General features: G+C 41.5%; 41 protein-coding genes (2 of these 41 cut by a window edge). 2 read left to right on the top strand and 39 right to left on the bottom strand.

Going from position 1 to position 57,671, the window contains the following annotated elements; genetic code table 11:
* Positions 1–1,246, bottom strand: the 5' portion of a protein-coding gene (locus tag BABA_RS21155) for an alpha-L-fucosidase (RefSeq protein ID WP_007087290.1). Its footprint begins 17 nt before the window's first position; the window shows 1,246 of its 1,263 coding nt (coding positions 1–1,246); it begins with the start codon at positions 1,244–1,246; its stop codon lies beyond the left edge, outside the window.
* Positions 1,247–1,473: 227 nt separating this feature from the next.
* On the opposite strand from BABA_RS21155, the gene BABA_RS21150 reads away from it, so the two are divergent.
* Positions 1,474–2,496, top strand: coding sequence for a LacI family DNA-binding transcriptional regulator (locus BABA_RS21150; protein ID WP_007087289.1), 1,023 nt, complete (start codon positions 1,474–1,476; stop codon positions 2,494–2,496).
* Positions 2,497–2,533: 37 nt separating this feature from the next.
* Here BABA_RS21150 and BABA_RS21145 read toward each other — a convergent pair whose 3' ends face one another.
* The 37 genes from BABA_RS21145 to melA form a co-directional block, all read right to left on the bottom strand.
* The gene (locus tag BABA_RS21145) at positions 2,534–3,265 is read right to left on the bottom strand and encodes a GntR family transcriptional regulator (protein WP_007087288.1); all 732 of its coding nucleotides are present in this window, start codon (positions 3,263–3,265) and stop codon (positions 2,534–2,536) included.
* A gap of 72 nt (positions 3,266–3,337) precedes the next feature.
* Positions 3,338–4,351 carry a tagatose-bisphosphate aldolase gene (gene lacD / locus BABA_RS21140; protein ID WP_007087287.1) on the bottom strand — a complete coding sequence of 338 codons (1,014 nt, stop codon included), beginning with the start codon at positions 4,349–4,351 and terminating at the stop codon, positions 3,338–3,340.
* 13 nt (positions 4,352–4,364) lie between these two features.
* Positions 4,365–5,303, bottom strand: coding sequence for a tagatose-6-phosphate kinase (gene lacC / locus BABA_RS21135; protein WP_007087286.1), 939 nt, complete (start codon positions 5,301–5,303; stop codon positions 4,365–4,367).
* Entirely contained in the window at positions 5,300–6,466 is a 1,167-nt protein-coding gene (gene nagA, locus BABA_RS21130) for an N-acetylglucosamine-6-phosphate deacetylase (RefSeq protein ID WP_007087285.1), read from the bottom strand. The genes lacC and nagA overlap by 4 nt, the downstream gene beginning before the upstream one ends.
* 50 nt (positions 6,467–6,516) lie before the next feature.
* Complete coding sequence (locus BABA_RS21125; RefSeq protein ID WP_007087284.1) at positions 6,517–7,683, bottom strand: SIS domain-containing protein; 1,167 nt, start codon at positions 7,681–7,683, stop codon at positions 6,517–6,519.
* Positions 7,684–7,712: 29 nt separating this feature from the next.
* On the bottom strand, positions 7,713–8,612 hold the full coding sequence (locus BABA_RS21120; protein ID WP_007087283.1) for an ROK family protein: 900 nt from the start codon (positions 8,610–8,612) through the stop codon (positions 7,713–7,715).
* A 230-nt stretch (positions 8,613–8,842) separates the two neighbouring features.
* Complete coding sequence (locus tag BABA_RS21115) at positions 8,843–9,598, bottom strand: response regulator transcription factor (protein ID WP_007087282.1); 756 nt, start codon at positions 9,596–9,598, stop codon at positions 8,843–8,845.
* A gap of 36 nt (positions 9,599–9,634) precedes the next feature.
* The gene (locus BABA_RS21110) at positions 9,635–11,392 is read right to left on the bottom strand and encodes a sensor histidine kinase (protein WP_162138383.1); all 1,758 of its coding nucleotides are present in this window, start codon (positions 11,390–11,392) and stop codon (positions 9,635–9,637) included.
* A gap of 155 nt (positions 11,393–11,547) precedes the next feature.
* On the bottom strand, positions 11,548–12,867 hold the full coding sequence (locus tag BABA_RS21105) for a Gfo/Idh/MocA family protein (protein ID WP_007087280.1): 1,320 nt from the start codon (positions 12,865–12,867) through the stop codon (positions 11,548–11,550).
* A 72-nt stretch (positions 12,868–12,939) separates the two neighbouring features.
* Positions 12,940–15,639: an MGH1-like glycoside hydrolase domain-containing protein gene (locus BABA_RS21100; RefSeq protein WP_007087279.1), complete on the bottom strand. Its 2,700-nt coding sequence runs from the start codon at positions 15,637–15,639 to the stop codon at positions 12,940–12,942.
* 116 nt (positions 15,640–15,755) lie between these two features.
* Positions 15,756–17,309, bottom strand: a complete 1,554-nt coding sequence (locus tag BABA_RS21095; RefSeq protein WP_007087278.1) for an extracellular solute-binding protein — start codon at positions 17,307–17,309, stop codon at positions 15,756–15,758.
* 27 nt (positions 17,310–17,336) lie between these two features.
* Complete coding sequence (locus BABA_RS21090) at positions 17,337–18,206, bottom strand: carbohydrate ABC transporter permease (RefSeq protein ID WP_040347174.1); 870 nt, start codon at positions 18,204–18,206, stop codon at positions 17,337–17,339.
* Positions 18,207–18,277: 71 nt separating this feature from the next.
* Positions 18,278–19,192 carry an ABC transporter permease gene (locus tag BABA_RS21085; protein WP_007087276.1) on the bottom strand — a complete coding sequence of 305 codons (915 nt, stop codon included), beginning with the start codon at positions 19,190–19,192 and terminating at the stop codon, positions 18,278–18,280.
* A 447-nt stretch (positions 19,193–19,639) separates the two neighbouring features.
* Entirely contained in the window at positions 19,640–21,100 is a 1,461-nt protein-coding gene (locus BABA_RS21080) for an arylsulfatase (protein ID WP_007087275.1), read from the bottom strand.
* 34 nt (positions 21,101–21,134) lie between these two features.
* Positions 21,135–23,738 (bottom strand): beta-galactosidase, encoded by a 2,604-nt coding sequence (locus tag BABA_RS21075; protein ID WP_007087274.1) that lies wholly within the window; start codon positions 23,736–23,738, stop codon positions 21,135–21,137.
* 19 nt (positions 23,739–23,757) lie between these two features.
* Positions 23,758–25,269, bottom strand: a complete 1,512-nt coding sequence (locus tag BABA_RS21070) for a sulfatase family protein (protein ID WP_007087273.1) — start codon at positions 25,267–25,269, stop codon at positions 23,758–23,760.
* A 100-nt stretch (positions 25,270–25,369) separates the two neighbouring features.
* Positions 25,370–26,959 (bottom strand): extracellular solute-binding protein, encoded by a 1,590-nt coding sequence (locus BABA_RS21065; RefSeq protein WP_007087272.1) that lies wholly within the window; start codon positions 26,957–26,959, stop codon positions 25,370–25,372.
* Between the two features lie 62 nt (positions 26,960–27,021).
* Positions 27,022–27,858, bottom strand: a complete 837-nt coding sequence (locus tag BABA_RS21060; protein WP_051186072.1) for a carbohydrate ABC transporter permease — start codon at positions 27,856–27,858, stop codon at positions 27,022–27,024.
* A gap of 58 nt (positions 27,859–27,916) precedes the next feature.
* Positions 27,917–28,864 carry an ABC transporter permease gene (locus BABA_RS21055; protein ID WP_051186071.1) on the bottom strand — a complete coding sequence of 316 codons (948 nt, stop codon included), beginning with the start codon at positions 28,862–28,864 and terminating at the stop codon, positions 27,917–27,919.
* 67 nt (positions 28,865–28,931) lie between these two features.
* Complete coding sequence (locus BABA_RS21050; protein ID WP_007087269.1) at positions 28,932–29,651, bottom strand: YesL family protein; 720 nt, start codon at positions 29,649–29,651, stop codon at positions 28,932–28,934.
* A 126-nt stretch (positions 29,652–29,777) separates the two neighbouring features.
* Complete coding sequence (locus tag BABA_RS21045) at positions 29,778–31,052, bottom strand: Gfo/Idh/MocA family protein (RefSeq protein WP_007087268.1); 1,275 nt, start codon at positions 31,050–31,052, stop codon at positions 29,778–29,780.
* A gap of 98 nt (positions 31,053–31,150) precedes the next feature.
* Positions 31,151–32,200, bottom strand: coding sequence for a LacI family DNA-binding transcriptional regulator (locus tag BABA_RS21040; protein WP_007087267.1), 1,050 nt, complete (start codon positions 32,198–32,200; stop codon positions 31,151–31,153).
* A gap of 251 nt (positions 32,201–32,451) precedes the next feature.
* Positions 32,452–33,714: an anaerobic sulfatase maturase gene (locus BABA_RS21035; RefSeq protein WP_007087266.1), complete on the bottom strand. Its 1,263-nt coding sequence runs from the start codon at positions 33,712–33,714 to the stop codon at positions 32,452–32,454.
* Between the two features lie 41 nt (positions 33,715–33,755).
* A complete protein-coding gene (locus BABA_RS21030) occupies positions 33,756–35,135 on the bottom strand; it encodes a sulfatase family protein (protein WP_007087265.1) in 1,380 nt (459 codons plus the stop codon).
* Between the two features lie 69 nt (positions 35,136–35,204).
* Complete coding sequence (locus BABA_RS21025; RefSeq protein WP_007087264.1) at positions 35,205–35,657, bottom strand: NanQ anomerase/TabA/YiaL family protein; 453 nt, start codon at positions 35,655–35,657, stop codon at positions 35,205–35,207.
* 172 nt (positions 35,658–35,829) lie between these two features.
* Entirely contained in the window at positions 35,830–36,711 is an 882-nt protein-coding gene (locus BABA_RS21020; RefSeq protein WP_007087263.1) for a sugar phosphate isomerase/epimerase family protein, read from the bottom strand.
* A complete protein-coding gene (locus BABA_RS21015) occupies positions 36,711–37,589 on the bottom strand; it encodes a sugar phosphate isomerase/epimerase family protein (RefSeq protein ID WP_007087262.1) in 879 nt (292 codons plus the stop codon). The genes BABA_RS21020 and BABA_RS21015 overlap by 1 nt, the downstream gene beginning before the upstream one ends.
* A 12-nt stretch (positions 37,590–37,601) precedes the next feature.
* Entirely contained in the window at positions 37,602–38,879 is a 1,278-nt protein-coding gene (locus BABA_RS21010; RefSeq protein ID WP_007087261.1) for an alpha-L-fucosidase, read from the bottom strand.
* Positions 38,876–41,959, bottom strand: coding sequence for a beta-galactosidase (locus tag BABA_RS21005; RefSeq protein ID WP_007087260.1), 3,084 nt, complete (start codon positions 41,957–41,959; stop codon positions 38,876–38,878). The genes BABA_RS21010 and BABA_RS21005 overlap by 4 nt, the downstream gene beginning before the upstream one ends.
* Before the next feature lie 2 nt (positions 41,960–41,961).
* Positions 41,962–43,275 carry a glycoside hydrolase family 125 protein gene (locus tag BABA_RS21000; RefSeq protein WP_007087259.1) on the bottom strand — a complete coding sequence of 438 codons (1,314 nt, stop codon included), beginning with the start codon at positions 43,273–43,275 and terminating at the stop codon, positions 41,962–41,964.
* Positions 43,272–45,965: an alpha-mannosidase gene (locus BABA_RS20995; protein WP_007087258.1), complete on the bottom strand. Its 2,694-nt coding sequence runs from the start codon at positions 45,963–45,965 to the stop codon at positions 43,272–43,274. The genes BABA_RS21000 and BABA_RS20995 overlap by 4 nt, the downstream gene beginning before the upstream one ends.
* 83 nt (positions 45,966–46,048) lie before the next feature.
* Positions 46,049–46,903, bottom strand: a complete 855-nt coding sequence (locus tag BABA_RS20990) for a sugar phosphate isomerase/epimerase family protein (RefSeq protein WP_007087257.1) — start codon at positions 46,901–46,903, stop codon at positions 46,049–46,051.
* A gap of 140 nt (positions 46,904–47,043) precedes the next feature.
* A complete protein-coding gene (locus tag BABA_RS20985; protein WP_007087256.1) occupies positions 47,044–48,030 on the bottom strand; it encodes a Gfo/Idh/MocA family protein in 987 nt (328 codons plus the stop codon).
* A 62-nt stretch (positions 48,031–48,092) separates the two neighbouring features.
* Positions 48,093–51,254 carry a beta-galactosidase subunit alpha gene (gene ebgA / locus BABA_RS20980; RefSeq protein WP_007087255.1) on the bottom strand — a complete coding sequence of 1,054 codons (3,162 nt, stop codon included), beginning with the start codon at positions 51,252–51,254 and terminating at the stop codon, positions 48,093–48,095.
* A gap of 368 nt (positions 51,255–51,622) precedes the next feature.
* The gene (locus tag BABA_RS20975) at positions 51,623–53,443 is read right to left on the bottom strand and encodes an ABC transporter ATP-binding protein (protein ID WP_007087254.1); all 1,821 of its coding nucleotides are present in this window, start codon (positions 53,441–53,443) and stop codon (positions 51,623–51,625) included.
* 8 nt (positions 53,444–53,451) lie between these two features.
* Positions 53,452–55,206, bottom strand: coding sequence for an ABC transporter ATP-binding protein (locus tag BABA_RS20970; RefSeq protein WP_007087253.1), 1,755 nt, complete (start codon positions 55,204–55,206; stop codon positions 53,452–53,454).
* 79 nt (positions 55,207–55,285) lie between these two features.
* On the bottom strand, positions 55,286–56,590 hold the full coding sequence (melA, locus tag BABA_RS20965) for an alpha-glucosidase/alpha-galactosidase (RefSeq protein ID WP_007087252.1): 1,305 nt from the start codon (positions 56,588–56,590) through the stop codon (positions 55,286–55,288).
* Between the two features lie 132 nt (positions 56,591–56,722).
* Here melA and BABA_RS20960 point away from each other — a divergent pair, with 132 nt between their 5' ends.
* Positions 56,723–57,619, top strand: a complete 897-nt coding sequence (locus tag BABA_RS20960) for an AraC family transcriptional regulator (protein ID WP_007087251.1) — start codon at positions 56,723–56,725, stop codon at positions 57,617–57,619.
* On the opposite strand, the gene BABA_RS20955 is transcribed toward BABA_RS20960, so the two are convergent.
* On the bottom strand, positions 57,608–57,671 hold the final stretch of the coding sequence (locus BABA_RS20955) for a hypothetical protein (protein WP_007087250.1). It continues 626 nt past the right edge of the window; only the last 64 of its 690 coding nucleotides appear in the window; its start codon lies beyond the right edge, outside the window; the stop codon is at positions 57,608–57,610. The genes BABA_RS20960 and BABA_RS20955 overlap by 12 nt on opposite strands.

Genomic DNA, 57,671 nt, shown 5'->3' with positions numbered 1-57,671 from the left:
TTCCATCCAATTCTTCAGAGGAATAGCAAGAAAACTCTTTTATAATGGGATTCTCCACCGAATCTTTTACATGTAGTTTCAAATTGCTTGTTTTCAATGGTGATAGTTGTTGAATATATCGATGACCAATAGCTGTACCTAAAGCAATCGATACCCATTGTTCATCTATGAATGCCTCTAACTCGAATTGCCTTACGCGCTCACCAAATCGAATATCTTCCATTAAGATAATATGATCGATACTTACTTCTCTTTCTAGAGTGAGGATGAGTTCATTTCCATTCCCTGAGGTACTTCCCACGGAATGAGCAAATCTCTTCTTGATTTCCAGACCAAATTCTGATAATCGCTTCTCATCTATTTCAGGAATTAATCCCCGATCATCTGGGGAAATATTTAACAATAAATTTGTACCATGCCCTACAGAATGATAGTAAATATGCATTAATTCTTCCAGTGAAAGTAAACTGTCTTCATCGTTTGGGTGCCAAAACCAATGTTGTTTTCGAATCGGTACATCACATTCTGCCGGAAGCCACGCTGGAGTTCCGGGAAGCCATGTAGCACTCTCATTTGAAAACATACTAATTTTCGCAGCACTCTCCGTATTCCAGCAAGGATACGGCGCTACTCCCTCTTCATTACCCACCCACCGAATAGTTGGCTGCCCCATATTAAAGATCATCGCATTCGGTTGATAGTGCTTCACAATCCCGATAATTCTTTCCCAATTATAATCTCTGCCCTCTGATCCTGCACCATCAAACCAAACCTCTATTAATGGTCCATACTGTGTCATCAGCTCTGTAAGCTGCTGACTATAAAAATCATCATATGCTTCAATATCCGAAAACATAGGTTCATGACGGTCCCATGGTGATAGATATATGCCAAAATGGATCCCTGCTTTTTGACAGGCATCGGCACATTCACGGACTAGATCGCCTTTGCCATCCTTCCAAGGACTTGATTTTACAGAATAATCCGTTGTTGCTGTCGGCCAAAGACAAAATCCATCATGATGCTTCGCCGTTAGGATAAAGTATTTAAATCCTGCATCCTTAGCAAGCCTGACCCATTTTTCAGCATCTAATTCCTTTGGATTAAACAATTGCGGGGAGTCATTGCCTTCTCCCCATTCTTGATCACAAAAGGTATTGATGCCAAAGTGACAAAAAATTCCCAAGTCTAAATTCTGCCATGCTAGTTGATCTGCACTAGGAAGTGCGAGTTTAACTTTTTCCAATTCATTCACACCCTTTTGGTATCATTTTCTATTTATCATTATATGTTATCGATAACAGTTATACAAAAGAAAAAATTGAAAATACCAAGCATTTTACGAGTTTCATATAGGAAAAATTCTTTTTTTGTACTCAACAACATGTTATCGTTAACATTATTTTCTTGATATATTTTTTATAGATATTTACAATTAAAAAAGAAAGTTAGATTGATCTAGGAGGATTACGATTGGTAACAATTTATGATATTGCAAAAAAAGCCAATGTTTCTGCAATGACCGTCTCAAGAGTGATTAATAAAGCAGATAATATAAGTGAACAAACGAGGAAAAAAGTTGAGGCGATAATTAAAGAGTTGAATTATATCCCTAACAGTTCGGCGCGAAGCCTGATCTCAAAAAAGACAAAAATTTTATCATTAATGGTTACCGATATTTCTAACCCATTTTTCACAAGTGTCGCTCGTGGCGCAGAAGACAAAGCGATGCAAATGGGCTATCAACTGTTGCTTTGCAATAGTGATGAAAATATTGAAAAGGAGTCCAAATATATCGACATGCTGATATCAACAGGTACCGACGGTGTACTAATTGCTCCAGCAAACGACTCTTCAAAAAAAAATATCCGGAAGCTCATAAAACATAATATCCCAATTGTATTAATTGACCGCTACATCCGTGATCTTGGGTGTGATCAAGTTTTGAGCGATAATGAAACCACTACTCGAAAGCTAATCGAACATCTTATCGAGCAAGGACATAGAAGAATTGCCATCATTAATGGTCCATTAGATGTGGCCACTTCTAGAGAACGACATCAAGCCTATTGTGATACGCTTCGCTTGCATGGGCTTCCTGTCAATGATAAATGGATTCACCAAAGTGAATTATTCCATCACAGTGATGTTTCCAGTAAAATTAAAGAGCTCATTGATTTACCTGCAGGTGAACGCCCAACAGCCATATTCGCTACCAGTAACTTCTTAGGTTTAAATACAGTAAAGTCTCTCTTAAAATACAATATAAGAGTGCCTGAAGATATCGCTGTGGTTTGTTATGATGGCGTACCCAACTATACTGAGAGTGAACTTTTTCTAACAGCTGCCGAACAGCCTTCCTATCATTTTGGCTATATGGGGGCGCAAATGCTCATTGAACGGATTGAAAAAACATCGCCTGCGGAACCGAGGAAAATTGTCCTTCCTGCGGAATTCCATATAAGAGCATCATCTCGTTATAAAGTAGAAAAATAGGGTGAGGACTTTTGTAGTCCCCACCCTATTCATTTCATTACGTTAGTTCCGTATAAAATCGGCAGCGATCGCCCCGAACAATGGAGATGCAAAACTCAACAGGCATGCCGCTGACATCATAGGCTGTCCGTTCAAGCAGCAGCGCCGGCTTACCTTCTTCTGTTTGCAGTAATTCGCTTTCTTCGGCGCGAATCAGGACAGGTTCGAATGCTTCTTTTGCTCTAGAAACAACGATATTAAATTGCTGTGAAAATAAATCATATAATGAAATTTCACCCACATGTTTCAGCTGCTCAGGATCCGATACCACATGTTTCGGAATGAATGAAGATTCCAAAATATACGGCTCATTGTTGGCGCAGCGAAGTCGTTTCATTTCGATGACCTGTTCCTCTTCGCCAAGCTGCAGCGCTTCCCGAATCATTTCTGTAGGTTTCATTTCTTCTATTTTTAGAATGATATCCTTAGGATTCAATCCTTTTTCTTTCAGCACCCTGCTAAAGCTATAAAAACTATTCAATGACTGCTGCAATTTCGGTTTCGCCACAAAGGTTCCTTTTCCTTGGATACGGTAGAGAATTCCTTCTTGGACAAGCTCCTCAATGGCCTTTTTTGCCGTATTCCGACTTACTCCAAATTGATCCATCAGTTGATTTTCTGATAGAATTTTATCACCAGGTGCCCACTTGCCCTTTTCAATCGAAGCCTTTAACCGTTCCATCAATTGGTGATACAGCGGGATCACACTTCCATGCTGTAGTGGTTTCATGATATAAAGCCTGCCTCTCAATAACACTCATTTTCTTCATTATTACATAATATATCATGACAACTTGTAGAATCAACCCAACAAGTTTAAAGAAACGGATTCAGAAACTTTGTCAAACCATGGACTTGCTGTCTCCTTCAAGACTACGTTTAGTTCTTGAATATTTTTTGTGCCCGAACCTTGTAACCATGTACGGCCAGCTTGTTCTCCTTTTTCAGCAAATGGAGCGACACCATTTTTCCATGTTGCCCTCCCACAAAGGACACCGTTGAAGGTAGACCCGGATTCTTTTGCAAACTGCAATGTTTCCTGGAATAATTCTGCACTAACACCAGCACTTAAAAAGATAAATGGAAGGTCAGTTGCCTCGCTTTGTTCTTTGAAAAAGGCTGCCGCTTCTTCTTGGCTATAAGCAGTCTCGCCTTCCGTATATCCTTCAACAAACTTCATATCTACAGGAACTTCTACTTTCAAAACATCCACCTTATACTGGGGTTTGGAGAATTCCCTCATCGCCTCAATGACCTTATGCGGCTTCACCTTAGCGTATTCTACACTTTTTACATCATCATTTTTGGCATCATACGAAACTATTTCAAGGAAAAATGGAATATCCTCTGCTGCACACTCTGACCCCACTCGTTCCATATACACATGCTTATAGTCGTTGATTGTTTCATCTTCATCCACATCATAATAAAGCAAAAATTTTACCGCATCTGCCCCCGCTTCCTTCAGGCGTCTCACTGACCATTCTGGTAATAAATCAGGCAACCGGCCGACGGTATTGGCATCATACCCCGTTTTTTCATAGGCGACCAATAATCCCGCTTCCGGATGACGAACCTTCGCTGCTGGCAGACCATACTCCGGATCCAGGAGAATCGATGTCGCATATGGGGTCAACTCTTCTGAAACCAATTCTTTAAAACGGATAATTCCCTCATCACCGACAGAACTTGAACTTCCTGCTGCAATCATTTTCTTTAATGAACCGCGCTGATCAATTGCCAAGGCGCCAATAATTCCATTTTCATCGGATAAACGTTTAAGTGCCGCTAGTTTATTTTTTGTTAATTCTAACATATGATTTCCACCTCTAGTAATCTATTTTTCTCACTTCTACTAACTCAAAAAATCGGCTGAACTTCGATCGATCTATATAACCTGTTCCTGCTTCCATGGTGTTGAGCATGCCCGTTGTCATCGCTGTTTTCAGGACATCCGGAACGGACTGGTTTTGTTTCAACGCCACCGCTAGGCCAGCAACAGTGGCATCACCGGAACCAACGGGATTTACCACATCAATCGCTGGGATGGTGACCCGGTAGAAATCTGAACCATGCTTGACAAAGGCTCCATCTCCGCCAAGGGAGACGACCACCCATTCAATTCCATCAAACAGTTCTTTGGCTACTAGTTGCTTCAAGCTGCTTTCACTTTGTTCCACTTCCACGCCTAACAGCTGTGACAACTCCGCGATATTCGGCTTGATGGCAAATGGTTTTACATGATGCAGCAACACTTGTCTTAAGGATTCTCCTGATGCATCAACGATTACTGGAATTCTTTTCTCCCGGCCTATTTCGACCATTTTTCGGTAAAATCCGGACTCCAGCCCTTTTGGTAAACTGCCTGAAATTGTCACAAGAGAGACGTCTGGCAAGAGCACCTGAAATTTTTTTAAAAATGCAGCCCCGTTTTCTGCCGATACTGTCGGCCCGGATTCTAAAATTTCCGTTTGCTTGCCATCATGAAGAATCGCGATACAGTTTCGTGATTCTTGATTGATTTTTAAAAAGTTATTTTCAATGTTGCTTTTCGTTAATTCCTGAATAATGTAATCGCCGATTGTTCCGCCGAGCACACCTGTCGCTAAGACACCTTCGCCCATCTGCCTGATGACACGGGCCACATTTAAGCCCTTGCCGCCGGCAGTTTTTCGGACATGTTCAACACGGTTGACATCATCCAGCTTAAAATCAGCAAGAGGGTAGGAAATATCAACAGATGGATTCATTGTGACAGCTAAGATCATCGAATTCCCTCTTTTCCCGCCTGATATCGGCATTCCCCATCAAGGTACGTCGCCCTTAACTCAAGCTCCGGTGTCAGGACGATAAAATCAGCATCACATCCTGCGGCAATCTTACCGCATTCCCCGTCAATGCCAACGCTTTTTGCCGGTGCTGTACTTGCCATATAGATGGCCTCTTCCGCAGTGGCAATTCCCCAACCGACGGTATTTTTAACAGCATCTTTTAATTGCAAAATACTGCCGGCTAAACTGCCGCTCTCCAAGCGTGCCGCACCGTTTTTTACTTCAACAGGAAATTCCCCGAGCTGATAGTAACCTTCCGGCATGCCGCCGGCCATCATGCAATCGGTGATAAGGATTGTTTCTTTCCGGCCGCGGGCATTCATCAAAATGTTGGCAGCAGCGGGATGGACATGATGTCCGTCACAAATGATTTCGGCAAACACATCCGGCAGATTCATGGCAGCACCCGCCATTCCCGGTTCACGATGATGCAGGCCGCTCATGCCATTGAACGTATGGACAAAAATCGAAGCACCGTGTTCAACGGCTTGCTTCGCTTGATCATACGTCGCATCACTATGGGCGAGCGCAACCGTAATCTGATCGTTCACCGCATGCTCAATAAACACCGCTGCCCCCTGGCGTTCTGGTGCAAGGGCGATTTTTTTAATAAAATGGCCTGACTGCTTTTGCCACGTTTCCAGCATTTCGATCGAAGGGTCACAAAAATACTTCGTGTTTTGTGCGCCCTTATGTTTTTCGGTGAAAAAAGGACCTTCTAAGAAGATGCCTTTTACTTTCGCACCCTGTACTTTCGTATAGTTTTCGCCAATCATTGCCGTTACTTCATTCAACGTTTCTGGCGTTGAGGTAAGGGTCGTAGGTAAAAAGGATGTGACACCGCACGAAAGCAGTCCCTCGGAAATAGCTATTAAGCCCTCCACATCATTGTCCATGACATCATGGTTTTGGTAGCCATGAATATGTGTGTCAACGAAACCCGGGGCAATCCAATGCCCCGCATAATCGATGATTTCAGCTGATTCATGTGGTAATTTTTCAAAAAAGTCACCGAATTTCCCTTCTTTGATTTCAAGGAAACCGGATTCAGTTGTTTGATTCTCAAGAAAAAATTTATCTGCAAAAATAAATCGTTCCATACCTGCACCTCTGTTTAGAAAGAGATATTGGACATCCCTTTCCCGCTGATTTACTTGTATTCGTGAATGGTTACTCCTTTTACAACTCGATTGACCGTTCCGCTTGGTGAAGGGGTATCCGGTGTGTTCCCGACTTTAATCGATGCGAATAGGGCAATGGTTTGGCCAACCATCACATACGGTAATGACAGGTAAGCATCCGGTACTCTAGCAGCGCTGCCGTCAAATGAGAAGGTATCACCGGCAAAATTGGTTTCTCCCACCACGGAAATGGCACAAATCGTGCTGGCAATTTGATCTTGGCTTAATTCTTGTAACATATCCAAATCGTATTGGCGGGTATATGGCTGGTTGGAAACAAAGACAAAAATAGCTGTTTTTTCATTCACAAAGGATTTAGGACCATGGCGGAATCCAAGGGATGAATCAAATGAAGTGGCAATTTTACCGGCAGTTAATTCCAATATCTTTAATTGTGCTTCTCTTGCTAAGCCTTCAAAACCCCCTGAGCCAAGGTAAATAATCCGTTCAAATCCGTCTGCAATCATTTGTTCAATAGCCGCTTCCTTGTTAATAACGGTTTGGCCCATTTTACGAATGTTCGCGACAATGCTCGATTTTTCCTCGACAGACAATGAGTCGAATATAAGCAGTGCCGTTAAGGCCATACAGGTGTAGCTTCCGGTCATCGCGAAGCCCTGGTCATTGGACTTCTCAGGCATCAACAGTAAAAGGTTGCTGTCATCCCCTTTTGCCCGCTGTGCTAGCTTTCCTTCTTTTGAGCAAGTAATCGTAATCTGGTATAGATCCTTTACCACTTGTTCCGCTAATTCAACTGTCGCCACGCTTTCTGGACTGTTGCCGCTTCTTGCAAATGAGATCAGCAATGTCGGGATGTCTGCTTTTAAGAATTGGTAAGGGTTTGATACGATGGCCGTTGTCGAAACACTCATCAAATCCCATTGGTTCTCATCGACTTTTTCCTTTAAATAAGGGGTAATCGTGTCACCCACATAGGCAGACGTTCCAGCACCTGTAAAAATAACCCGGACACGATTGTGCTTTTCTGTTATGTTCTGTAAAAACGATTCAATCTTCTGACTTTTCCCCGTATACAAGGCGAATGCCTCACCCCATAGCTCAGGCTGTTGCTTGATTTCCGCCGTTGTAATCGCTGCCCCCAACGGCATTAATTTTTCGGGACTTAATGTAAACATTTGTGACACTCCTTTTATTTTTTAGATACCTATTCAAATACCCGCAATCCGGCTCCGATGACACCATTATTGTTCTTGATTGTGCTTATGGACATATGGTTTAAAAGATGCTGTTGTTCCGGGATTTGATAGGCTTTTAGTTTTTCTTTTAGTAGATCCAGCAGGAATGGATTATTCGCGATGACACTGCCGCCGAACACTACTTTGTGCGGATCCAGCAGGCAGGAAATGGAATACAGGCCTTGCGCCCAATTGTCGGTTACATCATCGATGATCGTTTGATATTCTTGTGTCCCCGCTTGATACTGTTCAAAGACATTCTTTGTCGAAAGATTCGCCTGCTGCAATTCCTTTTGTGCTAATTTTTCAATCGCTGGCCCGGCAGATGCAAATTCCAGCCGCTCCAGCTTATTCTCCGCTGTCTTTGAAAGAACGGGGATTAGGCCAAGTTCTCCGGCAAATCCGGCCCCGCGGAAAAAGGAACCTTTATGAATAATGGCGCAAGAGATTCCCGTGCTAATTGTGACGTAAACAAATGTTTCATCCCTTTTTGCCTCGGATGCCTTCCACTCGGCAAAGGCAGCCGTGTAAACATCATTGTCGATGGTAATTCGCTCAAGTCCAAATTGCTCCCTTAACCGGGCTGTGACAGGAAACTGTGGCCATGGCAAATTGTTTTGAAACACAGCAATCCCCCGCTCGCGATCCACTTTGCCCGGCACACCGACACCAATACCTTCCATGTCGGTGATAGAAAGGGAGGAATCTTTCAGAACTTGTTCCACCGCATCTATTACTCTCGCAAACATCTTTTCACTGTCTGATGGGTCACTTTTTACCTCGGCGCGATGCAGCAATTCCCCCGTTTCCGAAACGATGCCCGCAGCAATCTTTGTTCCGCCAATATCAATGCCAATTGCCTTTTTCATTTTTCTGCACCTCTACAGTAAATTTAGAAAAGCCTTATTTATAGTGTATCACCTAATGGGTTGTTGGTACAACTTTGTCAGAAGAAAAACTCATAGACATAACGCTATGAGTACAATAACTAACTAACTAATTAATTCTATTATACCACCATCACTTGTAGGGTCAACCCAACATTTAACAAAGCCATATTCAGGGGTCTAAACAGTTCTTCACATTTAATCATGATTATTCATTGCGGCAGCTGCATTTTTCTAAACTCCGTAGGTGAAATTCCATAGTATTTCTTAAATGCTTTTGAAAAATGCGGATAATCTATGTATCCGACCGAATAGGCTACTTCATAGGATTTGGTATAGGGATTTTTTAATATGTCTTTTGCTTTCTCCATTCGTAATTCTGTCAGATAATGAACAAAGCTTTTTCCTGTTTCTTCTTTAAAAGTCCGGCTGAAATAGGCAGTGGATAATTCAATATGCTCTGCCACAATAGGTAAGGATAATTGATCATCATGATAATGCTTTTCTATGAAATGAACCGCATGATTCATTTTAGGAGAAAGATTCTTAAACTGAAGAACCGTTTCATATGTTTCACTTTTTCTTTGTGATCTTGCTCGTAGTTTTTCACTCACTCGTTTAAGTGCTTCTTGAACTAAATCTACTTTAATGGGTTTTAATAGATAATCCGCCGCGCCCATTCGCAATGCTCTTTGGGCGTACTCAAATTCTCCATACCCTGAAACAACGATTGCTTCTGTTGATTCATGTTCTTCGTGTAATTGATGGATTAAATCCAATCCATCCATGACAGGCATCCGGATATCCGTAACTAGCAAATCAGGTCTAAATTCTTTAATTAAATCCATCGCTTCTTTGCCATCTTCGGCTGTACCAACCACTTTAAAATTAAATGGAGCGTTTTCTATCATGACTGTCAGGCTCTTTTTAATCATGTATTCATCATCTGCGATGATAACCTTATACATATCCTTCTTCCTCCTTCAAAATTATCGATAAAAACATTAATTCGTATTGAGCGGAAGCTTTATTTGTATAATGGTGCCTGATTGTGTAGATTCTTTAATATAAATCCCATACGGGTAACCAAATGAAGAACGAATCCGGAAATGAACGTTCCATAACCCAATTCCTTTGGATAACATTTCATAATTGATCGTATTCATTTGCTCCAAATCCCTTAGTTCAAACGCATGGTTGAAGTTGCTAATGCTTTCAAACGCCATACCCTTACCTTTATCGGTTATTTCAAGAAGATAATAGGTTTCATATTGTTGTCCTGCTATTTTTAAATAGTCAGGCTTTATTTTATGGGCTTCATATCCATGTTTGAATGCATTTTCAACGATTGGCTGCAGAATCAGTCTGATCGCATTCACTTTCGAAATAGGTGTATCATCTAAAACAATTTCAACTTTAAGGTAATGGTATCTTTCTTTTTGAATTTCAATGAAACTTTTAATATTCTCCATTTCTTGATACAGCGTTACTTGATAGTGATGTCCTTCCACTGCATATCTGAATATATCAGCTAATGCGGTCGACATGCGGCTAATGGTCATATTTCCTTCAACAATCGCGTGTGAATTGATAATTTCGAGTGTATTATATAAAAAATGGGGATTTACTTGAAATTGCATCGATTGAAGAACCGCTTCTCTTTGTTTCAGTAAAATTTCCTTTTCTTTTAATTCTGATTTATGTACATCCTCAATCAATCGCTCCATTTCCATCACCATCGTATTAAAGCTGCTATTTAATCTTCCGATTTCGTCCTTTTTCCCTTCGTCTGCTCTTATTTGAAGGTTCCCCATCTCCACTTCTTTCATCTTACTTTGCAAACTAGTAAGGGATTTAATTAATTTAAACGAAAATACAACAATAATAAGCAGGGAAAAAATAGTAATGAATATGATGGCTATACTTGCTATATTCCGTAAATGAAGAAGCTCTCCCATTAGCTCTTTTTTGGGAACTTCCGCAATGGTTATCAAATTTGTTAACGGAGAAAGGTTAAAGGTGACAATCTTTTCCCCTTTCGCATCAGTCTTAATAACAGAACCATCTGCATCCAATAAATACTGCTTTAAATCAGCATTGGAGATTTTCTTGCCAAGCTTCGTTTTATCCTGGTGATAGATAATGACTCCATCCGAATTGACGATTGAAATCATCCCTGTTTTCCCCAACTGTGTATCATTGATTATTTTCGACAATTGATTTAGTTTTATATCAATTAATAATAAACCAGTAGATTGATAGGATGTCTTATCAATCAATTTTCTAGCGATAGTTAGAATGGGTTCCCCGGAATTACTTACACCCAAAATTCGATAATTTTCATCTTGGAGATCCTTTACAGTATACTTATTACCACTCGTACTTCCATAACTCGTTACATTCAAACCATCATTCGAAACAATAGCAATCCCGGCAATATCAGGTCTGCTAAAGAGTAAACTAGGAATGACTTCTTTCTTTATCTGCCTGCGAAGGTAAAAACGATTATATAGATCGTCTGTTTCTGCTTTTAGCAGTTGTTGAATCAGCGGGTGCGTAAAAATAGGTAATGTGTTGCGTTCTAAATCGTTAAAATAATATTCAAGATGATGATTCAACTGACCCACAATTTGGACACTAGATTGAGTGGCATTTTTTTCAATCACTTTTGTCGACTGCTCGTACCAAATCACTCCGAATAGAATGAAGGGTACAAATACGGTCAGAACAATTAAAATGGTAAGTTTCGTTTTAATGGACATAGCACCCAATATTAATGCGTCTCCCTTTTTAGACTAATAATAATAGTGTAGTAGGTTCTGAATGTTAGTACAATTAAAACGTAAACTTATATGTTTCCAATAAATTCTAATGATTCCTCATCAAAAGGAGGAATCATTAGAATCATCATTCTACACTATTCATTCATGTTGATTACACGATTTTCTTCATTCGATTGGTCAGCTGCAAAGACAATCAAATGACCATTTATTGAATCCTCCAAAGATGTCGTAGATATAGATGGTTTGTTTCCTTTCAAAACACTGACGAAATCAGCTACTAACCGCAAATCTCCGCCGCCATGCATATCTTCAGATACCTCAATTTCTACTTTTTCTTCCTTAAAGTGATGACCTTTTCTAGCATTGGGATGGCGGATTACAAAATATCCATCCTCCATTGTCCCTTGAATTTCCCCTTTTGTACCAATGATGTGAATGTTCCGGCATGGTTTGGCAGTCCCCCCCATTAAGTTGTGGGTAGCGGTTGTCCCATTCGCAAATTCAATGGCAACAGATTGATGATCTACGACATCATTATCACAATGCCATACACATCTGCCATATGGATTATCCGTTTTTAAGGATTCTATTTTTTGCTGGACGGTCGGCTCAGGACCTAAATGCTGAATACTTCTCCAAGCGTACCAGCCCCAATTACCCTGTTCAATATAATTTTTCTTTGCCGAGTAGGGACATTCATGTTCGATTTTGCAATCAACCAAACAACGTTTGCCGGCTCCCTCAGGTGCCATTTCTGGACGAAAATGCATTAAACTGCCGAAACTTGATACTCTTTTTGGTTTAATCCCGCTCATTAACCATGTAATAATATCTAAATCATGACAGCATTTTGCCAGCAGCATCGAGGATTTGCATATATCCTTTCGATTCCACTTTCCTCTAACAAACGATACCGCCATATGATGATAACTGACATTCTCCGCTGTCTGAATATTGATAATTTCTCCAATCTCATTATCTAATACTCTTCTTTTTATTTCTTTATAAAATGGAGCATAACGCAGGACATGACAAATCATTACTTTTCGATTGTACTGTGCTGCCGTTGCAGACAATGCTTCAATCTCGGATTTTTCTGTACCAATAGGCTTTTCTAACAATACATCATACCCAGCTTTTATGATTGGGATGGTGGTTTGAACATGCAGTTCATCCATCGTTCCATTAATAACCGCATCTGCGAATCTTTCTTTATGAGTAAATGCTTCGATTGACTCAAAACAATTCTCATCAGCAACATGAAAGCGTTCGGCGGCTTTCTTTCTTCTAATGGCATCAGGTTCAACGATTCCAACGATTTGTAATTCATTCGGATGTTGTTCTGCATACGTTGAATATACATTTGTCCTATTACCTGCACCAACGATCACTGCTGTTACAGGGCCTGTCTTCTTTTTCATTTCCGCTACATTTCGTTCAACTGTTTCTACCATAGCAACCCTTTCCTTTTCATGTTTTTATATTTTTAAAACTCTATTTCCTTCTTAATGGACAAAAGAATCCTCTCATTTATGTGCCTTTTCAATCGTCAATAACATTTCTGTATGATTGTGATTTAGATTGATTTCTAACATGCCGGTTTCCACCATATGAAAAGGGATTTCTTTTTGATTCAATTTGACAATATATTTAAAATTTGGATTCATTGTGGCATTAATTGTAAAGCAGTGATTTGGTTTCCCAAAGGATTTTAATCTTGCTAACAGCGAAGTATTGTTCTCGTTAAATTGCTTTTTCATAATCCAAGTATCAAATCCGCAAGTTAAGCGGCCTGGTCGAAAATAGGCACCAAACCAGCTTAGAATTGGATTGGAAAGGCCGCCGAAATGATGCCAACCTGCTCCTCTTCCAGACTCAATGAGAAAATGCTCAAAACAGTTATACGACGTCTCTACCTCTTTTTTCCACAAATTAAGAGCGGTTTTAGCAATTTTTTGTGCAAAAGCCCCTTCCCCTAAATCCAGCATGGTCTTCCAGTAAAACCATTGATGTGGGAACCACACAGCCCCATTCCAATACCCATCGTCCTGATAATACGGGGCAGATTGATCAACAGTTGAAAGGCCAATTTTACTCCAAAGCCTTTGCCCAGATTGCAAATATTCCAGTAATCCTCTTTCTTGTTCTGGTGAACAAATTCCTGCCACTAATGGATATGCCCCGTCCAACCCCATATTATAATTATCGCCAGTTTTATATCTCAAAATATCTATGGGTGTACCTTCTTCATTATGATAAACATAACCAAAGTAGCCTGCATCCTTGTCCCAGGAGTACTTTTGAAGAGCCTCACTGAATAACGAAATATCTGAATCATACTGTGAGACATCTTCAGCTAATCCCCCGAGTTCCAATGCTGCCATTCGCAAAATTTTAGCAATTCGAATGCAATGAGAAGTATTCGATACGGCGGCTGCCTTTTTTTGTAAATGGCTTTTATGTACATATACCTGTGGAGGATAATCATCCCATCCGCCAGAATTATAAAAATAATCCCATGTTTGAATTAAATTTGAAGCGAGCCTTCTTGTGGTTGAACCGTAAGCATGTCCAGCCAAGAAATGATAATACTGGCGCAATCTAGGATAAAAATACGCTAATAATTCCTTGGACTGTGTTTTGTTCCACAACTCTAGGTATAAATAATGCTGAACGGGCACAGGACTTCCGTGATGAATAAAGGCAGCTTGAGTATCACCCGGTTCTGTTAGATAGGCATTTAAACATTCGACAGCACGATTGGTATCTAATTCCAACAGTCCGAGTCCAATAAAGCCAGAATCCCATGTATACAAACTATCCCACCATCGCCCTGGGGTATTATGTTTTATATAACTTTTTTTCACATATACCGGATAAACTACGTTTGTTAATGTCGTCGCAGCTAATCGTTTCTGACTAAACAAATATGGCTCACCGCTTGGGATAACATCATGATCTTCCAATCTTGATGCTATCGATTCACCCATACGAATATAGCTGTCTTTCTTACTATTAAAATTTATCAGCATGTCTTCTACTTCTTTCAAATTCCCATGACAAACCATGCCATAAATCGTTCTAGATGAATTCGGCTTCATAGGGATTGGCCGTAAAAATACATTTGTAAAGTGACCTTCTCCATCGCCTTTAAAAGTGGAATTAACATGGTGATGCACATTGTGCCTCATAAATCGATCCAATTCATCATGATAAAACTCTCTTATCTCATACTGGTCAAAATCCCAGAGTACGCCATAATAATGCTCGATATCCTTATATTTAAGAATTAGGCTATTCTTAATAGGGCCGCTTATCATTTCAGGGATGTGCTCCCAATCAACGGGTTCAAAGAAAATTTCATCCTCTTGTTCGATAACAGCAAAGCCATCCAATTCAAGGGAACCAGCTCCCAATGAAGATAACTTTAGAACATATTCACCCTCTTCTAATGATCCGATTGGAATCACTTTCGTCTGAAAAGTCTCACCCCCATCGAATAGAATCGTTTCATTGATGAGTCCGCGAGCAATAAATAGCGCTTTATTGGCTTCCTTCAAACGGAAACGAAAAACAATGACGGCATTTTTGATTTTTTTATGAAGAGAGAAACGATAGGTTACCTCGTCTCCTTTATCCCTTCCAAACCCCTGTCCGATCCCACTGCCATTCACAAAATGATGATCTCTTACTTCTGCCCGAAAATATCCGTCAGGAACCAGATGATCATCCGCTCTTTTAACAGCAAAATGCAATTCATCATAGTCTAACGCATCCACCCAAATTCCCCCATCTGGAACTATAGCTCGATCGGGTTGGAGAAATTCCTTAGCATGTGAATAATGTGAGGGAAAATTCATGGAAGCCATATAGTGTAAGATAATATTTTGATGCTGGTCGACGTTATTAACGCAATCGCATCGAATCAATCGAGAATTGGGAGTAATTTCGGAAAAGGAAATGTCACAATAAACCTTGTCTTTCCATTCCAACTCATGACGATGGACAAAATAGTTTAAATCAGCTGATGCATCCCAGGGATGATACCCAGATTCCCACATCACATTTGGAACATCCACTTTACGACGATAAAATCCAGGAAAAACACTTAAATCGAAACGGAATCCTTCCTTTTTATCGGATACATGAGAAATACCGATATATTTTTTTGTGTATGGGCCCCAATCTGGAAGAGTTAAATCATGTGTGTTTCGTAAATAATCCAATGCAAACCACCTCACTAGCGCCATAATCAGCCCCGATATAGGGAGGATCGATATGATCATGAATCCTCTAACTTTTTAAAATCCCCCGGCAAAACCAAAACCGGGGGATTTCACCATTATTTCTTGTTTGATTTATACCATTCGGTGGCCTCATCAATAATCTTGGAGCCGCCGCGTTTTTTCCAATCCTCTACGAATTTATCAAAATTATCCAGTGATTCTTTACCCGTTAATACTTTAGCAGCAAATTCTACCCATAAGCCATCCTTTTGCAGTTCAGGTCTTTCCAAAATGGTAGGAGGATTGGGCATACCCAGTCCATCATTTTTTCGTCCTTCGTTTTGCGAGACCTCAATGCCTTGCTTAATCAAATCCCCATGTGGTCTGTTTGCTAAAAACTCCTCATTTTCTAAATGGGATGGTCCAATAAAACGTAAAAAGTTTTGATAGATGGTTTCATTTTGGATACTAGCTTGGTCTGTTGGGTACTTATAATTGATTTTTCCATTTTCAATGGTGTAATTATCCCCTTCAAGTCCATAGGTTAATAGTGTTTGAACATCTTCTGAATAAAACTTGTCTAAAAACTTAATTACACTAACAGGATCTTCATTTGATGCTGGAATCGCCCAGACCATTCCGCCAACTGGAGAAAGAATCGAAGCGCCGCCCTTACCATCTGGACCTGTCGGTGATGGAATAATTTCAAGTTCTGCAGATGGTGTATTATTTTGAATCTCGGTTAACCATTTATCCGGGTAGGTAGGGTCGTGAATAAACATCCCGACATTCCCTTTCCCTTTAATTTTGGCATCCCAATCCTTACCTTGTTGTACCAAAAACTCATTATCCAGTAATTTTTCATCGTAAAGTTCTTTATAAACAGCTAAAGCTTCTTTCATTTCTGGACGAATAAAGTTTGGAAGCAACTTTCCACCCACAACCTTCCAATCGGTAGGAATCACATCATAGGCCCCAAAGACGGCTTCACCATATCTAAAGTTTTCACGTGCAGACCATGGTATCTCATCTTTTTCACCATTACCATTTGGATCTTCATTTTTAAACCGTCTTAACATCTCAACATATTCATCAAGTGTTTTAGGTGTCTCGATATTTAACTTATCCATCCAATCCTTTCGAACCATGACAACAGACAAGTTTCGAACATAGTTTGTAGAAGGGATCGCATAAATTTGACCGTCCTTGCTTACACTTGGACTATCCCATTGTTCTTGTGTAATATATTTCTTTAAATTTGGTGCATGCTTTTCAATCAAATCGTTTAATGGCATAAATACGCCAGAGTCAACAGCTGGTGCAACCTGCGGAGAGTTAATACCATTTACCTCCATTACATCCGGGTATTCTCCTCCAGCAAACACAAGGGTTAAATTTTGTTCATATTCTGCCCATGACAGTAATTCCAGATTGAGTTTTGTATTAGTTAACTCTCCTAGCTTTTTTACATATTTATCATTACTTATATTAGGAGAAGCTTCAACTGCCTGAATTCCCCTATCTGCCATCACAATCTTAATATTTTTATCTTTCTCTGACTTTGAAGCGCTGTCATTTGTCTTCGAACTACACCCTGCAAGTGATAACATAATGGCACACATGACAGCCATCAACAAATAGGCATACTTTCTCTTCTTTCCCTTTAACATCTCATCACTCTTTCCTATAAAATTAGATTATTCTTTGATGGAGCCTAGCATAGCTCCTTGTGCAAAATACTTTTGTATAAATGGATAAATAAATAATATTGGTAAGGTTGCCACCATAATCGCGGCCATTTTTATTCCCTCAATGGAAGACAAAGTCAATTCTACACTTTGCATCATCGCTTCCGCGTCACTTTCAACTAAAAGTTTCCTAAGCTTTACTTGAAGCGGAAATAAACTTGAGTTACGGATAAACATTAATGAATTGAAATAACCGTTCCAATGTCCGACTGCATAAAATAGTCCCACTGTTGTCATGGCAGGCATCGATAATGGTAATACAATTTTCCACCATGTCCGATATTCCCCGCAGCCATCTATCTTTGCCGATTCTAGTAAATCCTTAGGAATGTTTTGGAAAAATGACATCAAGATAATAAGGTTAAACGCACTGATGGCATTGGGAATCATAATAGACCATAGTGTATTTAACATTCCTAATTCCTTTACAACCAAATAGGAAGGAATCATAGGTGCATGAAAAATCATCGTAAATAAAACCACAAGAATAAAAAACGAACGTCCTTTTAAATTTGACTTTGAAAGACCATATGCCATTAGCGCTGTTAATAGCAGATTAATCGTTGTTCCAACAATGGTAACAAAGACGCTAATTCCAAAGGATTTCCAAATCGCTACGTCATTTAATACCGCTTGATAGTTTAAGAAATTAAATTCTACAGGAAGAATGGTTACTTTTCCTTGGATTATGGCATTGCCGCTGCTGAAAGACCCCGCTAAGACATGGAGAAAAGGCAAAAGCATTACTAACCCCAGTAAAGATAAAAATAGATAGTTCCATATAGTAAATACTCGACGTGACTTTGACTCTTTTATCAAAGAGCAACCCCCTCTCTTTATGATAGACTTTAGAATTATTCCATGTGTATAACTTTTATTTACATTAGTTTTTAGTAAATAGAATTACCTGTTAACTTTTTACTTAATTTATTTGCTCCAACTACTAGGATCAGACCTATTACAGACTTGAATAACCCAATTGCTGTAGTATAGCTGAATTGCCCTCCCACAAGACCGACTCTATAAATATACGTGTCTAAAACTTCACCAGTTTCTCTTACGAGTGGGTTCAACAACATATAAATTTGTTCAAATCCTAAATCTAAAATATTTCCTATTTGCAATAAAAGTAGGATCATAATGGTTGGCAGCAATGTCGGTAATGTAATACTCCAAACCTGACGTAATTTCCCCGCACCATCAATTTCTGCTGCTTCATATAATTGAGGATTTATACCCGCTAACGCAGCCATATAAATAATGGTATTCCAGCCGACGTCCTTCCAAATTCCGGATCCAACAACGATGGAACGGAAAAAGCCTGGCTCTTGCATGAAAAATATTTCCTTCCCGCCAAGACTTCTAATAATTTCATTCACAATCCCTGAACTTGGAGATAAAATATTGATCACTAAACCGCCAACAATGACCCAAGACAAAAAGTGAGGTAAATAAAGTAAGGATTGAATCGTACTTTTAAATAGTTTCTTTCTCACTTCATTTAATAACAATGCCAGGATAATTGGGGATGGGAATCCTAATACTAGCTTGTAGGCACTAATCAAAAGAGTGTTATTAAAGATTTGCATAAATTCTGGATAAGTAAACAAATTTTTAAAATGCTTAAATCCAACGAATTCACTTCCTGTTATACCTTTAAATACATTGTAATCTTGAAAAGCTATAATACTGCCGCCCAATGGAATATACTTAAAAATTAAAAAATACACGAGGCCAGGTAATATCATCGAATAAATTGGCCAATGTTTAATAAAATAGCTTTTCTTCTTCGTAACCGTTTTCATTTTTACATTCAGATTTTCCGCTGATATTTCTTTAACCGTATAAATAATTGCCCCCTCCTTCCTTATTTAATTGTCATTATATAGTTCTAATTTCGTAATTGGAATGTCACTTTTTTCTGAATCTTGTGTTTTTTTGACATTTCTCTTAATCTCCTGTTCATAACGCCTATAGCAATCTCCAGCCTAAAAATACTGTATTGGTTAACCCCAACAAAAAGGGTCAGCCCACTGTTTATAGCAGCAAGCTGACCATTAATTGAAGTGATTAAAAATGAAAATTGATACGTATGAACCAAATCCTATGCTAATTTAATTTTCCGTCACCATTAACCTAATATGCGAAAGCAGGGCACTTCCTACATATGCTCCGATGATAAGACAACAGGTTGTCCCTCCCTCCCTTCAATCCTCCTGTTATCACAACTTATACCATCATCACTTGTAGTATCAACCCAGCAAATGATCTAAGCAAGCTTTCGTTTCTCTGCCGATAATCAGGCGATTCCCATCCGTAAAACCTTCTTCCCGTCCTGATAACTCTTTGATCAGCCGTTCTCTCCAAAAAGTTAATCGCTGCGCGGATTCGATTACGGCTGCGAGGTTCGTCAATTCTTGTGGATCATCCTCAAGATTGAACAGCTGCTCTTCTCCTGTTTGCGAATACCAAATATATTTTTCTTTCCCATTTGTTACGTAATGATGCGAGCTTTGACCAGATGCATGCTCCCCATGGATATACTCACGCCATTCAACCGCACGTTCTTTGCAAAGGGAGAGTACACTCCTGCCGTCCACACATTCCGGTATCTCTACATTTGCAGCATCAAGTAATGTCGGCATGATGTCTCTAAGTTCTACCACTTCCTCCACCATTCCGTTTTTCTTTAGCTTTAATAAATTGCCAGGATCTGCAAGTATAAATGGCACTTTTGCGCTGCCCTCGTAGGCTAAGGATTTACGGAATAAATTGTGATCTCCCAGTAATTCTCCATGGTCAGAACAAAAGAGAATGACTGTATTGTTTAATACCCCATGTTCCTCCATGGCCATTAAAAATCTGCCAATCTGATAATCAATATGGGTAATCAATGCGTAATAGGCGGCTTGGGCACGCTTTAAGCGATTTTTTGGAACAATCCCTTTTGACGTAATGGGATTATACCCGCTTTTTTTTGGGTCTTCCCTTTCTGCCCAATCCCCCACGGGTGCATCCGGAAGTTCCAAATCCTTGTACATATCAAAAAATACCTGCGGCGGATCAAACGGCGGATGCGGTCTGACAAAGGACATTTTTAAGAAAAAGGGCTTCGTAGGATCGCGTCTTCTTAAGAAATCAATGGACTCCGTGACCACCCAGTTGGTTGGATGCACGGCCTCAGGGAGATGCCAGGGCCTTGCCACCGTGGATGCATTACAATCCAAACCTAAATCAATCAGATCGGCCTGGTTTCCCACCTGATTCTTCAACCATGGAAGGTAGTCATCACCGCTGTAGTTATAGGATTCGGTTTCCATATTATTATGTTTGAAGCGGTTATAATGTAAATATCCATCATGTAACACCACATTATGGAAACCGACTAAATTCCTTGCTGGATAAACATGCATTTTTCCGACAGCTTGAGTATGGTATCCTGCTTTTGCAAATTCACCTGGCAAGGTGTGTTTATAATTCCACGGCACTTTATCTTGGTAGCCGACACGGCCAGTGGACGTCTGAGACATTCCGGTTAAAACCGCCGCCCGTGCTGGAACGCAGGTTGGGGTTGCTGTATATGCATTTTTAAAAAGAACTCCGTTTTGTGCTAACTGGTCAATGTTCGGTGTATCTACCACTGGATGACCTAAAACACTTAGACAATCGCCGCGCATTTGATCGACCATTATTAACAATACATTGGGTTTCATGTTTTATGGCACCAGCTTTCTTAAAGTCTCCGGATTATTCATTACTTCCAGCTTCGACTGTGACCAACTGCTTTTTTTTCGACTGAACAAATGGAGTGTAAGAATGAATCACGACATCGTCTGGCGCATATCCTTCCTCATCAAAAATGACAATTTCATTTTGGTCTTTTAACAAGGAGACTGGAATCTTATAATCCTCCTGGGGCCCAATGTTCCAATACCTTCCTAAACACTCGCCATTTACCCAAAAGCATCCTTTACTCAAATGATTCAAGCGTACTTTTACAATTGAGCCATTATCAGGGTTCCAGGTAAAATGACTCTTATACCAGCGGGGATAAATGGTTTGTTGATCACCGCAATTAGCAGTCTTCCAATCCTTTTCCTCGTGGAGCTCAGCAAATGATTTCGTTTTCCAATCGAAAATTTGCTCCTTATCATGAAACAAATAAAGGTCAAATCGGCGAATACTAGAAATATTTTGAACATCTAAATCCAGCACATTTTCCCCTTGCTTTAAAGCACCACTTATATCTGCCACTCCATAGACAGCACTGTTCCTTGACCATCCTGTTTGACATTCCATCAGGATTTTTCCTTCATTTCCATTAACCGTAACGCGCGAAACACCTTCACCAACAAGAATGGCTCGGTCATAACCATGATTCTCAAACGTTCTTAAAAAACCGATTCTTCCCTCGATAGATGGTATTTGCGATAAATGGTGCCGTGCACCAGTGCCCTCAACTTGCCATTCCCCGCGCAGCGGCAGATATTTTCCGTTAAGTGCCGGCGGTTCACTAATGCCCTTTGGTTCCCCCATAACTTGCGTATAGTTGAAGCGTCCCATATTCTGAACGAGACATGTTAAGGTATTTTTCCCTTTCTTCACTGGAACCTCAATTTCTGCAGCCCCAAGCTTGCTAAGCTTTCCAACAAATTGCTGATTGCTGAAAACCATAACAGGATCCTCGATTCGCGGAAAAACAATCGTTGTATTATGCGTTTCCTCTGCATAGAATTCACTCTCGTAACCTAAATAGCCGCTAAACTGGCCGAAGCTGCTGAAATCAAGCGGTTTTTTCGACTCTTTCACTTTACCATTTAAAAAAGAAAGAGGTTCTTCTGCTGATTCCCATGTTAATTCGTTTGTTTCCGTTTTCTTTTCCAACTGGGGAACATGTATCTCCAGGGATTGTCTTGTGACAACTTCGATTGAATAGCTTGAGCCATCCTTAAATAACAGCTGAATGGTTTGCGGCTGACTTCCATGAAATAAACGAAATGCAATACTGCCATCTTCAAGCGTTTCGAATCGATTTGGCAATGGACAATGAATTTCCGCCTTTTGATCGAGCTGCAAAACCAAGGATGAACGCTGGCCATTTTCGTGATAGATAACCGCTTCATTTGAATCAAACCCTGTTGTCTGTCCTGTCAGCGTTTTAATGGTGAAGTGATTTCCCACTTTCACATTACGGACAATCGGTAAAACGGTATTGGCTTCAATCGTAAACAGAATTTGATCATAGCCATGTTTAACATGTGATTGAATTCTTTCATTTCTATTATTCTCAATAAATATCACTTCACCATAAGGGCTTGCGATTCGCTCAGATTTTAGGTCACTAGGCAGCTTCATATCGGAAGCCACTTTTTCTGCATCTGTAAATAGTGGTTCTAACCACTTGACAAAGGAATGATACCTTTTTAATACTTCATATTTTCTGGTTGGCTGTAAATATTCATCAATGGCCACATCATAATCATACGTGGTCGTACATAAAGTCTGTTCTCCCACTGTCCGGCCGCCCCAGTGGTCAAAATTCGTGCCTCCAAAATACATATAATAATTGATAGCTGTAAATCCATTGCTTAATAGCTGGTAGCACTCACGTTCAAGCTGTTCCGGTGTCTTTTGATCCGCTTTATTACCGCCCCATTGTTCAAACCAGCCTATCCAAAACTCCATTACCCCTTTTGGCTGATCTGGAAATCGTTCATCTAAGATCGCAGCCGCATGTTTGGAATGGGACCAAAAGTTACGAAACTCCACTGCACCCTCAACTGCTCCATAGCATGTAACAAGTGGGACATCAATTCCCCTCGCCTTCATTCCATCCCGTATATATTCCATATATGGTTTATCTGGTTTACCATATGCCTGGAATTCATTTTCTACTTGAACCATGATCACTGTACCGTTTTTCGTTAATTGATATTCATCAATAATCGGGATAACTCTATCAAAATATTGATCTACATAGTGTAAAAAGGCAGGCTGGGCGGAACGATATTGAATATCTTTCTTTGTAGAAAGCCACCATGGAAATCCGCCAAAATCCCATTCTGCACAAATATATGGACCTGGTCTCGCAATCACATATAATTCCTTGTCAGCACATAATTGGAAGAAATGGGCTAAATCTTTATCGCCAGAGAAGTCCCATTCCCCTTCATTCATTTCATGAAAATTCCATGGGATGTACGTTTCGATCGTATTGCATCCCCCTGCTTTCGCCTTATCTAATACCTCATTCCATTCTGCTCGTGGAAGACGGAAATAGTGAATGGCAGCGGATAAAATAAAAACTCTTTCATTATGAATTTTCCAGCTTTTTTTATCGTATGTAATCATGTAAAAACCTCCAATTTTATTATGCCCCAGTGATTCTAGGCATCCATATCGGTTCTTTCCCAAGCTCTGCCCAAATGTACTGAAATAAAAGCCGCTCCCTTAATGCCCGATGCTCGGGAACATTCCATAAATTGTGAATTTCTTGCGGATCCTCCTGTAAATCAAATAATTCACCATAGGTTTCGTTAAAATACAAAGTGATTTTATACCGTTCTCCTATAAATGTTTTTTGATGCACCTTTGTCGGCTGAGTGCGATATTCGCATATCACATGGTTCCTTGCCTTTTCTTTCTTCCCTAACCATACCTCTTTTTGATTAACTCCGGTCATTGTCCGGGGGATTGAAATACCTGCAAAGCTTAAAAAGGTAGGAGCTAAGTCCACAAGCGATTGCATCGAGTGACAAATTTGACCAGCGGGTACTTTACCTGGGTATCGAACGATATACGGAAGCTTTAACAAATCTTCATAGTGAAAACCACCCTTATCGTGGAGTCCGTGCTGTCCGAAAAAATGTCCGTGATCCGTTGTAAAGACGACAATTGTATTCTTAGCTAATCCAAGGTCATCTAATTTATCGAGAATTTTCCCAATATACTTATCCAGCATACTAATCATCCCATAGTAGACAGCCATGTTCTGTTGTGCTTCCTGCTCGGAAACCTTCACATGGGAATGAAATCCAATATTTCCGATTCCCTCCTCAACATAACCAGAAAAGTCTGGATTCATTTCTTGGGTCAGTTGAAAATGTGGAGGGTTATCATCATGTTCTCCCGGCACCACCTTAGGAACAGTCAATTTTTCAGGATCGTACATCGTGTCCCATGGCTCAGGTACAAGGTATGGCGGATGAGGGTCAAAAAAGCTTGCCCATAAGAAAAAATTCTCATGATTATCCTTGTATTTTTTTAGCGCAGCATTTGAACGTTCAGCAATCCAAGTATTGTAATGATATTCTTCCGGAATCGGCCATTTATATTGAATCGAGCGGTCCATTGAACCGGTTGGAGGCAAATAGTAGTCTCTCCAATTTTTACAGCCCTTTTCTTCCATCCATAAGGCATAATGCTGCCCTACATGTGCTTCATTTGTATGGTTCCTCGCCAATTCCACATAATCAAATCCATAAAATGGTCCATTAAACTTCTTCCAAAACTTTAAATCTTGTAAAATAGGATAGGATTCCAAAGAAGAATAGTCATCAGTCGATTTTAATGGCTGAAAATGGCCCTTTCCAATGAGGGCAGTCTGGTAGCCTTCATTCATTAATTCATCACCAATGGTTGGAACCTCTTCGGATAGCTTCGTACCTATTGCCCACGCTCCATGCTGACTGGGATACATCCCAGTAATAATCGATGCCCTGCTGGGTGTGCAGGTAGGGTTGGGACAATACGCCCGCGAAAATGTGGTCCCCTCTTGGGCTAGACGATCCAAATTGGGAGTTGAAATCTCATCATTATATGAACCAAGCGTATTCCAATGCTGTTGATCAGTCGTAATCAGCAAGATATTGGGTCTATTCACACAACTGCCTCCCTAGCTATTTTAAATATTCTTAACCTAATGGCTGGTATAATGTAAAAACAATCCCCCGAAATCTTTCAGGGGATTCTATTCACATTGATTATTTCGCTTTAACCCATTCACCTTTAATTTTGCTTTCTTTTATCAGCTTGTTAACATCCGCAATGACATCTTTTCCGCCTTTAGCCAAATACTCATCAACGTACTTATCCCAGTCGGAGATCGGTCTTTGCCCAACGACCATCTTTGTTAACTCATTCGTTGCAAATTCTGTTAATGCGGCATTTTTATCATTATAAACGTCTGAATGGATCCGGCCTACAGGGCTGACAAAAAAATCTGCCTCACTTAACATATCACCCATGAGTGTATTGAATTCCTTAGCTTCTGGTGCTTTGGATTGTGTAACATAATCCTTCATGGCTTGATTATCCTTGTCCCATCCACCTTGTTTCTGGTTGAACAGAGAAATTGGTGCATTTTTGCTATATTCCTCTGTTAATTGCGGTGCACCATCGACAATAGTATATCCTTTACCATTTCCGCCCATGATCCAATCAAAATACTCGTTATGAGGTGTTTGTTGATCTGCCGGCACATACTTAGCCATATAATCCATCATTTCTAAAATTTTCTCGACCTTTTTCGGATCATTCTTTAATTTGGAGCTTAGCATCCAAATCCGATAATAACCGCTTCCTGCCACATAACCTTGGGATTTGTCAGGAGCCACAAAAGGAGGAATCGCGGCAATTTTAGCATCTGGAGCATTTTTCCTTAAAGTGGCTAAATCCAGGTTATTTGGCTGTGAACCTTTGTCATTCCCTGGTTGTTCATACCAAATACCCACTTTACCGGCATTAAAGTCTTTAAATACATCATTATATGGTTTAATCGCCCAGTCTTTATCAATTGCCCCAGCTTTAAACATTTCATTTATATAAGTAACTTTTTCTTTACTTCCCTCTGAAATTTGGCCTGGAATTAATTGACCATCCTTATTTTCATGGTACCAAGAGTTACCCCAGTAAGCACCAAAACTTGGGTCATATACCAACCCTTTTGCAAGACCTAATCCCACTGTATCATTCTTTCCATTTCCATCAGGGTCTTGTGTTGCAAAGGCAACGGCTACTTCTTTTAATTCTTCAAAGTTCGTCGGCATCTTCAGCCCGAGCTTATCAAGCCAGTCTTGTCTAATAACCGGCTTTTTGCCGCCTTTAGACGGGAAATAAAGCGGGATTCCGTATTTCTTTCCATCCACTGATACCGCATCCCATACTGATTGCGGGATGTCTTTAAATGTTTCATACTTGTCCACATAATCATTAAGCGGTAAAAAAGCCCCTTGTTTAGACCACTTTATATAATTTGTATCAGCACCTTCTGTTCCAATTACATCCGGAATATCACCAGAGGCCATTTTAACTGTCAGCTTATCATCATAAAGGTCAAACGGGATGTATTGCGGCTTGAAATCCACATTAAACTTTTCATTTACTTTTTTCACAGCGTCATTTCCAGGTTCTGGAACAGGATTCTCCCACGTACCATCAAACCAACTAATTGTTATTTTACTATCTTTACCATTTTTAGTGCTTGAAGATGCCTTTTCATCTTTTGGCGAACAGGCAGCAAGTGTACCCGCTAAAAGAACAGTCGATAAAGCTATGGACATGAATCGTTTCATCTAATTGTTTCCCCCTTGTACTAGTTTTCTTCTCCCTCAATAATGGACAATTGGAATGAATGTTATTCTTTTACCGACCCAAGCATCACTCCTTTCGCGAAATGCTTTTGAAGAAATGGATAGACAATCAGAATAGGAATCGTTGCTACCAGAATGGCGGCCATCCCAACCGTCTCAGCTGGAGGCGGATTAGTCATACCTGCCTGCACGCCAACGTCAAGTACATTCCCTTGGTTTAAAATGACAAGCTGTCTAAGAACGACCTGTACAGTCCATTTGGCTGGATCACTTAGATAAAGAAGTGCGGTAAAATAAGAGTTCCAAATTCCTACCGCGTAAAACAATCCAAAGGCTGCTAATGCTGGCTTCGATAATGGGAGGATGATTTTTGCGAAAATTTGTAAATCATTTGCTCCATCGATAATCGCAGCTTCCGTTAAATCCATGGGTAGGGCCATGAAAAATTGTCTCATGACAATTAAGTTAAACGAGCTGATGGCTCCTGGAATAATCAGCGCCCATAAGGAGTCCATTAAACCCGTTGCCTGAACAATCATATAGGTTGGAATCATTCCAGCACCGAATACAAATGTAAATAATACAAGAAAAACATAAATTTTCTGGCCGAGGATATTTCTTGAAAGTGCATAGGCCATCATCGCCGTCAATAATAAACTGACTAATGTACCAACTATGGTTACATAAATGGTCACACCAAGAGACCGGATGAATGCTTTGGAGCCTATAATATACTCATATGCATCCAGCACCCATGTTTTCGGGAATAGAAGTAAATCCGTTTTGACAAATTCTTCGTACGTAGCAAATGAAACAACAAACATATAATAAAACGGAAACAACATCGTCAATGCAATCAGAGCAAGAAGAATGATATTCATGGTATCAACTAATTTTTCTGATGGCTTTCTACTTTTTAGCACGTTAACCTCTCCTTTCTTAGTAGACTCCTCCGTCCCCGAACCGTTTTGCTAATCGGTTGGCAGCGACAATTAAGATCAGTCCTACAACAGACTTAAATAACCCGACCGCAGTAGCAAAGCTGAAATCAGAGTTTTGAATTCCCTTCAGGTAGACGAAGGTATCAAGAACGTTTCCAATCTCCATGGTGAAAGGAGTTAACATTAAATAAATCTGTTCAAAACCGACATCCAAAACACTTCCAAGTCTTAAAATTAAAAGTATGATAATGGTACTTTTTAGAGCAGGCAGGGTAATATGCCATATCTGCTGCCAGCGGTTAGCCCCATCCACAGCAGCGGCTTCGTACAGACTAGGATTAATTCCAGATAATGCCGCAAGGAAGATGATTGTTCCCCATCCAGATTCCTTCCAGATTACCTCAAGAACAACCAATGGCATGAACCAGTGAGGATCCTGTAAAAATCCAATAGGTTCAATACCGAAAGCGCCTTCAATGATTTTATTAACAATCCCATTTGATTTTAATAAGACAGTGACAATCCCGATCACGACCACCCAAGATAAAAAGTGTGGAAGATACACGATGGATTGGATCACTCTTTTATAAAAACTTGATCTCACTTCATTCAGCATAATCGCTAGAATGATAGAAATCGGAAAGGCGAAAACAATTTGGAGAAAAGATAGGTATAAGGTATTCCACAATACTCGAATAACTTCTTGATCTTCAAATATGGTTTTAAAGTGCTTAAGTCCAACCCAGTCACTATGGAAAAACCCTTGAAAAGGACTAAAATCTTGAAATGCAATAATGTTACCAGCCATTGGGATATACCGATAGATAATAAAATAGAGAAGTCCCGGCAATAACAATAGATAGAGGTAACGCTCTTTCCACATTCTTTTCAACTTACTTTTCTTTGGTTTGATCGTTACATTTGTTTTTTCCTTTAAATCTATCATTGATTCAGATGTTCTTTGTAAATTTTCCATTTCTTCCTTTCACATCCTTCCAAAGGATCTTCCTGATTCAAGTACTTGACCTCAAATTTCCTTTGTTATTTGTTGTAGGCTTTGAATTTCTCTGAAATAACTCTTTCATTTTTGAATGGTTTGTTACTAAATTACTTTCCTCCTTCTTTTCTATCCGCTTTAACACCTTCATTGACACCCACATGGAAAGGAACGCGCACAGACTTACTCCAAAGAATGGGATCAATCCTGGTACAGTTATGAACAATAAATATACTGCATAGTACCCAACAGCCATAAGAAGTGTATGAAAAGGGAATGAAATACCTATTAATAATGAAATGCTAAAGTATCTGCGAAACTTACTATCGAAATGGGCATAGACAGGAAAGATATATAAGAGAAGTATGAAAAATAACAAACTTAGCATGAAAACAAAGATTAATAGAAACCAGTAGGCGGGTCCATGTGTAAAACGGATAAGGGAAAAATTCAAGTAAATGAGAAAGGAAATGATGATGATTATACCGCCTAATGCGTTTGCTTTCCAAAATTCCTTCCGAAATGTTGTCCAATATACTTTTACATATGACTGATTATCAACGTTCCCCATCATCCATTTACGCATAACAGAATATAAACCTGCCGTAGCAGGCATAACCCCGAAAATTATGCCGCCACAAAGTGAAAATACGATCCAAAGCAGTTGAAATTGTGCAATCCTCATGACCTTTTCAGCGAAATGATTGAACTTCCCTAAAAGTCCGTTACTTTCCATCGATCATTCCCCTTTTTGTATAGACATTGAGACGTTTTCTTATTCCCATCCAAACGTTATCCAAGAGAATTCAGTTTTATTAAATAATGGATAGCAATCGAAAAGAGTTGTAAGAACCATCGTCTCTTAAGCTTTGATATGATCTGCCAAACTTTGATAATACTCATCGAGATGAATGGATTGACCCTGATTCAGCCTCGAATCTTCAGCGGCAAATGCCATGAGGTGGCTTCTTACGGAAGCAGATGCGGAAGAAATACTATCCCCGTTATTTCCATATTGGATTTCTCGAAGGAATGTTCTCATGATTCCGTTATCACCTCCGCCATGACCGCCAACAGGGTTGTCAAATTTGATGACAGTTTCCTGCTTGGTGAGGAAATCAAAGATGGAAATACTATTTTCCTCCATGTTTCCACGGATTTCTCCTTTTGTTCCCATTATTTGCACGATCCGTGTCTGCTCTCTTGTAAAACCACACATACTGAATGTTGCAGTTGCTCCGCCTTCAAATTCCATATTGACCACCTGATGGTCGACAACATTATTATCTGAGCGGTATACGCATTTTCCATATGGCGTTTCCTTTAATGCCTTGATAATGCCTTCATTCGTATAATCTTCAGTGAATTTCTTGGCCCAGCCTTTTCCCTCACCAAGATAATACCTGCCCGCATGATATGGGCACTCAAGTTCCGCCGGACAGCCATCTAGACAGCGATGCGGTGCACCAGCCGGGGCATTTTCTTCTTTAAAATGCAGCAGCGAACCGTAGGAACTAATGCGTTTACATTCCTTTCCCATAACAAACGAAATAATATCCATATCATGGCAGGATTTTTGCAGGATCATCGGACTTGATTTCTCCTTGTTGTTCCAATTCCCACGGACGAAGCTATGGGACATATGCATCACTTCAACATTTTCATTTAATTGCAGCGATACAACCTCACCAATTTGCCCTTTGGCAATCACCTTTTGAATCGTAGACCAAAATTCGGTATACCTCAAAACATGACCAATCGTCAGCTGACGATTATATTTTTTCGCTGCCTGTTCCATCGCAATACATTCCTGCGGATCAGGAGACATTGGTTTTTCCAGCAGTACATGATAGCCCAGTTCGAGCGCCTTCATTGTCGGTTTAAAATGATTTCGGTCAAGTGTACAAATAATCGCAATGTCGGCCATCTTTCGATCAAGATTTAATACCTCTTCCCATGAACCATAACAATGGTCATCAGGTATACCGTGCGCCTGTTGTAGTTTCGTTCTTCTTTCCAAACCAGGCTCTGCCACGCCGATAATTTTTAATTCATTCGGATAGGTCAGGGCAAACGGCGCATAAGCTCTTGCACCTCTGTCACCTGCTCCGATAATAATCGCTGTCATTGTTTTCATCTCAGTCTCTCCTCTCATCGATCCAATATAGGTTTGTTTTCAGTAATTTTCCAAAATCAATCCAAACGTTTTCCAATGGGTGTTTAAAAAAGAACCACTTAGGTTCGTATGATCGATGATGATTCCCGCAAAACTAATTCAAATGGTAAAATAAGCTTGATGGGAAGAGTAACTTTCCCTTCCACCATTTCCATGATGGTTTTAGCTGCCATTTTTCCCATTTCGTATTTAGGGATATCCACCGTTGAAAGCGGCGGCGATGAATATTTCCCCATTTCAATATTATCCACTCCAAAGAACGCGATGTCCCCCGGAATGCGAAGGTTATTTTCAACCACAGCTCTCATCGCGGCGATGGCCATCATGTCACTGGCACAAACCATAGCCGTTGGCAAATTAGCCAGGTCTCTTTTAACGAGCTGGTTCATTTTCTCGTAGCTATTTTCCATTTTCCACTTCGTATTGATGACCCAATCAGGCCGGATCGTAAGTCCCGCTTCTTCCATCGCTGTTTGATAGCCTTTAAACCGGTATTCAGCATGCAAATCTTCAAACGTTTCGTTGACGCCACCGCCAATGAATCCAATTTCCCGATGTCCTTGGCTGACGAAATGCTGAACAACCCTTTTAATCGCGGCCTCACGATGATAATCAACCACAGCCATATTCTTATCAGTATAGAAAAAGTCCAATCCTACTAGCGGAATCGTTTGCCGAATATAGTCAATCAAACGATCATCAATCCTGTCGATCAGAAGCAGCCCTTCAATCCCCAGATCATGGATCGTCTCCAGAAGCAGCGCCTCATTTTCAAGCTCATCCTTGGTAATACTAACTAAGGTGTAATCTTGTTTAGTCAAAGTATCACGAATACCCGTATAGATACTAGCAAAGTATGGGTTAATTTCAGCTGATTTTGGATTAGCAACCCAGCCAATTTTCATTGTTCTTGTATTCGTCTTTGTCTGCTTATTATTCACCAGGTTTCGGGCATGCTGGTTTGGGATATATCCCAGCTCCTTGACAGCCTGCCATATTTTACTTTTTGTTTCCTGGTTCACATTTCGTGTTTGGTCATTTTGAATGACGCGCGAAACAGTAGAGATAGAAACGCCTACATATTCCGCAATGTCCTTTAATCTTGCCACTAATAAAACACCTCTTAGTTATGAAATTAAGCACTTCCCTAAAGGATATCATTTTGGAAATGCATATTATACTTTTTATGTAATGTTAGAGAGGTTTTACTTGCTTGATAACAGCTTACTTCTTACCAAGTTAACGGGTTGCAGGTACATGTTGTTTAAAAAATGAAAGTTGGCAGAAAATTTACGTTAATTAGAATATACACTCACCAAATTGAACCTGTCAACCCATCAACTGAAATTTATTATACTCCCTAAAAGACTACGGTTAAATCCGCACAGCATTGTTTGTATTTTTTCCCGCTGCCGCACGGACAAGGATCGTTCCTCTTTGGCATTTTCCCTTTAAAATAACGATCAACATTTTGCTGAAACATGCGTGCCCTGACGTTGTCCCCAAGCTGTTTCATCCGTTCATTGGCATAGCTGTAAATTTGCTTATAACTCGAACAAAAATAGTCTACCTCTGATGTCGAACGATCAGCTCTCCATTTCCGATTACGAGGACAACCCCCGTGACAAAGCTTTTTCCATTCGCACGTTTTACAAGGTTCAGGTAAAGTTGGCTTCATTTTGAGGAATTGATCATATAACGGATGGGATAATATCTCATCAATAGAATCTGTTCCAACATTACCAATCTTCCAATCTGGATGAATAAAAAAGTCACATGGGAAGGCGTCGCCATTTTGTTCTAAAATAATCGTTTGCGGGCACGCAGCCCTATGTACACATAAACCAGCCTCCCGATTCACATAAACAGAAAGCATGTCATCGAAGAATCGAATAGAGGTTTTTGGTTCACCAGCGTTATACCAATAGTCAAAGGCTTCACTAAGGAAACGGCCATACTCTTCAGGTGTGATATCATAAACACTGGGACGGTTTACCTCTTGAGCGCGAAAGTCCATACATGGGATAAATTGAACAAAGGCGAATCCCTCTGATTCATAAAAGCGCATCATCTCAGCTGCCTTATCAACATTTCCCTTGTGAATCACGGTTAAAATATTGAAATCAACCTGATGCCGGCGAAGATATCCAATCCCCTTCATCACCCGGTCAAAGCTCCCCTGTCCCCGTGAATCAACTCTCCGGGCATCGTGAATCTCTTTCGGTCCATCCAAACTTACTCCAACTAAAAATTGATAGGTTTTTAAAAAGGATGCCCATTTATCATTTAGCAATGTTCCATTTGTCTGCAGTGAGTTAGAAATAATCGTATTCTTCGGTGCATATTTGGCTTGAAGTGAAACCACTTCCTCAAAAAAGTCATGTCCGGCAAGTAAAGGTTCCCCCCCTTGCCAGGCAAAAGTGGCAGCCCCTTTTGACCTCTCCATGTACTCCTTGATAAATTTTTCTAGAATAGTAGAATCAATGCGATTAATCTTACGCCCCGGCTTTCCGCCGCAAGTACTGTAATAGCAATAATCGCAAGCTAAATTACAATCCTCTGACACCGTCTTCCACATTACATTAATATTTCGGTGTTCTGTTGTTATGCAGCCATTGCTCATTGGTACTCCCCCCTAATCAGATAAAAACAGAGCAGCTGTATTTATTTTTTAAATTCCTTTGCATGTAATGGCCCGCCTTCACGCATGACGGTCCATAATGGGTCCACATCAAACGCCATCGTTTCCATCATCTCATCATGCCATTCGTTTAAGAAATATACGGCATCCTTACAGATATCACGTCTATCCATCGCAAGGTTATTCTGTTCATATGGGTCTTCTGCCAAATTATATAGCATTTCTTTCGGAAATCCGTTGTGACCATCATGATACGACCGGATATACAGCCAATCTCCAAACCGGACACTTCGCTGACAAACATGGGCACATTGCGACAGCACTAAATAATCCCGCCCTGTGGGTAGCCCCATAACAATACTGTCGGAGAAGCTTTGCCCATCCCACGATTCGGCCTTCGATGCTCCCAGCAGACTAGCCAATGTCGGGGCAAGATCAAGATGATAATGCAATCCATCATCAACTGTTCCCTTCAAGCCATTAGGCAAGCGGATAATCATCGGAATATGACAAGTCCCCTGATCAGCCGTCCCATGCTCAGCATAAATTCCTAACTCACCCATATTCTCTCCATGGTCAGCACTAATGAGAATTGCTGTATCTTCCATGACACCTAATGTAGCTAACATTTTCAGGACTTGTCCCACATGGTCGTCCATATAGCGGATAGCACAATCGTAATGATCAATGATCATTCTTAAATCATCGTATTCTTTCACCTGTTTACCATGCCGAGGCCATTTATAATAGTGGGTCTTAGCCAGTTCATTCATATGGTCAATACTGTGTTGAACCACCTTCTGTTTGTGTTGATGGAAGACATCTTCCGTCAGCCATTCAGGCAGCGGATCATTCGCAAATGGATCCCCATATTCCTCAGGTGTTCTGTATGGCGTATGCGGATCCCAGAAATTCAAGTGTAAAAACCAATTGTCGGCCGCACCATTATCCTCTAACCATTTAAGTGCAACAGGCAAAACCTGTTCAGCAGATTCACCGCCACGTGCACCTATATTCAATACTTCATTAAAACCGGCATTGAACGTCCATGCGGAATGTCTTTCAGCAAATGTACTAATCGTTGTGGTCTTATAGCCTAACTGACGCAGTGTACCTGGCAGGCTGTCCCGCCCAAGACGATCACTAAAGCCGCGGCTTGATCCTTCGCGACGCATATCCGCAGCTGTTCCCCCATGGCCAACCACACCGTTATGGATACCAAATTGTCCTGACATAAGTGCCGATCGCGATGGTAAACAAGGGGCATCCGAACAATAATAATTGCTAAATCGCACTCCTTCTTTTGCCATTTCATCAATATTGGGTGATGTATTTCGGTGGTATCCATAACAGCCCAAGTGATCTGGACGCAGTGAATCTAAATCCAAATAAAGTATTCTCATTAGCTATTCAACCCGCCTTTGGCATAATAGTGTTCACCATTTTGATAATGGTAATCGAATCTATGAAACCTATAATTTGACTTTAAAGACCGCTTTTCTGACCTTTTCTTGACCATTCACCATCATTCCAGCCATGTGAGCATCTTGTGGATAACAAATGATAAAATCACCTTTTTGGAGGAGTACCCTTGATTGCAGATTTCCTTCCAAAAAGTAAATATCATTCTCTTCGTTGTAATCCTCTTTTATGGTCATTCTATCAAAAAGCTCATAGCCGATGAATTCTTTTCCTTCTAAAATAATTTGAATATCAATATATTTTTTGTGAGATTCCCATACACGTTCCTCTGCATTTTTCGTTTCATATTCAACTACATTTAAGAAAAGCTCTTCACCTTCTAGTTCATAGGAGCCTGGTTCTAAATGATCCACGTTCGTGTTTTGAATATATTCAAAGGCTTTATCAAATTTCTCATTGATACCTTTGTAAGAATTGTACTGACTAATATGATTGACGATCATCGTGATTAGCTCCTTTTCAATCTAAAATTATTTCTAATGCGCTTTCAAAAAAATTATAATATTAGTAGAAATATTTCGTAAATAATCTTCCAAATAATTAATATTATGGGAAATTTTTTTCAAGAAAGAGAAAAGAAAAGGGAATAGCCTCTTATCCCTTTTCTTTCTTCACTTATTTAAAAGATTGCATAAAGTGAATGGCCTTTCGAATATCATGTACAGGGTTCGTTCCCACTTCTCTTTCAATCGTCAGGTACCCTGTAAAACCAATCTCTTGAAGTGCGGTGAGGTAATTTGGAAAATCCACTTTCCCCTCGCCAAGTGGTACCTCTCTAAAAAATTCTCCTTCAGTTACCATCTTGGCAATCTGTTCATGATCAACCCCGCTGCCGTAGCCAAGCGCTCCATATACATCACGAGGATCCACCGGTTTAAATCGGATACCGTCTTTTACATGGGTATGGACAATATAGTCCTTAAGCAGCTTCACGCCTTCAACAGGATCATCTCCCGTTACCATGACCATATTCGCCGGGTCGAAATTAACTGACACCCCATTGGTGCTTAGCGTATCCAAGAACGTTTTCAGCCTGAATGAAGTCTCTGGGCCTGTTTCAATGGCAAAATATGCATCTAAGCTTCTGGCATAGACCCCTAGTTCGTCACATGCCTTTTGCATCGACTCATATACTTCTGTTGCCGGATCTTCCGGTATGATGCCAATATGAGTGGTGACAATATTCGTTCCTAACTCAACTGCTAAATCTAGGATTCGTTTGGATTTCTCAATCTTTTCTGGATTTCCTAGCTTATCTTGAAAACCATGGCCCCCGAGGTCACCGCAAAGCGCAGAAATTTCTAATCCTAATGAAGCGATATAGTCTTTTAATTCCTTTCTGGCAGCGGAGTTTAAATTTTCCGGGCTCATCTCACCATGAACCGCATAAATTTGGACACCGTCTGCGCCAAGTTCCTTTGCCACCTTCAATCCTTCTCGAATTGGCAGACGAAGACTATCAACAATTATTCCTACTTTATTTGCTAATTTTTCCATTAAGCATTCACCTCTTCCCAAAATCTTCTTACATTCTCCATTCCAATTTTTGTACCGGTCTGGCAATCTTCCATTCCTTCAAATTCCACTGTAAGATACCCGTCATAGCCATAGCCTTTCACTAATTTCACGATTTCACGAATGTTAATATCCCCATGGCCAACAATCGCTCCGCGCAAATAATTGCCATTTACCGTTCTAAACCACTCACCGCCGCCTGGATTCTCATAAAAGGGGCGAATATAAAAATCTTTAAAATGAACAGTGGCCGCGTATTTAATATTTTTCTTTACGCCCACAAGCGGTTCTTCATCCGCACATAGGAAATTCCCTACATCCACCGTGCTTTTAAAATTGCCCCGGTTCACAGCATGAATGACCCGCTGCACACGGTCACTTGATTGTACGTTGAAGCCGTGGTTTTCAATCGTCGTGGTGATGCCAAATTGGGCCGCATAGTCCGCTAGTAATTGACTGCCTCTCACCATTTCTTCAAAATGCTTTTCAAAATGGTGGATCGTCATTTCTTCTGGCGGCAGCGTAAAAGCTGTAACATCGTGGCGCATAATTTTAATGCCCATGCGATTGACAATGTCCACATGTTGCTTCAATCGCTCAACTTCTGCTTCAAAGGCTTCTTCTGTTGGCTGAATGAAATTAGCTGGCAGCGAATAGGCGGATAATTCAATTCCAACCTCCTTCGCTTTTTCTCTGATTTGATCGGCTAAGTCCGGCTGATCCACCACCGTAAATCCATACGGAACAAGCTCCAAGTGTTCACCGCCATTGTCAGCTACCCATTGAACAACATCTAAAATATCAAGTTTCCCAGCATTGATATCATTTAAAAGACTATACGAACTGATTCCAAGTTTCATATTAGACCACTCCTATTCTAGTAATTCAAGTTCAATCACTGTATCCATTTCATCTGGCAGCACGGCTCCGGATAAATCAATAAAGGCACCATTTTCGATATCCGAATACTGCTCGGCCATCCATGGGGTCTCTACATGCAACTCACTACCGTCTGCTAGCAGACGAGCTTTTTTAATCCTGCCTTTTAAACCTTGAAAATAAATCGGACCAATGCCTCGATCATATACATGGGCATATAAATAGTTGCCTATTTGGGTATATCTTCCCCATTCTGGCTTCGGTAAATCGGACGATGTACAACCATAGATACTGTCACCATTCTGCCTCATCCACTTGCCGACAACTTGTAAAATCGCGAGTGACTGCTCCGGAATTTCCCCTTTCGCATTCGGACCGACATTAAGGAGCAAATTTCCGCCTTTACTGACGCACTCTACTAATGTGCGAATCACCTGTTTCGGAGATTTATAGTTCAGGTCCTTTGCATGATAACCCCAGTGATCGTTTAATGTGATACAAGCTTCCCATGGAATCGGCTGATTGGCCCTATTCACGATCCCGCCAGGAGGAATAATTTGTTCAGGAGAATAGAAATCACCTGCATATACTTCTGGCTCAGCTAACCTAATATTGCCGCCGAGACGATTGTCAATCAGCACATCCGGCTGCATCGAGCGAATCATATTGACAAGTTTCGCTGCTTCCCATTTTTCTCCTGTCATATCATCATAGGAAAAATCAAACCACAAAATATCAATTTTTCCATAATTAGTTAGTAGTTCTTTCACCTGTCCATGCATATAAGCAACATAGTTGGAAAAATGCGTGTCTTCCCCTTGGAACTCCTCATTGTCACGCATCGGATGATAGCGGTCACCATATTTAGGAAAGTCAGGATGATGCCAATCAATAATCGAATAATACAATCCGACCTTTAACCCTTCTGCACGGAACGCCTCGATGTATTCCTTTATTAAATCCCGGCCCGCCGGTGTATTCGTCGCTTTGTAATCAGTTAATTGACTGTCAAATAAACAAAACCCGTCATGATGCTTAGCCGTCAGCACCGCATATTGTTGGCCAGCGGCTTTCGCTGCTTTTGCCCATTCCCGCGGGTTATAGTGCACAGGGTTAAATTCTTCGAAAAAAGGCTGATACTCTTCGATGCTGATCTTTTCATTGGCCCGGAGCCATTCGCCTCTCGCAGGGATCGAATAAAGCCCCCAATGGATAAACAACCCAAAGCGATCTTGCATGAACCACTTTACCCGGTCTTCTCTAGTGTTCATTTTTCACACAACCTTTTCGTCTTAATCTTTACTTCATCCTCCCGATACGTACCTATGATTTCCCCTGTTTTGCTTGTGGCAAATAAAACACTTCGCTCGGATTCCAGGATAAATTCATAGGTTTGCTCGGTATCCGGATCTGTAATCGTAACCGTGATATCCATACCAAACTCGGAAACAAAGATAAATAGTTTCCCGGCCTCAAATTCTAATTTCCGCCCGTACACACCAGGAACGTTTCCGCTATGCCAGCTTAAATGCTCGTCAATATTGGCACGATGTAACGCAAATTGGTAAAGATCGTAAATCGATTGGTTCCGTTCATTTAACTCAACAGGAAGCGGCGACCAGATAATGGTACCTTTTCCGACGCTAAATTCCTTCACTTCATTGCCTTCCTTGACGACTTCAGCAATCCGCTTGTCGCCAAAGGAAATGGGAACAGCATTGCTGCCGATTAAAAGCATTTCCTCCCGCAAAACATTGCCAAGCTTCGTCGGCCCGGTGATGTCTTTCATGCGGCATGTTTCGTTCCAGTACTCATCCAAACTCACCGGTCCGGTAAACAGCAACGTGACATCGTGGATTTTAACAAAATCAATGATTTCCGCTAACGCCTTAGAGCTAAAATTATGCGGACTTGGAACGATGATGAGCTTCGGCGGTTCTGCTGCTAATCCTGTTACATCATACTCACTAAGTGCTCTAAACGGCTGATTCAGCTCGTAGGCTAACACTCTTGTCAGCTTGGTTGTCGCCTCAAATGCCAAACGTCTATTAGAAAAATCATTTGAATACGGGAAGATGACCACCACATCCTCCAGCTTCCGCTTCACAAATAAAGGACCAATTTTGTTCATGAAGCGGCCGAAATCATAGGAAACATTGGCTTCTGGCTTCTCCGTTCCATCAGCACGCAGTGCGCCGATATTGGATTCATTAATATTGTTCATAAAGTAATTCGTATTCCACAGCCATTGAACGGCACCGGCGTTTCCGGTCGCAAAAGCATACGCATACTTTCTCTCAAGAATATTGCGCAGCTCTTCCTCAGATCGCTTTGCTTGGTTATTTGGTTGTTCCACATACATGATGCCTGTTTCCTGAATCAGGTTTGGTTTATCCAGCGTTTTTGCAAAAATGCCATCCCACAGTAAATTGTCCATCGACCACCAGGAATGATTGGTCGTGTAATCGACTGCCTTTCCATAAAAGAACGGCGACGGCCGCTGCCCCATTAACGCCTCATCCTGCCCAACCGTGATCAACTGATCCTTGGATAGATTTCGTATGGACTGTGATAATGTTTCAATCCACTCATTATGCTTATCCATCGTATATAACGTGTAATCCAGCCATTTCAACCCTTTTTTGCCTGACGCCATGTCTTGAATATGTGTATTGATTTCACTGATGGCTGGCGGTATTGCCGCATCAAACGACGGCAGCTCGTTCGGTGTCATGTTCCAGCGCTCCTGCAGCACGGCAATATCGCTGTGCCGCTGCTTCAGCCACTCTCTATACCCATTGGTATCATAAGCATCGTGAAGCGTCCTTGGGCCGGAAAAGGTTTGTTTCGGGTTAAATAAGGAAGGTTCATTAATCAAGTCCCAATGAACATTCGTCGTTGTCCGATGTCTGGCAACAATACCTGTGATAAAGCGCTTTTGCGCCTCGACACTTCTTGGATCAAGATAGGGATTCTTCCCTTCCCATTCTTCCGGTGTAAAGGAAAAGAAGTTGAACGTTAATTCGATGTCATGCTGCTTAGCCGTTAGAATAAACGCATCGATGGCCCGTAAAATACTCTCCTCCATATGCCCATCAATAAACATCATGTTCCGCCAGGCTGTCCAAATTCCGGTTCTCACATAATTGATTCCGGCCGCTTTCATTGCCGCAAAATCCTTGTTCCAAACACTTGAATTTGGCAAAAACAGAAAATAGCGGGCCACGTCTGACGTCATATACGTCATCCCGACGACCGGAAATGGCTGATTATTTTTTAAAAAATAATCTCTCTCGCAGATAAGGGGATGCCCGCTTTCAAGCAACGCTTTATCCATAAACCAAAAACCCTGCCTGAGAATTCGTTCTTCGCCAAAGTGATTCACTAAGCGGCATCTTAGTTCATAAAGACCAGGGTCAAATTCTTTCTTTTGTAAAAGAAGCGGCTGGAGATGAAGCTCTTTCGTGATCGTAACTGCTACACTTAAACTCTCTAGCGGCAGCCCCTCTTTTGAGAGAGTCAGTTCCAGATCCCAATCGGTTTGTTCATGCCGTAAGGACTGAGCCTGGAAGGTAATGATTGGGACCTCAACATGTTGGTAAGCGGCATAGTTCGTCTTTAGCCACAGCTCGGTTACACCTCTTGCCGTAAAATCCGCCAGATCCTGGAGGAGAAGGCAGCCCAAGGCATTCCAAAATGCATCCGTGACAAGCTGGTTGATAAACACCCATCTGCCGCCGGTAAACGGACCCTTATAGTTTTCAATTACTACGGATGGAGCCGCAACTTCTCGCCCATTCTTCGATACACCCTTCAATAATGGATAAATTCGCGCATCCATCGGACCGACAGAGCCCATTTCATGCTCAATGGAAGAGGCTTTAGTCGGATGCAGAATAAAGTTGCCCGTATCTTGAATCGTAAAAAGCTCCTCATACCCTTTAAATAGCGGAAAGTCCTCCGTATGGACCAATTTCTCAATGGGTGTTTGCTTTACTTTTAATACTTCATGAATATTGAGCTCAGCATGATAGGCCGTTTGCTCGCGCTCCGCGACCCATTCCCCATTAACAAGGTTACATGGTTTTCTGAATGGTGCTCTGCCACCCATACTGACAAGCCCTTTCCCTTTTTTTAGAAAAGAAACAATCGAACCCCAGGCGGATTTGGGAAAATAAGCACCGTGCAAATGAATGAAACATGCTGCTTCATGATTCTCGAGTACCTCCGCTAGTTCTGCCGCATTGACAATATTGGCCTTCCCTTTCAACGTTTCCAGAATATTCGCCGGCGGCTTTTGTCCTTCATAAGGGAAGGATTCATCATAAAAAATGATCACATTTGAATCCACTCTTATTCCTCCTTCCATTTAGACAGGGCACTTCCTTTTACATATCGGTTGCACAGGGTTAACAGAAATTCGCTAAACATCGAATTTGCCCAAGAAAACCAGGGCCGAGTAAATTTTTCCGGTGCATCAACATGAAAGCCTTCGTGCATCAGGTTGGCACCTGCATCCGTACGCTTAAACTGTGCTAAAATCTCGGCCTTTTCTTGATTGGAAACTGCCGTCATTCCCTGGATAGCAAGCGCAATATGCCAGATAAACCGGGGCGGGGTATGGGGGCTGCCGATACCTTTTGCCGCAATCCCTTCATAGTAATAAGGATTTTCTTTGCTCAAAATAAATTTCCTTGTATTTAGATAGATAGGGTCATCCGGACTGCAATAGCCCAGGTAAGGCAACGATAATAGACTTGGCACATTGGCATCGTCCATTATGTTGTAGTTTCCAAGTCCATCTGTTTCATAGGCATACATCGGACCGTATTCTCGATGCTGCACGATGCCGAACGTCTGGATGCCGCGGTCAATCTCCTCTGCGAGCTCAGTCGATTCTTTGGCTAACTGCGAATCTTTTAATACTTCCTCTGCAATTTCTGCGAGCTGCTTCAATGCCACAACCGCAAACATATTGGCCGGAATTAAATAGCCATATTGGCAGGCATCATCGCTCGGACGAAAACCTGACCATGTCATCCCTGTATACGTCACCAGACTGCCTTTGCCATCTCTCGTTAATGTATCAGACGGAGGACATTGATCGCGTTCAAACCAATACAGGGATTGCTCCTCATGATTCTGTTCGATTTTCCATGTGGCGATAATTTTTTGAACAGCCTGTTGAAAACGATCATTAAAATGCGATGTTCTTCCAGTTGATTTCCAGAACAGGTAGGCAAGTTGAATCGGATAACAAAGAGAATCAATTTCATATTTTCTTTCCCAAATAAGCGGTGTCATCTCTGTCGCATCCTCATGATACCGCTGTCCGTTCGGCTCTTCGTTAAAGGCATTGGCATAGGGATCATGATTGATATATGAAAATTGGCTGTATAGGACTCCCTCGATCATGTCAGCTATTTCCGGTTCAGTTTCAGCTACCATCAGATAAGGGCGCACTTGGGCGGCGGAATCACGGAGCCACATCGCCGGAATGTCCCCTGTAATAACGAAGGTGGAGCCATCCTTTCGTTTTTTTAACGTCGTTTCATACGTATTCGAAAAACAATGTTCAAATAACGTTTGAACCTTTATGTCTTGCTGAAAGGTTGTTTTCACTTCTTCGAGCAGTGTCATCATACCGGCTGGCAATTGGTTCTTCATGGACGAGAGCTCTCCTTTTTCTTCAGACCTATTGTGACAATTTCATATTTATTTATAGATATCTCGTTTTCTAGTTTCGTGCTCTCTTGCTCTAGCACATTGCTTTTATAAAACGTAAGCGGTTGCGGAATTGCCAAGGTTTCTTGTTCATCTGACAGGTTATACCAGCGGAGCATCACATCGCCAGTTTCCTCCGCTACCTTCATCGATGAAAAGGCAAGCTTGGGGCCTGACCATTCAAGGCTTGTCTGTGTCAGCGGCAGGTCACCATCATGAAGGCTTGCTTGCTTGACAACCCAAGGGATTTGGAACTGGTACGCATCCGTATAGGAGCCATTTCCATAAGGGATGATTTTAAAATGAACGGTTTGTTCGCCTAAGCACTGGGCTTCAGGTGTTGGAAAGTATCCCCAATCTCCTAATTCCCTCACCGCACGAAGAATGGTAATCGCGATCGTATTTTTGCCATCACGGAGAATCTCGTATTCATTCAGCCCTTTGTTTGCAATCGTTAAACCCGCCTCCTGATTATGAACACTTACAAATGCGTGTTGGTGCTGGCAATTGCTCGGATTTTTCCACTCGCTTGATGGCTGATTATCGCGTTTAGCCACTTCAAAAATGGAATCCGCGTAATGGCAGTGGGTATCGATTTCGGTTGGGAATAACACTCGTAAACGGTGGTCTGTGACCTGATTATCGAACGAAGCCGTCACATCAATACCTTTCCCATGTTTTTCAAGCTTGACAATCGTTTTGATCGTAAATGGTGTCGTTTCCTGAACCCGCTGCGATTTGCGGGCAGTAAACCATACAAGCTGGCTTTGTTCGCTATCCAACTGTTCACTCGCCCTGGACGGTAACCCCCAATGATGTACGATTTCAAAGGCGGCTTGAAATGGAGTATCTTCAATAATTCGAATCTCAGCCTTTATCTGTTCTGTTGTCAGTGCTTTTTCACCATCCGGCTGGCGGTACATATATTCATTTCCAATATCTCCGCTATCTTCGTAGACACATAGCTTTGTGAATACATTGCCGCTCATTTTGTCGGTAACGGTCAGTGATCCGTTGTCCTCAAAGTGGACGATGAAAAATTCATTTTCCATTTCTCTTGGATGATGAATTAAGGTATCGGCAACGCTCGGTTTTTCAGCCTTTACGAAGGCAAATGTTTTGTAGCCTAGGTTAGGAATTTCGCATGCTTCAAACGTAAGTCTTACTTTTCTTGCCATATACGGCTGACGGAATTGATCGTCAGGTAAATCGTAGCCAAATTGAATGCCTAAATCCGTTAGGGCAAACGGGTATTCTTGGCCGTGCTCATCAATCAGGATGCGGTTATCCGTACAGATATTCAGCAATTCCAACCTGTTGACACCCTTCGCATAGTACTGGCGTTCGAGATCAAGCTCCACTGTAACGACACCTGTCCGCATCCAGCCTGATGTGTTAAATACGGTAAACGGAATGGCGTCCTCTCCATACGGACGGTACGCGTTGGTATTGATCCGGCTGGTGAGGGCAGCTGTGCTGTCGTCGATGATCATTTCTGCAACATGCCGGCTTTTGTCAAACCGGGTAACCATTTCACGATGCACCTCATCCACACTGCAGCCGCAGATGCTGTCATGCGGGTGGTTTTGCATCAATGTTTTCCATGCATACGAAAACAAATGATGCGGATACTGTTCACCCGCCAGATAGGCTAGGGAAGCTAATGGTTCTGCCACTTTTTCGAGCATGGCTTGCCCTTTTTGGTTCAACTGCTTTAAATAAATTCTTGATGAGGCCGTGTTGACAAGCGTCCCCCAGCCATCTGTATGCTGGCTTCGCAGTTCACCGTTTACGACTTTTACATCCTTTGGCAGGGATTGTTTTACTTGGTTGATATAGTGATCGAAATCAGAATGAATAAATTCATAATCAGGAAAAAGCTCTCGTGCAACCTTGATGGCTTCTGATAAATCCGTTTGGGCCGGCTGATGGTCGCAGCCATTCATCAGTAATAAATGTGGCGTAGCGGCATATTTTTCGGCATCAGCTAGTTTCTTTTTCCAAAATTCTTGAGCTTGATCGCGGTCAACAGGAATTTCGTTGCCGTTGCTGTACCAGTTGGCAAATAGAATGCCGAGTACGGTAGAGCCATCGGGAGCCTGCCAGTTCATTTCGGAATAGGGAGATTCATAGTCTTCTGCATCGCTTACGGTATTGTTAAAGCCCGTTGGTTTAACTCCTCTGCCGAAAACAGCTGTATCAATGCCAGCCTGCTGCAGAATTTGCGGCGCCTGGCCCATGTTGCCAAACGAGTCAGGAAAATAGCCGAGCTTTGAAACGTTACTGCTCCACTTTGCCGCATCTTTTAAGCCATACTGAAGGTTGCGGAGGTTGGCCTCGCTACTTGTTAAAAATTCATCCTGTAAGATGTACCATGGGCCGATATGGATTCTTCCCGCGTCAATCAAGCGCTGCAGCTTTTCCTTCATCTCTGGGCGAAATTGCAGATAGTCATCAAGGATAATCGTTTGCCCATCGAGATGAAAGCTTTTATAATTTTCATCTGCTTCGAGTGTTTCCATTAATTGATCCATCAGTTTGCAAAGTAGAACATGGTGTTTTTCAAAAGGTAAATACCATTCTCGGTCCCAATGGGTGTGGGAAATGATATGGACAGACTGTTTCGCGCTCACCCGGATACCTCCATCCTTTTGTGTTTATGTATAGGGTCACTAAACCACTGTATAGTGACCCTTTTTGTTTGTTTTTTTCCGGCCTAAAGGGCTTCCCAAATCTGGCGGACATTATCTAAGCTTATTTTGGCAGCTCTCTCGCAATCTTCCATTCCCTCGAACTCGATTGAAATATAGCCATCATAGCCAGATTGTTTCACAACCTTTAAGACTTCCGGCAGATTGATATCACCATGCCCGGTGATCGCACCTCTTAAGTAATTGCCAGAGCTTGATGGGAACCAGCCTTCACCGAGACCAAGTGGAGAGGTTCTGCGGTAAAAATCTTTTACGTGCACCATTGAAGCGTACGAAATATTTTTCTTTACAGCTGCTACTGGATCCTCGTCTACGCAAAGGAAATTCCCAGTATCTAATGTAGTTTTAAAATTTTCCTTATCAACTGCGTGGATTAGGCGCTGAACGCGGTCGCTTGCCTGTACATAGTAACCATGATTCTCGACACTTGTGACAATCCCAAATTGGGCTGCGTAATCCGCTATTTGGCGGCAAGCCTCAGCCATTCTTGGCAGATCCTGTTCAAAATCACGGATTGAAATTTCATTTGGCGCCTTCCATGCTACATCATGTCTCATCAGCTTTACACCCAAGCGATGGGCGATATCGACTTCTTTTTTGACACGCTCGATTTCATTTTCATAGTCATCTGTTAAAAAATTTGCGCCAATCGCGTAATTCGAAATTTCAATTCCTGCTTCTTCTGCTTTTTGCCGGACGGCATCAGCAAGCTGTGTATCCCCGGCAAGATCGAAGCCAATGGGCACAATTTCAATATGTTCTCCACCTTGATCAGCCACCCATTGGACAACATCTAAAATCGTCATTCTTTTCGAATTGATTGCGCCTTGTAAGCTGTACGAACTAATACCCAGTTTCATAGTGATTTACCCTCCATGTATCGATTATTCTTAATTCCGCCGAGCTTGGCCGTAATTCCGCGGATTTTCGGTTTAATTCCGCCAAACTTAAATTAAGCTTCCGCGAAGTTCACAATTTTGACTATCGTAAATTAATTTACTTAATATTCAGTTTGGTAAAATTCCGCTATCTTAACTGGAAGCCCCGTTTCGTGCGATTGATTGGCTGCCAAGGTGACGGCAAGTGTCTTTAAGCCGTCTTCAAATGAGGATAACAGCAAATCCTGATTGCCTGTGGCAACCGCCTTAATAAACAAACGGTCTTGTTCCTGATAAAAATCAACCTCGGACATGAAGCTCTCGGTACTGCCTTTTTCGACAATGGTTACATTACTGCCGTCAATGACGACGCGGAAATCCTCGCCCATTACTTCAATGCCCATCCGGTGGTCAAACTGTGCGAAGGTGCTGTCGATATGGCCAATGGCACCTGAATCATAAACAAAATTAACCGAGGTCACATCCGGGATATTGATATTTGGCACGTTCTTATGGACTTGCAAGCCCATGTTGGCATATACTTGGTCAATCTCTCCGCCCAAATATCTCGCTAAGTCGACGACATGGGTTGATTGTTCAACAAGCTGACCGCCTGACTTATCCCATTCTCTATACCAGGGTGTCGACACGAAAGACGATAAATAGTGACCACGTATCATTGCTGGCTTTTTCCCTTTTAAATATTCCTTTGCCTTGGCGACTGCATCCCAGTATCGCAGGCAATAGCCGACTCCGCAAATAATCCCCGACTCTTTAATTACCTCTGATTTTTTTAAGACCGTTTGATAATCCAGACCCAATGGTTTTTCAACCATTAAATGAATGCCTTTCTTCGCTGCCTTTTCTTCGATATCTCCATGGGCAAACGGCGGAACTGAAATAAATAATGCATCGAAAGATCCCTTGTCTAGCATTTCATCAACATTTGTGTAAGCCGCTGCACCATACGTCTTTGCTTTTTCAAACGCTGTTTCTGCATGAATGTCACAAATCGCCGTAATTTCCGCTTGTTCATTTTTTCCGATATGCTGTAAATGGATATCGGCAATTCCGCCCGCGCCAACAAATCCTACTCTTACCTTTTTCAAACGTCATGCCTCCTATGTATGCGCAGCTTACTCTTGCAACAGCAAGCTGCGCAAAGACTTTATTAACCTGGAATACTTACTTTTTTATTACTATTTTTTGATCGCAAAGACTTGCCTAGTTCAATTGGTGAAATCTCATCCGTAGAAAAAGGCTTTAAGTGAACAGCGAATTGGAAATCTCCATTTTTTAATTGATACGCCTCTGTCACATCCGGACCGCAGCTCGCAGATCCGAGACCGTGCTGCTGATAATCCAAGTTAAATGTAATAAAATCTTGTTTTTTCAAATCATAGGTGTGCTGGGCCTGATCCAGGTTTTCCGTTGTATAGTAGTGGGCGCTGAAATCAAGCGTTGGTACACTTCCGGCTACAAAGCCCACTCCTTCGGTATTCGTCATCGACACCCAGCGGACGTCGTGGCGGTTGCCATTTTCCTGTGGATAGATGTATGGGGTATACAGCTCCTCCACCTTTTTCGTGTAAACTCCTACGCGATTCGCTAGTTTGCTGTCACTGTAGGCTTCTCCAGGACCTCTTCCATACCAGACCGCTTCATCCAAATACACTGGCAGCTTCATTTGCAAGCCAATCCGGGGCAATGTAGTCGGCCCACTTCCATCTATAGCGCCTTTCACATCTATTGATACTTCACCGCTGCTAGAAATCGTATAGATGTACGTAACGCAAATTCCCCAGGCTAATATCGGCGGAGCAATACGCACATTTGATGTTATGACAACTTGATCCGCTTTCAATTGCTGCCACTCTACACGATCCACTCGGTGCTGGAGCCAATGTAATCCATAGCGTTTCCACTCAGAAGCAGAGCGGTGATCATTATCGATTAAAGCCCGCCATACGTTCAGTTTCGGACCCTCTTGTAAAAGTGGAAGCCCTTGATAGTACCATGAATTAATTTTTCCGAAGACAAGATCAAATTCAAAATCGAACGCTTCACCTTTTACTACTAATCTATTATCGGACTCCACACATTCAAGCGGCGCAGACGATGGCGAAACTCCAATCGGTGCCCATTCCCTTTTTACAGGCAGTTCGAACTGCTCCCAGGCAATTTCATGTCCAGCCTTTGCCCATATCGAATCGGCTGCCAAAGTAAACTGCACGTTTAGCCAATAATCAGTGTTTGGCTGGAGTTCTGCTGAGAGTTGATATGGAATCGCTACCATTCCACTCTCACCTGCTGCAATGTCCGGCGCCTCTAGCACCCCTTGTTCCACCGGTTTGCCATCTGCTTCAATTGCCCAAGACAGATGTAAATGCTCCAACGAAATAAAATCATAGCGATTGGTGATACGCAACAAACCTTTTTTCAAATCCACCGCCTCAACATGAACCGGCTCGATGACTTTCTTATACTCTATTAACCCTGGGGATGGTGTTCGATCCGGCATTACGAGTCCGTCAATGACAAAGTTATAGTCATTCGGTTTATCGCCGAAATCGCCGCCATACGCGAAGTATTCTTCCCCTCCATCGGTAAATTGGCGAAGGCCATGATCACACCATTCCCAGACAAAGCCGCCCTGTAATCGTCTATATTGATAAAAAAGATCCCAATACTCTTTGATTCCGCCAGGGCCATTTCCCATGGCATGGATATATTCACAAAGAATATGCGGTTTGGTTAGATCTGTTCTCTGACCCCATTTTTCAATAATATCAATCGATGTATACATGGTCGTATGTACATCGGATGCGACTGGATCCCTTTGTGGATCATCTTCGTCTTTTTCCATAATGCTTCTAGACTCACCTTCATAGTGAACAAGCCGTGAGGGATCATTTGCCTTGATCCATTTAGCCATCGCATCATGGTTACAGCCATAGCCAGATTCATTTCCTAACGACCACATAATGATCGATGGATGGTTTTTATCCCGGGCGACCATCCGTTTAGCTCTGTCCACATACGCTTCTTCCCATGCGGGATCATCGCTTATTTGATTGATGTTACCGCTGGATTGGAAGCCATGGGTTTCTAAGTCTGCTTCATCAATGACATATAAGCCGTACACATCACAAAGGTCATAAAATCTTGGATCATTTGGATAGTGAGCCGTCCTCACAGCATTAATATTATGTTGCTTCATTAAGATAATGTCCTTTTCCATTGCAGCGAGCGGGACAGCGCGCCCTAAATCCGGGTGAGAATCATGGCGGTTGACACCCTTTAGCTTTATTGCTTCGCCATTGACAAGGAAAACTCCATCTTTCAGTTCAACTGACCGGAATCCCGTCTTATTCGGGACCACTTCGACCGTATTGCCTTCCGCATCCTTCAAGATAATCAGCAGATGATATAAATACGGATGTTCAGCAGACCATTTTTCGGGGTGTGCCACCGGGATGTCGATTAGAACTTTAACAGATTGATCATTAGGAATGGCCACCTGCTGAGACTTGAAAGAAACCATGTTTCTTTCTTGATCGAGAAGGCGGTATTCAAGCTGATAGTTTTCTAGCTGTTGATGGCTTCCATTCTCAATAACCGTGTCTATTTTAAGAATGGCATTTTCATAGCTTTCATCCAAATTGGTTGTTACGAATAAATCTTGGATATGGACCTTCGGTTTTGCCAGAATATAGACATCTCGGAAAATACCACTTAACCACCACATATCCTGATCTTCTAAATAACTTCCATCTGACCACTGATAAACCTGTACCGCTAACGTATTGTTGCCCTCGCGAATATAGGGAGAGATATCAAATTCGGCTGGAATACGGCTTCCTTGACTGAAACCGACTTCCTTACCATTTACCCAAACATGGAAAGCGCTGTCCACACCCTCGAATCTTAGGATGATCTTTTGCAATAGCCACTCAAGCGGTATGTAAAAATCTCTTCTGTACGAACCTGTCGGATTTTCCGTCGGAACGTGCGGCGGATCAACCGGAAACGGGTACTGAACATTGGTGTAGTGCGGCTTCCCATAGCCGTTCAGCTGCCAGTGAGAAGGCACTGTGAGCTCTTCCCATTCACTTACATCAAAATCCTCTTGGTAAAACTTTGCTGGTGCAAGCGCTGGGTTTTCTGCATAATGAAATTTCCACTTGCCATTTAACAGTTTAAAGCCTTGGGAATTTCCTCTTTCATGGGTGAGGGCTTCATGGTGATCGGCAAACGAATGAAAATAGGCCCGTTCAGGCAAACGTCCTCTGTGCAGGACAGAAAGGTTTTCCCAGTCATATTTGTTTGTCATTTTAAATTCCTCCATAAAATGTACTCGTCATGCATTATTTTCTTTAGCTTACTTCAGGATTTAACTAACCGTAAATATGTTAAATTTGTTCGTGTTGTCTATAACAATCTGGTTCTCCAAAAGACGTTAAAAAAGAATATGTCATTTTTGAACAGTATGTAGTTTCTGACTAATTTACTAAAAATTTATTCTACTTATTTTTAACCTGCAACCCCTTTCATTTTTATTCCTTAACGATACCATGTTTTTTACATAGGAGGATCATTTCATTAAAATAGATTAAAATTTCTCAACCATTTACTAAAATTCTTTTATCTTTTAATAAAAAGAAGGAGGAAGATCATGTCTTCTTCCTTCTTTGAAATAGCTTAGTCCGTACCAAGCATTCGATACTGTGCCTTAACCAATTCGTAGTAAACTCCTTCTTTTGCCATTAGCTGATCATGATTTCCTTGCTCAAGGATATTCCCATGATCCAAGACAATAATGTTGTCTGCTTCTCGAATGGTCGACAACCTGTGTGCAATCATGATAGCTGTTCTTCCTTTTAAAAGCGTTTTTAATGCACGTTGAATCTTCACTTCTGTTTCTGTATCAATGCTGGCGGTTGCTTCGTCGAGAATGAGAATTTTTGGGTCAGCAAGAAGTGCTCTGGCAAAAGAAAGAAGTTGGCGTTCACCTACGGACAACACATTGCCGCGTTCCTCGACTTCAGTTTGATAGCCATTGGCAAGCCGTGTTATGAAATGATCGGCGCCTACCGCTTTTGCTGCTGCGATTACTTCTTCATCGCTTGCATCTGGTTTCCCAAAGCGGATGTTTTCCTTAATCGTACCCGAAAAAATAAACGTATCCTGGAGCACTACACTAATTTGTGAGCGAAGATTTGTCATGGTCAATTCCTGTATCGGATGCCCATCAATCCGGACAACACCCGCCGTCACATCATAAAACCGGCTGACCAAACTCGCAATCGTTGTCTTTCCTGATCCCGTGTGGCCGACAAGTGCTGCCGTCTCACCTGCTTTAATGGAAAATGAAACCCCGTTTAATGCCTTCCGTGCAGCATCATAAGAAAACTCAACATCCTCAAAATCAATTTGCCCTTTAATGGAAGGAAGCACAATTGGTTTTGCAGCCTCTTTCACAAGCGGCCTTTCATCTAAAAACTCAAAAATCCGCTCAGAAGACGCCATCCCAATCAGAAGCTGGTTATACAACTGCCCCAGCCTTGAAATCGGCTCCCAGAACATCCCTAAATAAAAGGCAAAGGAGACGAATTCTCCGATGGTACATTCCCCATTCGCAACCAGAACCGCACCATACCAAATTAAAATAACGGTTCCGATCGCATTTGTCATTTCGACAAACGGGCCGAACATGGCATTTTTCCGAACCGTCTGCTTCCATGTCTGGAAATTTTCATGGTTAAGTGCCCTAAAAAATTGTGAGTTTTCTTTTTCCTGCGTAAATGTCTGGGTGACGCGAATTCCTTGAATACTCTCATTTAAGTGTGAGTTCATCTTAGCCTGAATTAACCGGACCTCCTGCCAGGAAAGGCGGATTTTTTTCCGCAGGCTGGTGGAGATAAAGAACATAATCGGCAGGATCACCATAATCGCAATCGTGAGTTTAGCATTTAGCGAGAACAAGATAAAAATCGTCGCAAACAACAACAGAAAATCTGTTAATAGATTAATAACCCCATTTGTAAACAGCTCTTGCAGGGAGTTAATGTCATTCATAATCCTTACAAGAATCGATCCGGCTGAGCGCTGATCAAAGAATCGATGGGATAGGGACTGGACATGGGTAAATAAGTGCTTGCGTAAATCATATATCACATTTTGCCCCAGCTTATTCATCCAGCGGATCCTTAAGGCATTGACGACATAGGATAATAGATATAAACCGAAAATAATCAATACAAGCTGGATTAATAGTGTAGTATCTTTTTCAATAATGGCCTTATCAAGGGTATAGACCCCGATCAAAATTGGAATAAGTAAACGGACCGCCGTTGAGATGATGACTGTTAAAAACGAGAGCGGCAGTAAACCTTTTGCATACGGTTTAATATATTGCAAGAGACGCCACATTTGTTTCCAATTAAACGGTTTATCGATCACTTGGTCCTGCGAATAATGAAACCGTTCTACTATTAGCTGCTTTTTTCTAGTTTCCTCCATAATCCCACCTACCTTACTGCCTTTTGCATGAGAGCATCACGGTCACGATATTGGATGTTATAAATCCTTCGATAGGCTCCATTTCGGACTAGAAGCTCATCATGCGTTCCACGTTCGATAATTCTTCCATGATCCAAAACCAAAATCTCATCGGCATGCTGGAGCGAGGAGATGCGATGGGCAATAATGAAGGTTGTTCTCCCCTTCATCACTTCCTGAAGAGCGTTTTGAATGTGAAATTCCGTTTCCATATCCACCGCACTTGTCGCATCATCTAAAATAAGGATCGCCGGATTGGTACAGATGGCACGGGCAATGGCAATCCGCTGCTTTTGTCCGCCGGAAAGACCCATTCCCCTCTCCCCGAGCAACGTGTTATAGCCATCAGGCATCTCCATAATAAAATCATGAGCATCCGCCCGTTTTGCCGCATCAATGATTTCTTCCATTTTCGCCTCCGGTCTTCCATAAGCAATATTCGCTTTGATTGTCGAAGAGAAAAGGAAGGTTTCCTGTAAGACGACCCCGACCTGCGATCTCAGTGTGTTTAAGCTGTATTCCTGAATCAGACGGTCATCAATCAGGATATCCCCAGCTGAGGGCTCATAAAAGCGGGACAAAAGCTGAATGATGCTGGTTTTACCGGAGCCAGTAGCTCCAATCAGACCTATGGTTGAACCAGAAGGCGCATCAAAGCTAATTTGCTCTAGCACAGTTGCTTCCTCTGTTTGATAGCGGAATGTCACATGACGAAAGATAACATGCCCATCCATTTTTTCATTTTGTCTTACATTCTCTTTATCAAAAATCGTTTCTTCTGCTTCTAATACTTCTAAGAGTCGTTCACCGGATGCCTTCGCTTGAGAGAACATATTAATCGTAAAGCCGAGATTCATAATCGGCCATAAAATATACCAAATCAAGCTGTAAAAGGCGACAAGCTCACCTGGCTTCAAGCTGCCATTGATGACTTTGTACCCACCAAATGCCAATAACAGAACGACAGATATATTCCCAATCAGTTCCATCAGCGGGAAGTATTTCGACCAAATCGAAGCGGTATAAAGCTGTTTTGTACGATAATCCTCGTTAGACTTATCAAACCGCTCAATCTCCACCAGTTCTTTCGATAACGCTTTAACGGTATGGATGCCGCTGATGTTTTCTTGGACCTTTGTGTTTAAGCGGCCGAATGATTCTCGAATGCCGCGAAAGGCGGGATGAACATTTTTATCAAATTTATAGACGACCACACTGATAAATGGCAGTGCTGCGATGGTCACTAAGGTAAGGGAGACAGAATAATACATCATCACACATAAACTGGCACCAACGACAATAATAAAGCGGAGTACCTCCGAAAATCCGAAGGAAACAAAAAAGCGAAAGCCCTCGACATCAGCGGTCAAACGTGACATTAAATCTCCAGTCTTCGCGTTATCATAGTAACTGAACGACAGCCGCTGCAATTTTTCATAAAGGGCATTACGCAAACTGTACACCGATTTAATACCAAACATATCTGCTAAATAATGCTGAATAAAGGCTGACAATGCTTTTACAGCCATCACAGTGAAAAATCCTAAGGAAATCCACGGCACCCAGTTATACTTCCCGCCAAGCACGACTTCATCAATCGTCATCTGCAATATAACCGGATAAACAACCGTAATCCCTGCCATAATTATCAGAAACACCATTGACCAAATGAAGTCCCGCTTATAAGGGAGATAGAACGACTTTAATTTTTTGAAAACCGACATTACGTCCTCCTTTGGAGAAATTTATCATGCTTTACATCATATAGAGGAAGTGCCGAAAATATTTCGTGAAATTGATTTTCTACTTTTCAAACACAGGTAGCCAACTTCCATGTGCTTCTATTAAGTCATCACATAGCGAAACAATATCGTCCAAGGATAATTCCGCTGCGGTATGTGGATCCAGCATTGCTGCCTGGTAAATATGCTCTCTTTTCCTCGTAACCGCGGCTTCGATCGTCAATAGCTGGGTATTAATATTCGTGCGGTTTAGTGCCGCAAGCTGTTCGGGAAGCTCCCCGATATAGCATGGTGTAATGCCGCTTCGGTCTGAAACACACGGTACTTCAACCACAGCCTTCCGAGGCAGATTGCTAATCAAGCCGCCTGCGTTTAAAACATTTCCACCGAACTTAAATGGAATATTCGTTTCCATCGATTCAATAATTCGTGAACCATATTCATGTGAACGTACATGGGTAAGATTCGAATTACCTGTCAACGATTCGCGCATCCCTTCCCAGCTGCGAATTTGATTTTCGCAGCGTCTCGGATATTCATCAAGCGGGATGTTAAGTGAATCAATTAATTCCGGGTAGCGCTGTTTAATAAAATATGGATGATATTCCGCGTTGTGTTCAGAAGATTCTGTCACGTAATACCCGAATTTATCCATCAGCTCAAACCGAACCATATCATGATGCTTTGTCCGCTGCTTCTCTTTCGCCCTACGTTTTATTTCTGGGTAGAGGTCTTTTCCATCCTTCTTTACTTCCAGCAGCCAGGCCATGTGATTAATACCTGCTATTTTTTCTTGGATGCCTTCGTGATCTATATGTAGCGATTCGAAAAGCTCTTTGGTGCAGGTTTGGACACTGTGGCATAAACCGACCGTTTTCACGTTTGTAAAACGCAGCATTGCACCGGTTAACGATGCCATTGGATTCGTGTAATTGAGGAACCAGGCATCCGGACAAACCTCCTCTATATCTTTCGCAAAATCAAACATCACAGGAATGGTGCGTAACGATCTAAAGATTCCCCCTATTCCAACCGTGTCAGCGATTGTCTGGCGGAGACCGTACTTTTTAGGGATTTCAAAGTCAATCACCGTGCTCGGTTTATAGCCCCCAACTTGAATAGCGTTAATGACATACTTGGCACCGTGCAAGGCTTCTTTTCGATCCGCATATGCTTTAATCTGAATAGTTTGGTTATACCGATTTCTTAGGTTGGTAAGCATCCCCTCTGATTCTTTTAATCGCTTTTCATCAATATCGTATAAGGCGAACTCAAACCCTTCAAGTTCTGGTACCATCATGCAATCTCCAAGGACATTTTTCGCAAATACAGTGCTTCCCGCCCCAATAAACGTAATTTTCGACATTATTACCCTCCTGTAAGAAAAAAATTGTTCAATAGCCAAATTTACTCATCTAACAAAAAGACTGCTATACTCATAGTATGGCGCTTACATCACTTCTACAATGGTAATAAATTGTGAATGGAGGGTAAAATATTGTCCAGAATCTCACATCAAAAGTCGTACGGGAATTATGGTTTCCGTTTTCAAGATATGCCGCAAAACAATATTGCAAATATTTCATCGATTGGATTGGAGTTTCAAACATCCGCTGACTATTACTGGGATGGGTTGCTAAGAAGGGATATTCAAGGGGTAGAAAAATACGTTTTTCAATATACACTCTCAGGTAAAGGTGCGATCACCTTTCAAGGGAAACAATATTCGTTACATCCCGGGGAAGCATTTTTTGTCCAGCTGCCAAGTCCACATTGTTACTTTCTCCCTGAAAACAGCGAGGGCTGGGAATTTATTTATATTACATTAACAGGCGGTGCTGCCTCAACCTGCTGGAATTTTATTCATGATCACGCCGGTAAAATTGTAAAAATTCCTTTCGAAGCTGATCTCATTCAACTATTGAGGCGCATCCTTCAAGAAACAAATGAGCAAAAAATTATCGATGCCTATATTTCATCTGCAAAAGCCTATGAATTTATCATGGAATGTTTTCGTTTTATGAAAAACCTGAATCCAACAAATCAAGAATTGCCTGAACCTATTACAAGAGTGATTACTTTTCTTCAACAACAATATGATGAATACATATCCATTGATCGAATGGCGGCCATAGCAGAACTATCAAGCTATTACTTCATCAAACAGTTTCGAAAACACACAAATACAACACCGGCACAATACTTAACGAAAATACGAATGAAGAAAGCGACAGAACTGCTTCGGCATACAGATCTATCCATAAAGGACATCGCCGCTAAAATAGGCTATGAAAATGCGAATTATTTTAATAAAGTTTTTCGAAAGATAACAGGCTTTTCCCCATTAGAATTTAGAGAAAGCAAAATAAGTAATCTGGATTATTTAGTCTTCTAGTATCGATATCCCAGTTATTCTTTTTTTTCGTTGTTCTCTAATCAGTTCGATA

Origin of the sequence: Neobacillus bataviensis LMG 21833, assembly GCF_000307875.1 — a bacterium.
GTDB lineage: Bacteria > Bacillota > Bacilli > Bacillales > Cytobacillaceae > Neobacillus > Neobacillus bataviensis.
The sequence above is the reverse complement of the archived record's forward strand: the minus strand, read 5'-3'. Positions and strand labels throughout refer to the sequence as shown.

What these genes read in the sequence shown, in the direction of transcription:
- BABA_RS21105 (WP_007087280.1), bottom strand. Translation starts at nt 12,867, where the DNA reads ATGGTAGAAACAGTTGAACGAAATGTAGCGGAAATGAAAAAGAAGACA.
- BABA_RS21115 (WP_007087282.1), bottom strand. Translation starts at nt 9,598, where the DNA reads ATGTATAAGGTTATCATCGCAGATGATGAATACATGATTAAAAAGAGC.
- BABA_RS20970 (WP_007087253.1), bottom strand. Translation starts at nt 55,206, where the DNA reads ATGTCGGTTTTCAAAAAATTAAAGTCGTTCTATCTCCCTTATAAGCGG.
- BABA_RS21120 (WP_007087283.1), bottom strand. Translation starts at nt 8,612, where the DNA reads ATGAAAAAGGCAATTGGCATTGATATTGGCGGAACAAAGATTGCTGCG.
- BABA_RS20990 (WP_007087257.1), bottom strand. Translation starts at nt 46,903, where the DNA reads ATGAAACTGGGTATTAGTTCGTACAGCTTACAAGGCGCAATCAATTCG.
- BABA_RS21055 (WP_051186071.1), bottom strand. Translation starts at nt 28,864, where the DNA reads ATGATAGATTTAAAGGAAAAAACAAATGTAACGATCAAACCAAAGAAA.
- BABA_RS21010 (WP_007087261.1), bottom strand. Translation starts at nt 38,879, where the DNA reads ATGAACACTAGAGAAGACCGGGTAAAGTGGTTCATGCAAGATCGCTTT.
- BABA_RS21065 (WP_007087272.1), bottom strand. Translation starts at nt 26,959, where the DNA reads ATGAAACGATTCATGTCCATAGCTTTATCGACTGTTCTTTTAGCGGGT.
- BABA_RS21030 (WP_007087265.1), bottom strand. Translation starts at nt 35,135, where the DNA reads ATGAGAATACTTTATTTGGATTTAGATTCACTGCGTCCAGATCACTTG.
- BABA_RS21035 (WP_007087266.1), bottom strand. Translation starts at nt 33,714, where the DNA reads ATGAGCAATGGCTGCATAACAACAGAACACCGAAATATTAATGTAATG.
- BABA_RS20975 (WP_007087254.1), bottom strand. Translation starts at nt 53,443, where the DNA reads ATGGAGGAAACTAGAAAAAAGCAGCTAATAGTAGAACGGTTTCATTAT.
- BABA_RS21060 (WP_051186072.1), bottom strand. Translation starts at nt 27,858, where the DNA reads ATGAATATCATTCTTCTTGCTCTGATTGCATTGACGATGTTGTTTCCG.
- BABA_RS21050 (WP_007087269.1), bottom strand. Translation starts at nt 29,651, where the DNA reads ATGGAAAGTAACGGACTTTTAGGGAAGTTCAATCATTTCGCTGAAAAG.
- BABA_RS21075 (WP_007087274.1), bottom strand. Translation starts at nt 23,738, where the DNA reads ATGATTACATACGATAAAAAAAGCTGGAAAATTCATAATGAAAGAGTT.
- lacC (WP_007087286.1), bottom strand. Translation starts at nt 5,303, where the DNA reads ATGATCTTAGCTGTCACAATGAATCCATCTGTTGATATTTCCTACCCT.
- ebgA (WP_007087255.1), bottom strand. Translation starts at nt 51,254, where the DNA reads ATGACAAACAAATATGACTGGGAAAACCTTTCTGTCCTGCACAGAGGA.
- nagA (WP_007087285.1), bottom strand. Translation starts at nt 6,466, where the DNA reads ATGGAACGATTTATTTTTGCAGATAAATTTTTTCTTGAGAATCAAACA.
- BABA_RS21020 (WP_007087263.1), bottom strand. Translation starts at nt 36,711, where the DNA reads ATGGAAAAATTAGCAAATAAAGTAGGAATAATTGTTGATAGTCTTCGT.
- BABA_RS21125 (WP_007087284.1), bottom strand. Translation starts at nt 7,683, where the DNA reads ATGTTTACATTAAGTCCCGAAAAATTAATGCCGTTGGGGGCAGCGATT.
- BABA_RS21000 (WP_007087259.1), bottom strand. Translation starts at nt 43,275, where the DNA reads ATGAAGAACCAATTGCCAGCCGGTATGATGACACTGCTCGAAGAAGTG.
- BABA_RS21095 (WP_007087278.1), bottom strand. Translation starts at nt 17,309, where the DNA reads ATGTTAAAGGGAAAGAAGAGAAAGTATGCCTATTTGTTGATGGCTGTC.
- BABA_RS21085 (WP_007087276.1), bottom strand. Translation starts at nt 19,192, where the DNA reads ATGAAAACGGTTACGAAGAAGAAAAGCTATTTTATTAAACATTGGCCA.
- BABA_RS21015 (WP_007087262.1), bottom strand. Translation starts at nt 37,589, where the DNA reads ATGAAACTTGGAATCAGTTCGTATAGTCTTTTAAATGATATCAATGCT.
- BABA_RS21025 (WP_007087264.1), bottom strand. Translation starts at nt 35,657, where the DNA reads ATGATCGTCAATCATATTAGTCAGTACAATTCTTACAAAGGTATCAAT.
- lacD (WP_007087287.1), bottom strand. Translation starts at nt 4,351, where the DNA reads ATGTTAGAATTAACAAAAAATAAACTAGCGGCACTTAAACGTTTATCC.
- BABA_RS21110 (WP_162138383.1), bottom strand. Translation starts at nt 11,392, where the DNA reads ATGTCCATTAAAACGAAACTTACCATTTTAATTGTTCTGACCGTATTT.
- BABA_RS21080 (WP_007087275.1), bottom strand. Translation starts at nt 21,100, where the DNA reads ATGAAACCCAATGTATTGTTAATAATGGTCGATCAAATGCGCGGCGAT.
- melA (WP_007087252.1), bottom strand. Translation starts at nt 56,590, where the DNA reads ATGTCGAAAATTACGTTTATTGGGGCGGGAAGCACTGTATTTGCGAAA.
- BABA_RS21045 (WP_007087268.1), bottom strand. Translation starts at nt 31,052, where the DNA reads ATGAAAACAATGACAGCGATTATTATCGGAGCAGGTGACAGAGGTGCA.
- BABA_RS21145 (WP_007087288.1), bottom strand. Translation starts at nt 3,265, where the DNA reads ATGAAACCACTACAGCATGGAAGTGTGATCCCGCTGTATCACCAATTG.